Genomic DNA, 48,480 nt, shown 5'->3' on the forward strand with positions numbered 1-48,480 from the left:
CATCTCGCCCAGGTCGTCATTGCCGGGAATGCCTTCCGGCGTGTTCTTCCACAGCGTGTTGACCACGATGCGCACTGCTTCCTGCGTCTTCGACGGCTGACCGACAAATGCGTAGAGCCAGGGCGTGCCCACGGACGGTTCGTTGTTGAGTTCCGCATGCAGCGGACCCGCTTCGGTCAACGCCCACTGGCCCTTGTCGTCGTGGAAGAAACGATCCAGTCGTGCCGATGCCTTGGTGATGCCGCCCATCTCGTCAAACAGGCCGCGCACATCAAACGGCACCATCCACAGATACACCGCGGCACTGCCTTCGACAAAACCGTCGTCACTGTCGGGCTTGAACGCGGGCCAGCTGCCATCGGCGTTCCGGTTCTGGATATAGCCGCCTTCAGGAGCCGCCTTGGCGTTGAACAGGTTGCGCCAATAGCCGGCGCGCTTCAGGAAGACCTGCTCGCCTTCCTTGTCACCGGCACGCGCGGCGAGTTGGGCGAGCGCAAAATCAGCCGTCGCATCCTCCAGCGTTTCCGCTGCGCCGCCCCAGGCATGCGACTGCGTGGCGATGTAGTGCAGCTTCAGCCACTGATCCAGCGAAGGACGCTGGCCGACGCATTCCACGTTGCAGCCTTCGTCGGAAAGATCATGCGCGGTTGGCACGGTGGCGGCTTTCGCAAGCGACGCATAGGCGCCCTTGAGATCGAAGTTGTGGCCGCCGAACGCATCGATGGCGGCCAGCGATGGCACAGCCGGGTCGCCACTCATCACATGCGTGCCACCGTTGTTGTGGGTCCAGCGATCCCATTCGCCGTTGTTCTGCTTTGCCTGATTGAACAGCGACTGGGCGATGTCGCTACCCACATCCGGATACAGCCACGTGAGCAACTGCACCTGCGAGCGATAGACATCCCATCCGGAGAAGTTCGCGTACTGCGCGCGCTGCGTGCCCTCGACCTTGTGCACCTGCTGGTCGAAGCCGCGGTATTCGCCATTGACGTCACTGAATACGTTGGGATGGAGCAGCGAGTGATAGAGCGCCGTGTAGAACGTGGTGCGCTGATCGCTGGTGCCGCCGGAAACGGCGATTTTCCCCAGCGCATCGTTCCACGCATCGCGTGCCTTTGCCTGCACCTGGGTCAGCGTTTGCTGCGCGGGAATTTCCGCGACCAGATTCGCCTTCGCATTCGCCAGGCTCACATAGGAAATGCCGACGCGCACCTGCACCGGGCCCTTGGCGGGATCGAAGCCCAGCCACACACCCGAACCCTTGCCTGGTGTTGGAAAACCCTTTTCATCGAAACCGGTACCGCCCTGGGCCGAGGTTTTGCCGGCCTGTACATCACCGTCATGCCAGGCGCCCGTCGACGCGATGGGTTGGTCGAACTCGGCAACGAAATACAGCGTGTAGTAGCTGCGCTGATCGGCCTTGGCCAGATAGCCGCAGAAGTTGCCGCTGTTGACGGAGCCGCTGACCGTGCGTGCTTTCGCATCGATGCTGACGTTCGCGTCGCTGCTGCCCACTTCGGAATCGGATGTGCGAATCAGCAGATTTGCCGGCTTGCCAGCGGGAAACGTGAAGCGGCCGATGCCGCTGCGCGTGGCGGCAGCCAGTTCTACTTGCACGCCATTCGCAAGGCGCACGTCGTAGCTGCCAGCCTTCGCATGCTCGTCGTTGTGCGAAAAGTCGACCGCGTAGGTTTTGTCAGCGAGATCAGCGGACGGCGAGCCCTGCATGGGCGTGGTGACAGGCATGAACGGCACGTCGCCACTTGCACCGGCACAACCGGCGCCCGATAGATGCGTAAGGCTGAAGCCACGGATGCGCGGCGCGTCGTAGAGGTAGCCACTGGGCGATGCGGTGCGGTTGTGCTTGCCGCGCGTGTTCTCCGGGCTCCACTGCAGCATGCCGAACGGCATCACGGCGCCAGGAAATGTGTTGCCGCCGTGTCGGCTGCCGATCAGCGGATTGACCTCGTCCGCAGGTGAGGCGGATGCCTGCGCATGGGCCGGCAGACCCGCGACCAGCGCAACACCACATGCCAATGCTGCCGCGAGAACGCGGCGAAGCCCCTGCCGTTCCGACAAGCCCTGCCCCATGCCTACCTCTCCCCGCAGAAGCCGCTTTCGGCGCCTGCTTTTGCGAACTTGGATCGATCCAAACTCAGTTGCCAAAAAAAGGCCGCGTGTTGGTCCGGTTCCCCGGCGACCAGCGACTCAAGCCTGCCCGGACTCTAACCCGCTTTGGCGGTGGGATGCTTGCTGCAACGCAAAAGGGCGTGTGCTTTCGGGCACAAGTTCAGCAAGTTTGGGCATGTGTTTCTTGTGGGAGCGCACCTTGTGCGCGACGGCGGCCACCAACATGGCGGTGAACCTTGGCGCACGAGTCGCGCACAGGGTGCGCTCCCACAATGTCTCTGCCCCTGTCCCTGCCCGTGCCAGAGGTGCCCTGTGAGCTCACCCGCCCTGATGGAAACGCCTTGCCTTGCGAGCACACACGAAAACCTCGCGAGCCACGGACCACGATGAGCCCCCGCGTTTGCCTCGGCGGCCATAGTTCCGTACTGTTGAACTTTGGAACATCTCCCCCTCCCCACACATAGAGGTATCCCCGCATGGAATTTCGGCAATTGGGCGCAGCGGGCTTTCAGGTTCCCGTACTGAGCTTTGGCACCGGCACGTTTGGCGGCAAGGGCGCGTTCTTCGGTGCGTGGGGCAATACGGATGTCACCGAGGCCAAGCGACTGATCGACATCTGCCTGGATGCCGGCCTCGCCATGTTCGACACCGCCGACATTTATTCCGACGGTGCCGCTGAATCCGTGCTCGGCGAAGCCATCAAGGGTCGCCGCGATCGCGTGCTTATTTCCACCAAGGCCACCTTCCGCGCCGGTGAAGACCCGAATGCCGTGGGTTCGTCGCGTTTTCACCTGCTCAGGGCCTGCGATGCCGCGCTGAAGCGCCTGGGAACGGATTACATCGACCTGTTCCAGCTGCATGGCTTCGACGCAAAGACGCCGGTGGAAGAAACGCTTTCCACGCTCGACGACCTGGTGCGCGCAGGCAAGATCCGCTACGTCGGAGTGTCCAATTTCTCCGGCTGGCATGTGATGAAGTCGCTGGCCGTGGCCGACCGCTACGGTTATCCGCGCTATGTCGCCAACCAGACCTATTACTCGCTGGTGGGCCGCGACTACGAATGGGAGTTGATGCCGCTGGGCCTGGACCAGGGGCTGGGCGCCGTGGTGTGGAGCCCGCTGGGCTGGGGCCGCCTTACCGGCAAGATCCGTCGCGGCCAACCGTTGCCCGAAACCAGCCGCCTGCACAAGACCGGCGACAAGGGTCCGCAGATCGACGACGACTATCTGTATCGCGTCATTGATGCACTGGACGATGTTGCCAAGGAAACTGGCAAGAGCATCCCGCAGGTGGCGCTGAACTGGCTGTTGCAACGCCCGACGGTGTCGACCGTGGTGATTGGTGCGCGCAACGAGGAACAGCTCAAGCAGAACCTTGGCGCTGTCGGCTGGAATCTGAACAAGGAACAGGTGGCCAAGCTGGATGCGGCGAGTGTGGTGACGCCGGCGTATCCGTATTGGCACCAGGCGGGGTTCACGGAGCGCAATCCGTCGCCGGTTTGAAGGCGTCTGGCGGCGAGCTTGCGAGTGCGATCAGTTCGCCTCACCGTCATTCCTGCGAACGCGGGGGGCGCTCTTCAACTACCGAAGGGCCGGTGCCTCTGCTTTTACTTCAAAGACGAAAAGGCGCTGGATTCCCGCCTGCGCGGGAATGACGGTGAGGGATAGGGAAGCTTTCAAGAATTTGGGCGCAAGTTTTCATATTTGAAAAAAAGGCGTCGCCGGCTTGAGGGTCTGCCGACGATCTTGCTAGGGCAATCGCTTCGCCTCACCGTCATTCCCGCGGACGCGGGAATCCAGTGCCTCTGCCTTTACTTCAAAGACGAAAAGGCCCTGGATGATCGGCCCTTTGGTCATTGAAAGTGCATCCCCGCTTTCGCCGGGATGACGGTGAGGGATAGGAGAACTTTCGAAGGTTTGCGGGCATGTTTTCATGTTTGAAAAACGAAAAAGGCGCGCCCCATAGAGCGCGCCTTTATCCATGCAACACCGCCTATAACTAAGCGAGCGCCTGATCCACCATCGCCTGCGCCTCTTCCAGCAACTGGCGCAGATGCGCCTCGTCCTTGAAGCTTTCCGCGTAGATCTTGTAGATGTCTTCGGTGCCTGAAGGACGCGCGGCAAACCAGCCGTTTGCCGATGCCACCTTGATGCCGCCGATGGGTGCGCCATTGCCCGGTGCGCGATCCAGCACCGCCTCGATTTTTTCGCCGGCGAGCTGCGTGCTCTTTACCTGGTCGGGCGAAAGCTTGGACAGCCTCGCCTTCTGCTCGGTGTTGGCCGGCGCATCGACGCGTTCGGAAACGGGGTTGCCCAGTTCGCGGGTCATGTCGCGATACAGCTCGCCCGGGTCTTTGCCCGTGCGCGCTGTAATTTCCGCCGACATCAGCGCTGCGGCGATGCCGTCCTTGTCGGTGCTCCACACGCCGCCGTCGCGACGCAGGAACGACGCGCCGGCGCTTTCTTCGCCGCCGAAACCCAGCGATCCATCGAACAGGCCGTCGACGAACCACTTGAAGCCGACCGGCACTTCGTAGAGACGGCGACCCAGGCGCTTGGCCACGCGATCGATCAATGCCGTGCTCACCAGCGTCTTGCCCACGCCGGCATCGCTGCGCCACTGCGGGCGATGGCGGAACAGGTAGTCGATCAGCACGGAAAGATAGTGGTTGGGCAACAGCAGGCCTGTGCTGCGCGTGACGATGCCGTGGCGATCGTGGTCGGTATCGCAAGCGAAGGCGACGTCGTAGCTGCCCTTCAAGCCGATCAGGCGCTGCATGGCATGCGACGAGGAAGGGTCCATGCGGATCTTGCCGTCCCAATCCACGCTCATGAAGCGGAAGGTCGGGTCCACCGTATCGCTGACCACGGTGAGGTCGATACGGTAACGCTCGGCAATCGGCGCCCAGTAGTGCACGCCCGAACCACCCAGCGGATCGACACCAAGATGCACGCCGCTCGCGCGAATGGCATCGAAGTCGATGACGTTCGCCAGGTCCGTGACATAGGCATCGAGGAAGTCGTGCTCATGCGTGGTGGATGCAAGCATCGCGTCCGCGTACGGCATGCGGCGAACCTCGCGCAGGCCGCCTTCGATCAGCGCATTGGCGCGCTTCTGCACCCAGCCGGTGATGTCGGTATCGGCGGGACCGCCATTGGGCGGGTTGTACTTGAAGCCGCCACCATCGGGCGGATTGTGCGAAGGCGTCACCACGATGCCGTCCGCCAGGCCGCTCGTCCGTCCGCGGTTATAGGTGAGGATGGCGTGCGAAATCGCGGGGGTGGGCGTGTACTCGCCGCCCTTGGACACCATGGCCTGCACGCCGTTGGCCGCCAGCACTTCCAGCGCGCTTTCCAGCGCGGGCTGCGACAGTGCGTGCGTGTCGATGCCGATGAACAAGGGCCCGTCGATGCCCTTGCCGGCGCGGTATTCGCAGATGGCCTGGGTAATGGCCAGCACATGCCATTCGTTGAAGCTGCGGTCGAACGAGCTGCCGCGATGACCCGACGTGCCGAACGCCACGCGCTGGCTCGCCACGCCTACGTCCGGGCGCAGATCGATATAGGCGTCGCGCAGGCGGGTGACGTCGACCAGCTGCGATTCGGGTACCTGCTTGCCGGCCAGCGGACTGAGGCGGCTGCTCATCGGCGCACCTCACCAGCGGTGGAAACGGCAGACAGGTGCGAGCGGTAAGACGGGGTCATGCGAAGACACATCCTGAGTCGACGAAAGGCAGCATTGACCCTCGCCGTGACGGTATGTGTCAAGACCGAAACCCCGCTGCAGCGCGGCAAAAACGTGGATATCGGGTGAAACCGGCGCTTCGATCCAGCCGCTGTTCAGCGCAGCTGGCTGTCCTTGCTGCCGCGACGGTTATAGCCGGCGAAAGCGGCTTCTTCCTTGTCGTGCGCTGCCTGGCAGTTGATGCACAACCGCACGCCGGGCACGGCCTTGCGCCGCGCCTCCGGAATGGCAGCGTCGCATTCCTCACAATGACTGAGACCAGGCCCTTGCTGCAGGCGGCTGCGTGCGCGCTTCACCGCATCGCTCACGGTCGCGTCGATCTGGTCTTGCACGGCGCCATCGCCTGCCCAGCCCGTTGCCATTGCTGCACGCCTCCCGGTGTGGGGACTCAAGGCAACAAATATGGGGTCTGCGAGGCGGTTTTCCAGTACCCGCGCGGCAGGCGTTGTATGTTCACCACGGGAGCACCAAGGGGACGCCATGCACAGTTACGACCTGACGGGCTGGGCCACCCTGCTGGCTGCAGAAGTGGGGGCTGCTGCCGCGCTGACCGGGCTGCTTTTCGTGGCGATCTCGATCAACCTGACGCGCATCCTCGCCAACCCGATTCTGCCCAGCCGGGCCATCGACGCGCTTTGCAAGCTTTCCAACGTGCTGCTGATCGCCACCGTCGGCCTCGTTCCCGGCATCCCTGAGCGTGTGTTCGGGTGGGTGGCGCTGGCCATCGGCTTTCTCGCGTGGCTGGTTCCCACCCACCTCCAGTACCGGCAATTGCGCCAGGGCAGCGCGGACTGGAACTGGCGCGAGCACAAGGACTGGATCATCACCCGCGCCGTAATGACCCAGCTGGCGACGCTGCCCTTCCTGGCCATGGCCGTGTCGCTGGAATTGGGCGTGGGCGGCGGCCTCTACTGGCTGGTGCCGGGCGTGCTGTTTTCTTTCCTTGGCGGCATGTATGGCGCGTGGATACTGCTGGTAGAGATTCTGCGTTGAATCAGAACCGCTTGCGCAGGAAGTAGCGTGCGCCGCCCACCGGGTGATCGGGAATCTCGCCGAACACGCTGTAGCCGAGCTTTTCGTAGAACCCGCGCGCCTGGAACGCAAAGGTGTCGAGCCATGCGCCAATGCAGCCGCGCTCGCGGGCGATGGCTTCGGCACGATGCATGATGGCCGTGCCCACATCCTGCCCGCGCAGGAATTCAGGGATGCCCAGCAGGTCGATGTGCAGCCAGTCGAGTGCGGTTTCGCCCCACAACCCGCCAATGGTGTTGCCCTGTTCATCGCGCAGCGCAATCACCAGTGGCTGGATGTCCAGCGACGGAACCTTGCTTCGGTTGTAAGCACGCAACGGCGCGGCAATGGCTTCGTGATCGTCGGCGACGGGCGAGTCGATGGCGTGCAGTTCGTAGGGCATCAGCGAGCCGTGTCCGTGGTGGTCGACGCCTGCGGCGTTGCGTTCGATGCACTGTTCATTTCGGCGACGTCGCCCGATCCATCGAAACCGCCGCCCATTGCCTCGATCAGGCGAATGGAAATATCGGTCTGCTGGCTTTCGAGCAGCGCCAGGCGCTGTTGCGCGGTCAGCAACTGCTGGCGACTGGTGAGCGGCGTCAGCGGGCCCTTCAGGCCACCCTGGTAGGCCCGCATCGCATCGTTCCAGCTTTTCTGCGCGTCATCCACCGCGCGCTTCTCCAGCACGATCTGCTGGCGCACCGAGGTGAGCGCGGATACCTGATCCGACACATCGTTCAAGGCGCTGATCAGCAGGCTGTTGTAGCGCGCCACCATGGCGTCGTACTCGGCATCGGCGCCGGCCAGATGCGCGCGGCGACGACCGCCATCGAACAACGGCAGGCTCAAGGCGGGACCAAACGCATATTCCTTGGCCTGCATGGACAGCACGTTGGTGCTGCCGCCCACGGCAACGAAACCCGCCAATGCGCTGATGCTGATGTTGGGCAGGAAATCCTTCTTCGCCGCCGTCACTTCCTTGTTGGCCGCTTCGATTTCCCAGCGCGCGGCAACCAGATCCGCGCGACGTCCCACCAGGTCGACCGACAACTTGTCCGGCACCACGGCCGGACCGCGATCGGCCATGCGCGGGCGCTCGATGCTCAGGCCACGATCCGGCCCCTGCCCCAGCAACACGGAAAGGCTGCTGCGCGCTGCATCGATGGCGCGATCCGCCGCCACCTTCTGCTGCTCGGCGCCCGCCACCTGCGAGTCGGCCAGATGTTCCTGCTGCGGAGTGTCGAGTCCGCCCTTTACCAGCTTGTGCGTGACATCCAGCGAGCGGGTGGCGCGTTCAAGTTCGGCATCGGCGACATCTTTCTGCGAGAACGCATAGCTCAGCTGCACATACGCACGTGCCACGTTCACCGACAACTCGATGCGGGCGGCGTGAGCTTCAATCTCTGCCGCGCGGCTGTGGCCCAGTGCAGATTCCCACGCCGCGCGCTTGCCGCCCCACAAATCCAGATCCCACGAGAAATCCGCCGTGAGCGACTTGCTCCAGGCAAACGTGCCGAGCACGTACTCCGGATAAATGGGGTGCTTCTTCGAGAGGTAAGCGCCAGTAATGGATGTATCGAAGTTCGCTTGCGGCTTGCGGCCGGCGTTCACGCTGTCGGCCACGGCCTGCGCCTGACGCGCACGTGCCTGCGCCTGGTCAAGGCTCGGGTTGTTCTTCAGTGCTTCCTCAATCAATGCCGTGAGCTGCGGATCGCCATAGCCCACCCACCAGTCCTGCGCCGGCCACGCGGCAGGACTCAGCTGCACATCGGCAAGACTGCGCTCGGACTTCAGGCTGCTGGCATCGGTCATCGTGCCGGTGGTGTGCAAACCACGGCTGGTGGCACAGCCGGCAAGAACGAGACTCAACGCAATGGCGGCGGGCAGAACAAGGGAACGCATGGCGGGATCATCCGGAAGTGGAGCGCAATGATGCGCGCGGCGGCCTGTTGATCATCGTATCGATGGTCGGTTGCAGCAGAACAGGCCATAGGCGGCGGCGCGTACAGACAGGACCAATTATATCGCTGCGTCTCATGGACGCGCAGCGCAGAAGCGGGCCAAACCCTCATTCCCGGCATCTACTTTTGTCCAATTGCCACCGGGGCATTCGAGACCCGCTGCTTGGCGAACCGGGCATCGGCACTTAACCTGCCGCCTCATCGACAGACATGCACTGCCCGGAGTTAGTCATGCCCAAAGTATCGATCGCCACCATTGTTTCGACGGACGCCAATTATCTTCATCACATTCGCGCCGGCCATTTCGCGCTCGATACCGACGAACCAGCTGCACTTGGCGGCCAGGGCGCTGGCCCGGCTCCATTCGACTACTACCTTGCCGCGCTTTCGGCCTGCACCGCCATCACCCTGCGCATGTATGCACAGCGCAAGGGCTGGGACCTTGGCGAATTTCGCGCGGAGCTTCGCCTGGACCGCGATGACGACGGGCAGCTGCACGTGCAACGAACATTGCACGCCACTGGTCCGTTGACGGACGACCAGTGGGATCGACTGCTGGAGATTGTCGCCAACACGCCGGTGACAAAGGCGATGCGTGAAGGGGTGGAAATCACCAGTCGCCGCGGCGATGGCGCTTCCGCGGCATGAACCCGATGGCGGCGCGCCTGAATGAGGCATCGCAAGTACTTGCAGTGCATCACAATGCGACACCCTTCACCGGAACGTCACCGACTTTTATGCAAAAGTTCGTAACGTTGTAACAAGGCAGCGCCTGTGTGCAGGGTTCAAGTCGTGGCGCAGCCCAATAGATGATCCAGGATGGTGAAACAGCCCGGAGCAACGCCGGCGGGATCGCCGAAACCCAACCTGGCAAAGATGGGGTGGTGACACGCGAGGCATTCGCGGCACCACATAACCCCAGGCCCACGTGAGCCTGGGGAGTCACGGCAACCACGGGGAAGAAGCACGATGGGGGAAGCAATCGCTCCGCGCGCCTGGGGCCGCCACATGGCTGTGTGCGCGGCATACGCCATCGGCTACACGCTGCTGCGGAACATCTCCGTCTCGCACTGGAATCTTCCCGCCGGGCTGCGCGTGGCGTGCCTGCTCCTGTTTCCCTATCGCTACTGGCCCGCCCTGCTGGTCGGCGAAATGATTCCGCTCGGTTATCACGCGTGGCATTGCGCGGATGACTTTGGCTGGCGCTGGTCGGTGCTGGCCGCCGTGCCGCCGATTCTTCCGCTGATGGCGGTGGTGGCGTGGACCCGACGCCACGCACGACTGCTGCTGGGTGCGCATCAGATCAACATGCCCCTGTTGCTTGGCGTGATTCTCGCCGGCGCCGTGTTCACGGCCATTGGCGATGCGGTCGTGCTGTCGGCCGTACGCATGCCGCCTGCGGACGCGCTTCCGCAGGTCGACGCGCCCATTGTTTTCGGCTACTTCCTCGGGAACTACCTTGGCGCCCTGGCCATTGCGCCTGCCGTGCTCGCCATTTTCCTGTGGCAGACACGCCAGGCCATCGCCACGCGCGATGTGTCGCTATGGCGCAGCCGCCTGGTGAAGGACATGCTGATCGGTGTGCTGACGCCGTTGCTCGTGCTCATGGGGCTGGTCTTCAGCAGCCAGGGGGACAGCATGCAGGTGTTCCGCATTGCCATGTTCCTGCCGGTGGTGTGGCTTACCTCGCGGCATGGATGGCAAGGCGCAGCACTGGGTGGCACCCTGGCAAGCGTTGCCGTCACGCTGACGTCGTCCATGGTGCGCGACCCCGGGGTGATCCAGGCGCAGGCGCTCATTGCCTTCGCCATCACGACGCTGCTGATGCTGGGCTCGCGCATCGCGCATCAGGTGCATGCCGAACAGGCCACGAACATGGACACGCTGCGGGGTTTCCAGCTGGCGCAGCAAGGTCTTTATCTTGAGGAACTGCGCCTGCGGCAGGCTGCGGACACGCTTGAACATATCGGCCACACCATCCGCGAGAACCACAATCGCCTGCTGGACCGTCTTCGACATGTGCTGCCTTCGAACGAGGAGCGCACGTACGCCAAACAGGTCGCACTGGCACAGCACGAAATGCATCGCCTGGCCAATGCGCTCTACCCCCGCGGCTGGCGCGAGCGCGGCGTGCCGGCCACGCTGCGCGAGGGGCCGTTCGCGCAGGCCATCCACATGGCAGGCGCCACCTATCAATGCGAGCTTTCGGGCCGCGGATTGAGCCAGCTCGCGCCCGATGTGCACATGGCGCTCTATCGGCTCGCCTGCGAAGTGCTGGTGTACGTGCTGTCGCGCGGCACCATGCAGGACGTGCGCCTGCAGTTGCGCGGCGGCCATACGCGCGGCCAGCGCTGGGTGGTGATGCGCCTGAGTGGCCTGCGCGTGCCCGGCGCCGCCGGCCAGGCCGATCAGCCGCGCATGCACGAAGGTGATGTCGAGCCGTGGAAACAGGCCATGACGCTGCTGGGCGCAAGCGGCCTGGGCATTTCGTCGATTCGCGACCGCACGCACATCTACGGCGGCGACGTACACCTGCGCGATATCGGCCAGGGTGTCAGCGTGACCTTGCTGCTGCACGATTCGCTGCGCACCGCATCGATTCACCGGAGCGCTTCGCTTCGGAAGCGCTCCGGCGTCTCTCAAGGCACCATCAGTTGATGCGCGAACTGCACTCGACGGGATCGTGGCAATCGCCCTGCGCAACGTAGGTTGTCGCGGTGCCATCGGCCTGCGTGGCCACCATCACCTTCACCGAGCTGTCCTGATAGACGATGTCGCCCTTCGTGTTGCCGGATGCCGGCAGCGGCTCGTCGGGCGTCGCCACGCGTGCGGCATCGGCACCCACCGGCAGCGCGAGGAACGTGCCCGATGCGGCAGCGAACGCGGCGCGCACCTTGCCACCCAGGTCGTTGATCTGCACGTAGCGCACGCCGTTGCGCTGGAAGACATAGACGTGCCAATGCGGGCTGGCGCTGACGTCGGTGGCATTGGGCCAGGACTGGCCAAGGCCCGTGGATGCGAGGCCGTTATCGGCCATGGCATTCAGCGACATCACCGACATGGCCAGCAGACTCACGGCCAGCCAGCGCAACTTACGGCTCGATGCATGATGCATGTGATTTCCCTCCATAGTGATCCCCTATTCCGAGATGCCGACGGCATCGCTCAAGTCCGATCGACACTGCACGCCGACCAGCGGTCGCCATGCAGCCGCGCGACTCTGCCTCAGTCCATGCATGCCAGTAAGTGCCTGCAGCACACCCGACACCATGGTTTTGCATTCCCGATCACACTTTGCCGGGCACTTTCACGCAGTCGTCACAAATACGCGTTAGTTTCCGATGTGAATCTGGGCCCATAGCCGACGACGGGCGTCGACGGCGCTGCGAGTGCACGTGACCGCCGATTCCAATGCAGGGCTGGCGCAGCTGTTCGAGGAACAGCACGACACGCTCAACCGCTATTTCCTGAAGCGCACCGCGCACGCGTGGGATGCGCAGGATCTTGTGCAAGAGCTTTACCTGCGCCTGCTGCGCACGGATCGTGACGGCACGGACCTTATCGAAAAGCCGGAGGCTTACCTCTTCACCGTCGCGGCCAACCTGGTGAAGGAGCACGCGATGCGCAAGCAACGCAGCCCCAGGACCGGCGATGAAGTGAGCGAAGTACTGGAACGCCTGTTCACGCCGTGCGATGCGGCGGCCGGCGTCGATCGCGACCTGCGCCGGCAACGACTGGCGGCCGTCATCATGCGGCTCACGCCGAAATGTCGCGCGGCGCTGGTCATGCATTACCGCGATGAACTGGGTTATCGCGAGATCGGCGAACGACTGAATATTTCCACGCACATGGTCAAGAAATACATGGTCAAGGCGCTGGCCGTATGCCGCGTCGGGATGGCTCGCTATGACTGATTTCGCACGCCACCGCGAAGCCGCCGAACGCCAGCGCCGCGCCACCGAGGAAGCGGCAGGCTGGTATCTCGACCAGCAGGAAGGCCTGGATGAATCGCAGCAGCAGGCATTCACCGCCTGGCTGCGCGAATCGCCGCTGCACGTCACGGAATACCTGGCCATGGCGCACCTGCATGGGGACCTTGGTGCTGCCAGCGCCATGGACCCATTGAGCGAGAAACAACTGTGCGAACTGGCCGCCGGCGACACCTCCGTCGTGCCACTGAACGTGCCGCGCGTGCCGGAACCCGCACCCACCCTCACGCCGCGTCGCCGTCGCATGGCATGGCTGGCCCAAGCCGTTGCAGCGGTCGTCGTGGCAGCAATCGGTGGCGCCGCATGGATGGCTTCGCCACCGCCGCCCTGGGAAAGCTACGCCTCGGAAGGCAACGCCGTGCGCAGCGCCACGCTGCCGGACGGCACGGCCGTGCAGATGGACCGCGACAGTATCGTCGCCGTCAGCATGTGCCCCACCCAGCGCCGTATCGACGTGCTGCGCGGCGGCGCCCTGTTCGACGTGGCGCATGACCCCGCGCGCCCCTTGCGTGTGCGCCTGGGTGCCAACGAGCTCCAGGATATCGGCACGGTCTTCGATGCCCACTACGCCGACGATGGCGGACGCGTCACCGTGATCAGTGGCAAGGTCAAGGTCTGGCAGCGCGACCAGGCCCGGTGGAGTGCTGATGCGACAACCACGGATCGCTCGCCCCTCACGGAGCTGACGGCAGGCCAGGAGGCCACCATGCATGTGGATGGCTCGCTGGATCTTGTCGATCGCCACGCCGATCTCGCCAGCAGCACGCACTGGTTGCCTGCCGACATCCACTTCGAGCGCGCCAGCGTGGCCAACGTGGCGCGTCGCTTCAACGCGTACAGCAGCCACCCGTTGCTGATCGAAGATGCGGGCATCGGCGCCACGCTTATCTCCGGGCGCTTCCACGCACGCGACATGGATTCGTTTGTCGCCTACCTGCTTACGCTGCCTGACGTGCAGGTGATTCGCGGGCCGGATGATGTGCGCATCGTGCGTGCACCGATGGCGCACACGCAGGCTGTAAGAAAAAATTCATGAAGAAAGCGGTACCCAATGGGTTCGCTCGACACTCGTAGATGGGCATGCCGCGGCGAGGCGTGATGGCCTCGTCGCCCCATGTTCACTCCATCGAAGGTCAGACGCACCATGCGGAAACTGCTCGCTCTCCAGATTGCGCTGCTGCTCGGCAGCACGCCCCCGGCTCTTACGTTTGCACAGACCTCGAATACATCGTCGGCACCGGCCATTGCCGCGATGCCGTTGAACCAGGCGCTGGACCAGTTTGCACGAACCACCGGCCTCCAGGTCGTCTACAGCCCTGATGTCGCCGACAGCCTGCGCAGCAGTGGCGCGTCCGCCGGGCTTGAACCCAGGCAACAGCTGGCGCAATTGCTCAAGGGCACGGGTCTTGGCTATCGCTTCGTCACGCCAACCACCGTCACCATCGTGCGGGACGCCAACGCGGGAAAGGCAGTAGCCGCGGGCGCTGACGCGTCGCGCGGCATGCCCGTCATCAACACCAACGACGGCACGCGCGAGCTTGCGCCCATTAGCGTGCACGCCAACGCCGTCAACACGCTGGCTCCGAGTGCGGCGCCGCGGGATGCCGTGCAGCCCACCTCGGTGATCGACGAGCGCTTCATTCGCGATGGCCTGCGCTGCAACTCGAACTTCGACGACATCATCAAGTACGCGCCCAGCGTGACCGTGGTATCGCCGGAAGGCCCCGGCATGGGCAAGAGCGAGAACATCAGCATTCGCGGCTTCCAGGACGGCCAGTTCAACATCACCTTCGCCGGCATTCCGTTCGGTGATGCGAGCGACCTGCATCACACGACGTCGGCGTATTTCAACAACCATGTGCTCGGTCAGGCGGAAATCGATCGCGGCCCCGGCGGCGGCTCGACCATCGGCAACGCCACTTTCGGCGGCACGGTGGGTCTGCGTTCGCGTGATCCCAGCGACGTATCCGGCGTGACGGCGTATCTCACCGTCGCCAGCTGGAACACGCGTGCGGGCGGCGTCAGCGTGGACGAACCGCTGGGCTCGAACACCAAGCTGTTCGCCGATGTATCCAAGGAAGCCAGCGACACCTACCTGAAGGGCACGGACGATCGCCGTGAGCACCTCTTCGTCAAGACGATTACCGACCTTGGTGCAGAAACACAGCTGACCTTTGTCACCAGCTACAACCAGGAACACCAGAACACGGTGCAGGGCGCTACCAAGGACGAGATCGCCGAGGTCGGCTGGCGCTACGGCCTGACCAACGATCCGACGCTGCAGTCGTACAAGGGCTACAACAACGCCGCGTACTACTCCAGCTTCACTTACGTCGGCATCACCAGCCGCATCGGCGACTGGAGCGTGGACAACAAGGTCTACTACAACAGCTTCGATCACTGGTCGCGCAAGACCAGCGACGCCAGCGACAACAACCCCGCCGACAATGGCGTCACTTTTTATGACGCCAAGGGCAAGAAGCTCAGCAAGGCAGCCACCGACGTACCCGGCAAGCAGGCCGACAACGGCTTCCATGCCTTCGGCGACGTGCTTCGCCTGGCGCGCGAGCTGGGCCCGGGTGAACTGCAGACGGGCGTGTGGCTGGAGCGCAACCTGGATGCGCGCTATCAGCTTCCGATTGACGAAACCACGGGCGCGCCAACGGGCACCAAGTACGGCCCTGCGTACAACTATCAATTGAGCGATCGCACGGATACCGTGCAGCCCTACCTGCAATACGACTGGAACGTCACCGACAGTTTCACGCTGAGCCCGGGCATGCGCTACTCGGAAGCCACGCGCCAGCTCGATGCGCCGCTCAACAAGGTGTCGCCGCCCACGCCGGCGTATGCCGAAGCCACCTATAGCGCCACCCTGCCCTCGCTGAGTGCGCACGAAAAGATCAACGACGAATGGAGCGCGTACGCGCAAGTGGCGAAGGGTTTCCTGGCGCCGCCCATCGATGTGATCTACGTCAACGGCTCGCGCGCGCTGGACCCGGAAACCACCACCAACTACCAGCTCGGCACGGCCTACGCCACGCGCGAATACACCTTCGGCGCCGATGTGTACTACATCGACTTCTCCAACTACCTCACGGAGACCGAGGTGGCGACGTCGAACGGCAACGAGATGACGTACGTCAATTCCGGTGGAGCCATCTACAAGGGCGCGGAGGTGGAAGGCACGTATGCGCTCACGCAGACGCTGAGCCTGTATGGCAACGCCAGCTACAACAAGGCCACGTACAAGAATTCCAGCGTGCAGGTGGCGGCCACGCCCAAGGTCACGGCGGCACTCGGCCTGCTCTACAGCAGCCCGCTCGGCTATTTCGGTTCACTGATGGGCAAGTTCGCCGGGCAGCAGTACGGCCTGGACAACGTGACCGACAGCAACGGCAATACGGTGTTCGAGAACGACCAGCGCATCGCCGGTTACTTCATCACCGATGCGGCGTTCGGCTACCGCGCGGATCACGGCCCCTGGGGTGCCAAGGGCTGGTCGGCCAGCGTGGACATCAACAACTTGTTCAACGTGCACAAGATCACCGGCTATGCCGGCACGCAGGCCGTCAGCGGCGCGCCCCTGTTCTTCGGCCTGCCGGGACGCGGCGTGTTTCTCGACCTGTCGGTGAAGCTGTGAGCGGCGTATCGATGAAGCGCTCCACGCTTTTGCGCGGCTGCCTGCTCGCGGCGATGCTGGTCTGCGCTCCCGTGTTCGCCCAAGGTGAAACACTGGTGACGCGCGTGATCGTGATGCGGCACGGCGTGCGTTCGCCCACCAGTTCGCCGGAGGAACTGGCGCCTTATGCCAACCGACCGTGGACGGCATGGCCGGTTGCGCCAGGTGTCCTTACCGAACACGGCGCGCAAGGCATGACCTCGCTGGGTCAGCGCTTTCGCCGCATGCTCGTGAATGACGGCCTCGGCAGCGGCAAGTGCGACGATGCGTGGCTGATCATCGCCGACAGCACGCCACGCAATCGCGGCAGCGGCGCAGCGCTGGCCAAGGGCTTGCAGCCGGAGTGTCATGCCAGTTATCTGGCCCTGCCACCCGAACAGAACAACGCGCTATTCCACTTCAACAACCCATCCGGCGCCAAAGACGACGACGCACCGGTGGCAGCGCCCTCCGCATGGCCGCCACCGGCGCTCGTCGAGTTGCAAACCCTGCTACTGGGTTGCAACGGCGAAGCGTGCCTTGCCGATGCACGCGAGCAGCAGCGCAAGCTGCTGCTGGATCCGGCCCATGACGATGCCGCATCGCGCGCCAAGGCGCTCAAGTCCGCCGGCAGCCTCAGCGAGAACCTGATGCTGGAATACGCGCAGGGAGTCGCACCGGACAAGGTGGCCTGGGGCAAAGGCGATGCGGCCACCATCGGTCGCATCATCACGCTGCACAACCTGCAATTTGCCCTGGCCAAGAAGAGCATGCCGTCGGCATCGAACGCCGGCTCCAATCTGCTGGCGCACGTGATGGCGACGCTGCAGCAGTCCGCAGGCATGACAACCGGCGTGGCACCGCTTTCACCGAAGGGGAGCCGTGCCGTGCTGCTGGTGGGGCACGACACCAACCTGGCCAATCTGGCCGGCGTGCTCGGCGTGGATTGGCATGACACACGCCAGCCCGACGACTATCCGCCTGGCGGCGCCCTGGTGTTCGACCTGGTCAAGGCCAAGGATGGTTATGGCGTGCGGGTATCCAGCTGGATGCCGACGCTGGAGGCGCTGCGACAGGCCGACCTTTCCGGCGATGCGGCGCTGGTTCGTCATGCACTTCCGTTGGCGCCCTGCCCCGGCAAGGACATTTGCCCGCTCGCCACCGTCGACCATTGGCTGAAAAGCCGACTCGACCCGGCCTCGATCGACGCCACTGTCCCGGCGATGCCTGTCAATCAGCTTTGAATGGAAGGTTATTCAAGGCGATGGAATGTCAGTGCCTGATCGTCATTCCTGCGAAGGCCGGAGTGACGGTGAGGGGTGGCAGGCTTACGTCTTTGATCGTCATCCCTGCGGAGGCAGGGATCCGGCGCCTTTCTCACGCCCCACTAAAAGGCACTGGATTCCGGCTTTCGCCGGAATGACGGTGAGGGGTATGTGGCCTGCGCTTTTGATCGTCATCCCTGCGAAGGCAGGGATCCAGTGCCTTTCTCACGCCCCACTAAAGGCACTGGATTCCGGCCTTCGCCGGAATGACGGTGAGGGGCATCGGGCATACGTCCTTGATCGTCATCCCTGCGGAGGCAGGGATCCAGCGCCTTTCTCATGCCCACCCAACGGCGCTGGATTCCGGCCTTCGCCGGAATGACGGTGAGGGGTGGCAGGCTTACGACTTTGATCGTCATCCCTACGAAAGCAGGGATCCAGTGCCTTTCTCACGCCCACCCAAAGGCACTGGATTCCGGCCTTCGCCGGAATGACGGTGAGGGGCATCGGGCGTACGTCCTTGATCGTCATCCCTGCGGAGGCAGGGATCCAGTGCCTTTCTCATGCCCAACCAAAGGCGCTGGATGACCGGCCCTGCGGCCGTTGAAAAAGCGCCTCCGGCCTTCGCCGGAATGACGACGAGGGGCATCGGGCGCCTAGTGGAATGACGGCGAGGAAACGCCATGCCCAGGCGAGATTTTCCACGGGCTTTAAACCCTGGAGCCGTCACCCGCATCGGACCCGACGCATGCGCGATCCCCCGGTCGCGCCCCGATCCGTCGAGGCAAGGATGAAGTATCCGCTGATCGTGCTTTGCTGCGTGGCCATGCTGTTCATCATGCCAACGATGGCCGCCCCGGTTCCCGGCAACATCAACACCACGTGGGACAACGGCGCTGCCAACTGTCAGGCCCACCCAGCTCGTCCCTTGCAGGTGCAGCGTTACGACGCGGGCACTTACATCTTGCGCGAAAGCCTTTGCCAGACTTACGAAGGCCCGTTTGTCTACCTGCTCATCGGCTCATCGCGCGCATTGCTGATCGACACCGGCGATATCGCGGATGCGAAGCAGATGCCGCTGGCTGCCACCGTGCTGGGACTGCTGCCGCAGATTGACGGCAAGCGCATGCCCTTGCTGGTGGCGCATACGCATGGCCATCTCGATCACCGCTCGGGCGATACGCAATTCACCGGCGCACCGGACGTCACGGTGATGGGCACCGACCTCCCTCACGTAACCGAAGGCTTCGGCTTCAAACAGTGGCCCGACGATGTAGCGCATATCGATCTGGGCGACCGGGTGGTCGACGTGATTGCCACGCCAGGCCACTACGCGTCGCACGTATCGTTCTACGACGCGAACACGGGACTCGTCTTCACCGGTGACTTCTTTCTTCCCGGCCGCCTGATCATCGACGACCCTGCAGCGGACCGGGCCAGCGCCGCACGCATCAATGACTACCTGCGGGATCGCCCGGTGACGTACGTGCTTGGCGGTCACATCGAGCTGGACCGGCATGGGCAGCTCGAACCGATGGGCTCGAACTGGCATCCGGACGAAGCGCCGCTGCCGCTGGGCAAAGACGACCTGGCCAGGCTTCCCCAGGTGCTCGCCTCGTTCAACGGCTTCTACAGCCAGTCAGGCCGCTTCCTGATGTATAGCCAGGCCCGCATGCTTCAGGTGATCAGCGTGGCCGGCGTTCTTCTCCTGATCGTCATCGTCCTGTCCTTACGCTGGTGGTTCAAACGCCGACGCCACGCCCGCGCCGCACATCCTTGAACCGCCCATGCCGGAGCGCCTTATGCGTCCTTCGCTCCCCGCGACGATGACCGAAATCCACATCAGCGCACCCGGTGCCGCCGATGTACTGCAACCGCGGCAGTCACCCGTACCGGTGCCGCGACCGGGCGAGGTGTTGATCCATGTGCGCGCCGCCGGCGTCAATCGACCCGATGTGCTGCAACGCGAAGGCAACTACCCGATCCCGCCTGGGGCGAACCCCATTCCCGGCCTTGAAGTGGCGGGCACCGTGGCTGCCCTCGGCGAAGGCGTGACCACGCATACGCTTGGCGAAAGCGTGTGTGCGCTGACCAATGGCGGCGGCTATGCCCAATACTGCGTGGCGCCCGCCGGCCAGGTGCTACCGGTCCCGCAGGGCGTTTCCATGCAGCAGGCCGCAGCCATACCCGAAACCTTCTTCACGGTGTGGGCAAACCTGTTCCAGCTGGGCCACGCACGCCGCGGCGACGTGGCGCTCATCCACGGAGGCACCAGCGGCATCGGCACCACGGCGCTCATGCTGTGTCGTGAGTTTGGCATCCGCGCTTTTGCCACGGCCGGCGGCAGCGAAAAATGCGAGGCGATCCGGGAACTGGGCGGCGAGCCCATCAACTACCGGCAGGAATCGTTTGCCGAGGTGGTGCTGGCGCGCACGGAACGCCGTGGCGCGGACGTGATCCTGGACATCATGGGCGCCCCTTACTTCGCCGATAACCTTGCCACGCTGGCACGTGATGGACGCCTGCTGCTCATCGGCTTCCTGGGCGGCGGCGTGGCCGATCACGTGAACCTGCACGCCATCATGGCCAAGCGCGCCGTGGTGACCGGCTCAGCCATGCGGCCGCGTACGGCACAGGAAAAGGCGGCGATTGCCGCCTCATTGAGGGAACACGTCTGGCCTGTGCTGGCCGAAGGACGCTGCCTGCCGCTCGTCCACGCTACCTATCCCCTGGCTCGCGCCGCCGATGCCCATCGCGCCATGGAGGGCAGCCAGCACATCGGCAAGATCGTGCTGGACGTTCAGTAGGCCGGCATCTCCTGCGGGGAGAAGGACGCACAGGCGTGCGTGCTTTCCTGCCATTCGTCCATCTGCCGGCGGCACTCGCGGATCTGTAGCTCGCCGGTCGGATGCCGGCGCAACTGGGCGCGTAGTAACTCGATTTCCTGCTGCAACAGCGTGTTCTGCTCGATCAGTTCGTCGCAGGCACGGTTGAGCAGGTCATTGTCGCGATCCCATTCCATACAGGCACCGCCTCGTCCCGGGTGGGGAAATCAACGTTGCATCCGAGGCCGTTAAGCCGTCGTGACACTTTGAGTAAGACTTTCGCGCGGCATTGATCTTCGGCGGCGCACGCTCCTTTCATGGTCAAGTCCACCGCCCAACTCGACCAGATGCTCGACGCGCTGGATGACTCCGTGCCGCGCCTGGTAACCAGCAAACCCGCCCCGAACGACTTCTGGGCGAGCTTCATGAGCATGGCCAATGCCATCCAGAAACGCGCCGAACCGAGCGATCGTTCCTGGGTATGCGATCGACTGGATGCCATCCAGGTGAAGCATCACCTGGTGCCGCCCGCCGACCAGATCTGATCGAGGCTTTCGCGCTCAGTGACAGACCAGCACGGGCGTGTCACAGCTCAGCATCACCTTGTGCGGAACGCTGCCGATCAATACGCGCTCCAGCCCCTCCTGGCCGCGCGAGCGCATCACGATCAGGTCGCAATGATGCTTTGCTGCTGCCGCAATGATGGCTACGTACGGCCTCAGGTCGCAGGCAATCTCGGTTTCGCATGGCACGTGCGCTGCGTCGGCCCGTCGAACGACTTCATCGAGAAAGGTCTGCGCCCTCGCCTTCGCCGCCTGCGTATGACACGGGTTGTGCTGCAGCAGCTCGGACATGAAGGACACCGTGGAAATGGGCGGCAATACATGCACGCCGAAAACGGTCGCCCCCAGCTTCGCCGCCAACTCGATGCCGGTATCGACGGCTTTCAATGCATGCTCGGAGCCGTCGACTGGAAGAAGGATGTTCTTGAACATGACCCTGGCCTCCCTTGGATTCCTTGCATCCAGTGTAGCCACGTTGCGTTGGCATGACGTGCACGCCGGCAACCCGGAAATGCACCGCCATGTGGCGTATTGACGCCAGGGCCGACACGCCTTTACCGACCACCTTAAGCTGGCACCGGCGCCCATGACGGGCGCTGCACGACGCATGCGCCACGCTGCCTGGCGCACTGGCCTGCACCTCCCACGCCGCACCGCGGCTTTCAGCGAGGGACTCATGTTCAAGCACATCCTCATCCCCGTCGACGGTTCCGAACTCTCCCTGCGCGCCGCCCAGGTGGGCATCGAACAGGCCAGGCTGACCCAGGGAAAGGTCACCGCCATCCACGTGATGTCACCCTTTCACACCATCTCGTACATGGGCGCCGTGCTGGCCGCCACCGAGTTCGCCTACAACGAAGAAGCCAAGGTCAATGCGCAGCGCTATCTGGATCAGGTGAAGGCCATGGCGGATGCCGCCGGCGTACCGTTCGACAGCGTGGCCGATTTCGGCGACCAGCCGTACGAGTGCATCGTGCAGACGTGCAAGGACCGGCACGCCGACCTTATCGTGATGGGTTCCAACGGATGGCGCGGCATGACCCGCCTGCTGCTTGGCAGCGAAACCCACAAGGTACTGCTGCGCGCCGACGTGCCCGTCCTCGTCTGCCACTGAGCAAGACGCGCTCCCACAGCCGAGCTTGTGTGGGAGCGCACCCTGTGCGCGACTGGACGCCACGCGCCATCACAGACTCAGTTTCAGATCCGCCACATACGTGCGCTGCGGGAACGGGTGGTACAGGAAGTACTTCTCGTTGGTGAAGTTGTCGATGCCGAACGACGCTGCCAGATGGTCGTTGATCTGGTAGTGCGCACGCACGTCGAACACCGTGAACTTGTCGAACGCGCCGAACACGTGCGGCGTGTCGTCCGTGTTGTCCAGCGTCGAGTACTGCTTCCCGCTGTAGCGCCCCGCAAGCGTAAACGCCCAAGCGGCGTCGGGCCGATACGTCGCCACTGCGGTTGCACGCCAGCGAGGTACGTAAGGTGCGTGCTTGCCAGCCGATGTCGTGCCCGTGCTGCTGGCAAAACTGTCGTTGGACAGGATGGTGGAGTCCACGAACGTCACGCTGCCGGACAACTCCAGCCCGCGAATCAGCACATTGTCCTTCTGCGCGACCAGCTCGATGCCACGGTTGCGCAGCTCGCCGACGTTCATCACATACGTCACCGGCACGGCCACGTTGGGCAAGGTGGATGTTTGCGAGACCAGTGCGTTCTTCGTGTTTTCCTGGAACAGCGACACGCGCAACATGCCCTGCTCAATGGCGTGCTCCACGGCCAGTTCGCCACTGCGCGCCGTTTCCGGCTTCAGGTCGGGATTGGGCACGCTGTACGTGGAGCCCGTCTGCACCAGCTGATACAGCTCTCCCACCGTAGGAAAGCGAATCGCCTTGGCCAGCGAACCCGTGATGCGCCAATCCGTCGCGACGTTCCACTGCAGCGTGGCCTTGGGAGAAAAGCCGTCCGCTTTCTCGACAGGCTGCTGCACGGCCGTCTTGCCGCTGAAGTTGTAGCCATCGCTGGCCTTCCACCACTCGTAGCGGCCGCCCAGGGTCAACAGCCAGTCGGGCGCGAACCGCCACGCGTCCTGCAGCCACAGCGCCTGCGTCTGCGTCTTGCCGCGCCCCGTCGAATACAGCGTGGTGAGGCTCGACGGGTCCTGCCAGTCAGCCAGGTTGGTCGTGGGGTTGTTCAACTCGTACTGGTCGGCATGCGCCCCCAGCGACACTTCGTGATCGCCGCCCACGCCCTGCGGACGCCAGATGCCCGTGGCGTCCGCCGTCGACCACTGCGTGCCGCCATAGCTGGCCAGGCGTCCATTGGTGGTGACGTCCGTGCCTGTGGTGACGCCGGCTGGCTGCCACTGGTTGTCCTTCAGGAAGGCGTAGTGGGTCACGACAAGTGAGCCGTCGTAGTCGCCCTTGGTATCCGACTTCACCGACAGGCCCTGCATCAGGTGATGCGCGCTGAGGTCATAGGTATTGCTGGCAAATCCCGCCACTTTGCCGAACGTGGGCGCACCACTGGCGTCGGACAGATAAGTGTCGGTATCCGACTGGCCATGGTTGCTCCAGTAACCCACCAGATAGGTGGCCTTCCATTGCGGCGTGATGTCGTACGTCAGTTCGCCGTTGAGATTGAGCATGCGCGTGTGCAGCAGGCCGCCCGCGCCGTAAACGTTCGCCACCTGCCCCAGCTTGTTGAGTGCCGGGACGGTGCCGCTTGTGCCGGCGGGAGTCGTCGCACCCGTGATCATCGACAGCGGCTGGCTGAAGCTGTTCATCGCGCTCGCACCGAAAAACCAGCCGAGATTGCCGCTGCGCCCACCCGCCGTCAGGCTGGTCTGGCTGGTGCTGAGGTTGTCGTGCGTGCCGTACAGGTCGAACGACTGCACGGCCTCGGTCTGCTTGATGGTCACCTCGGTCTTGTCGGGCATGCGCGTGACGATGTGCATCACGCCGCCCATCGCGTTGCCCGCATACGCCGCCGAGAACGGCCCGTACATCATGTCGATGTGGTCGATGGCCTCGGGCGAGGTCATGCCCCAGCGCGGCGCTCCGATGGTGTTGTTGTTCGCAATCAGGGCCGAGATCGGAATGTCGTCCACGTAAACCAGCGTGCGTGCGCTGGAGTTGAGACCCCAGGTACGCGTGGCAAGCACCGGCTGCGTGTCGCCGTAGTTGCGTTTGCGGATAAAAATGCTGGGAAGGTATTTCGCCGCATCCTCCACATCCACCGCATTGATGGTGGCCTCGACGCGCTCCGCCGGCACCGCCGCCAACGTGGCGGGAAAACCGGGTGCCGCAAGCGTTTGCGTGTCCGCCGTCACCTTGACGGCCTTGAGACTGGTGACCTCGCTTTCAGAGGGGGCCGGTGCCGGGCCATCCACGGCCAGGGCAAGGGAAGAAGCAAGCAGCGAGAGCGGCCATCCAAGGGCCGCTCCGCGCATCAGGGAAAAGCGCATGACATGAATCCGTTGTGCCAGCGTTGCAACGCAACGCCTGGTGGGCGCAGGCAGACACGGAGCATGGGCAAGGCGGCGCCGTGCGGCGAGCCTCTGCCCTTCCCCCGTGTTTGCATCGAAGACGAACGGCAGCCTGCAGGCGCAGGCACCCTTCGTTCAAACCGTCATCCCAGCCGAGCGGATGGCGGCCCCCGCGGATGTGCACTCAGCAATGGCTGCGCATGCCACGACGCAGCAAAGGTTGCGGCTGGTGCGGGCGCCGGCAGCGGCGCAGCAAGAAGAAGAGCCACGACCCCGCCGGAAAGCAGCGGCGAATGGCCCAGCAATACGCAATAGCCGCACTGGTCCATGGAGTGGACCGGATCGCCCGGCGTCTGCGGGGCGTGCGGCATGCTGGCCATGTCGTGCATGGCCATGCCTTCCATGCCCGGCATGCCGGACATGGCGTCGCCATGCATGGCGTGCGACGCATCGGCGCTCGCCACGCCCCAAGCGGGCAGTACACGGGAAACCGTGGGCGCAGCCACCAGCAGCCACATGGCGGCAACAGCCAGCCATGCAACGAAACGCCGTGATGTCCTGCGCGTGATCAACCCTTTCCCAACCCTTGAGTAGGCTCCAGACATGATCGCATGCCCGCCCGCTTTCGGCACCCTTTTAATCGGTGCGGCAACGCGTCGCGCGCGTCACGTCGCGCACAGGGTGCGCTCCCACAAGACCAATCGACACTGTGGGAGCGCACCCTGTGCGCGACTGCCCCAGCACCAGGCATCCGTAGCAACGACACCCCGCCCGTCAGTTTTATTCCCGGCAGAGCCATGATCCAACCCTTCCGACGGGAGATATCAGCCGCCCTTGGCCCTGGCTGTCGTCCGCGTGCTTTTGGCGGTCTTCGAAGTCGCCTTTTGGGCAGCCTTTTTCGCAGGCGCCGTCTTGGCTGGCGTGATTGCGGCGCGTTTGGCCACCGCTTTCTTGGCCGGCGCATTCTTCTTCAGCTTCGCCTGGTTGAACGCGATGGCCGCCTGCACAAGACGCTTCAGCGCGGCCTTGTCGAGCTTGTCGCCTTCGTAAAGATCGATGGCACGCCATGTGCCGCCATCGAGCCCCGCGTTGAACAGCTTGTCCGGATCATCCAGCTTGGCGCCATGGGAGAAAGTGATCTTCACCTTCTCCTTGTGCGCATTCGCCACGGCGATCATGCCGTCGCGCGACCACACCGGGCTGCCCTTCCATTTCCACTCTTCAATGATCGCCTTGTCGGCGGAAAGGATGGCCTTGCGCACATCGGCAAATGTCTTGCCACGCCAGTCGGTGATTCCTTCGATCAACTGATCAATGCGTTCCGATGCGTTCATGGGTGCTCCCGTGGCCCTCAGAGGTCGATGAATCGGCTCAGCGCAATTGCTGGATGCGGATCATGTTGCCCGCCGGATCGCGCACGGCGCAGTCGCGCACGCCATACGGCTGATCGGTCGGTTCCTGCACGATGTCCGCATCGCGGGCCTGCAACCGCTCGAAGGTGCCGGCAAGGTCTTTCGTGGCCAGCAGGATGATGCCGAACGTGCCCTTCGCCATCATCTCGGCGATGGTGCGGCGTTCGTCGTCGGTGATGCCGGGGCTGGCCTCGGGCGGATAAAGCACGATGGACGTCCCGGGCTGGCCTTCAGGCCCCACCGTGATCCAGCGCTTGCCGTTGTAGCCCACATCGTTGCGCACTTCGAAGCCCAGCGTATCGCGATAGAACGCCAGCGCGGCATCCGGATCGTTCTGCGGCAGAAAGCTCGAGTGGATGGAAATGTCCATGTCTGCAGTCTCTTGGTGATTGACAACGGCGATCAGTCTAGTTCCGGCTCGCCGGCCGACGCTTCTCGATTCCTGATCGGTCGCGTCACCTGCCTGGCCACACAAGAAGGAATGCCCTGCGTGGCCTGCCCTTCCTGTCGCCGGTAAGTACTCGGCGACATGCCCACCAATTCCGTAAAGCGCGTGCTGAACGTGCCCAGCGACGAGCAACCCACGGTGAAGCACACATCGGTGACGCTCATGTCGCCAAGGCGCAGCAGCGACATCGCGCGCTCGATGCGACGCGTCATGAGATAGGAGTAAGGCGACTCGCCGTAAGCCAGCTTGAACTGGCGGCTGAGGTGCCCTGCCGACATGTGAACGCCACGTGCAAGGGCTTCCACATCCAGCGGCTGCGCGTACTCGCGATCCATGCGGTCGCGAACGCGACGCAAGCGGGCCAGGTCGCGCAGTGTGCTGGCATCGGCGGTCGTGCTGCTCATCGCTGGGATCGTGTCACTTCGCACTGACGCACTCAAGTGCGCCTGGACGTCCCGTTAGGCCACCTCGAGCACATGTTTCCCTCACGGTCATTCCGGCGCAGGCCGGAATCCAGTGGCGGTGGTATTGGGTCGTAGCGCAAGGCCTTCATGGCTTGGCGTTTCGCGACAACCGAGCATAAAGGCGCTGGATTCCGGCCTGCGCCGGAATGACGGTGAGGGGAAATGGGCGCGCACACCTTGCCGCGCATCGCTGCACGACATTCGCAACACCTCGCGCCCACGCATTTCGCTATGCTGCCCACAGACCATCGCATCGAAGGCCCTGGCATGACGTCCGTTCGGTTGACTGATCTCGCCCATGGCGGCGGGTGCGGCTGCAAGCTTGCGCCTTCCGTGCTGCAACAGTTGCTTGCCAACAAGCCCGCCATGGCGCCTTTCGCATCCCTGCTGGTGGGCACCGAATCCAGCGACGACGCCGCGGTATGGCAGGTCGATGAAAACACCTGCGTCATTGCCACCACCGATTTTTTCATGCCGGTTGTCGACAACCCGCACGATTTCGGGCGCATCGCAGCAACCAATGCGATATCCGACATCTACGCCATGGGCGGCAAGCCCATCATGGCGCTCGCCATCCTCGGCATGCCGTTGAACAAGATGGACGTGGCGACGGTGCGTGACATTATTGCCGGTGGTGATGCCGCCTGCGCCGATGCCGGCATCCCGGTCGCGGGTGGCCATTCCATCGACTCCGCCGAACCCATCTATGGCCTGGCCGTGATCGGCCTGTGCTCCCCCGCCCAGGTCCGGCGCAATGGCGGGGCGCGTGCTGGCGATGCGTTGATCCTGACCAAGGGCATCGGTGTCGGCATTTACTCCGCCGCGTTCAAGAAGCAGGCGCTGCCCGACGACGCCTATCAGGAGATGCTTGCCTCCACCACGCTGCTCAATCGCATTGGCGCCGAACTGGCCAAGGACGATGACGTCCACGCCATCACCGACGTAACGGGCTTCGGCCTGCTGGGACACGGCATGGAAATGGCGCGCGCCAGCGGTCTGCGCCTGACCCTTCAGCTGCCGCGCATTCCGTGGTTCAAGCAGGCTGAGTCGCTCGCGCAGGCCGGCCACATCACGGGAGCGTCGCAGCGCAACTGGAACAGCTACGGCCACGATGTGGTGTTGCCGGACAGCCTGCCGGACTGGCGTCGCGCGCTGCTCACCGATCCACAAACTTCCGGCGGCCTGCTGGCGGCGTGCAAGCCGGAGCGCGCCGAAGCCATCCGCCAATTGATCGAAGCCGCAGGTTATCCCGCCGCAAGCATCATCGGCACCGCAACCGCTGGCGAGCCCGGCATCGACGTCGTGTGAGCAGCCACTGCAAGGTGGCGGAAGAGAATGGGAGTCGAACCCACCCGAGACAGTCTGGCTGCCTCACCCGGATTTGAAGTCCGGACGCCCCACCGGAGACGATTCTCTTCCATGCGATGCGCTTGCAACGGTGGCGGGGCCGTACAGGTCGACGTACCGCGCCTGGATTCTGCGTAGCGTGCCACGGTTGAGCGTAACACCCTGCCTGTCGAAAAATTCCAGTATCTGGATGGCGACTTTACGGCCGTTGTCGAGACGGTCCCGAAACTGGGCTGCCGTGAATCGGCCGTCCTCGGCCTGCGCAGCGACGTCAACGGCGATCATCACCATCTCGTGCATGGTGTCGCGCAGAAAGAAGTGATCGTGCGCCACTTCGTCCACCAAGCCGAGCCGCGCGGCAAATTTCAGGGCGTCACGAACATCCTGTTCGGGGTATCGCAGCAGGCTGGCCACATCGCGCACGCGGGGTGGACGGAATCGTTCGTCGCCACCGAGCCGCGGCGCGATGGACGTCCATAGGGCTTCACGACCCGCGGGCCATTGCGGCGAATGACTGGCCAGGCGTACGAAGGCACCGTCACGCACGATGCGTGTCGCCAGGTCGTAGTGCTGCAGCGCCAGGGCAAACGCCGGCGCGGGCAGGCGCGTGCGCAACGCAAGCCTCAGCTTTTCACGCCCCATGCCCTGGGCATCAGGGTTGTTGGCGTGAAAGGCCTCAAGACATGAGATCAGGCTATCCACGAAAGTCAGCCAGTGCGGGCGTGTCATGGCGACGCGCTGCCCGGCTGCTTCGAACATCACCAGCGACAACGCTGCCGTGATGTCATCGAGCCCGGCGGCGGACAGCGCGCGGTCGCGCCCGAATGCCGCCAAATCCCAGGCGAAGGGAGGCGTTTCAAGCAACGCAGCCCATGCATCAGGCGCGCTCGCCCGAGCCAATGCGCTGCGCTGGGCCGATCGCTCCACCGTGCGTCGCTGCCGTGAGGGCGCGCGCAAGTCGATGAATTGACCGCCACCCATCGTGCGCCGCGCGGAAACGTCGCGAAGCACGAAACGATCGAGCGCAGCCGCCGCTATCGGATGATCCAGCACCAACTGGACATCCGCCTCGCCGCCCGGCGCAAGTTGGTCGCCCTCCAGCAGAACCAGTCGCGCGCCCACTTCGACGGCGCCATGGTGAAGTCGCACGGGAAACCACTGACCGATGGCCTTGGGTTCGTCCGACAGCAGCCGCACACGGGCGTCGATGCGATCGGTGGGCGCGTGCAGCGAGGGGTCCACCACCATGTCACCACGATGGATCGCATCCTTGCTGATGTCCTCTCCAACCAAGTTGAGCGCGCAACGATCACCGGCGCGCCCAAGGCCAGTGGGGCGATTCTGCGCATGCACCGAACGCACGCGCGCCGAAAGCCCGGACGGACTGATGAGCACCTGATCCTTGATGCTTACCGTGCCGGACAACACGGCACCCGTTACCACGACGCCAATGCCAGGCAGCGTAAACACGCGATCGATGGCCATGCGAAAGCGGCCGTCCGCAGCTCGCTCCTGGAAATCCCGCGCTTCAGCCACCAAACGATATCGCAGCGCATCGATGCCGATGCCCGACAGGGAAGACACGGTCATCACATCGGCATTCGCAAGCGATGTGCTCGCCAGCACCTCGCGAATTTCCATGGTGACTTCACGCAAACGCTCCGGCGTGACAAGGTCGGCCTTGGTCAGCGCGACGACACCGCGCCTGATGCCGAGCAAATCGAGTATCGCCAGATGTTCCAGCGTTTGCGGCATCACGCCATCGTCGGCCGCCACCACCAGCAGCGCGAAATCGATGCCGCTGGCCCCGGCCACCATGGTGTGCACGAAACGTTCGTGGCCGGGCACATCGACAAAGCCAAGGATGAGCTGGTCATCCATGGGCAGGTAGGCAAACCCCAGATCGATGGTGATGCCGCGCGCCTTCTCTTCCTTCAGGCGGTCGCCATCCACGCCGGTGAGTGCGCGCACCAGGGATGTCTTGCCGTGATCGATGTGACCCGCCGTGCCGACAATCATGAACCGTGCGCAGCCACGCTTTCGACATCAAGCTGCGCGAGTGACGCAATGAAGGCGGCCTCGTCCGACACGTCCAGGCAACGCAGATCCAGCCACAACGCGCCGTCGGCGACACGGCCAATGATCGGGCGCTGCAGTGCGCGCAACTCGCCAGCCAGGCGTTCCAGCGCGCGCTGGCTGCCTTGCGGGCGAATGCGCAGCGCCGCGCTGTCCAGCGTATCCAGCGGCAGTGCACCGGAGCCGATCTGGCTTTGGCAATCGTCCACGTCCACCACGAAAGCATGGCCCAGCGATGCGGCCACAACGGGCAGCAGGCGCTGCGCCTGATCCTGGATGTCCGACGGAGCACGACCCAGGAAACGCAGCGTAGGCAGCCGCTCAGCAAGACGGTCCGGCTCGCGATACAGGTTCAAGGTGGCTTCGATGGCGGCGAGGCGCATCTTGTCCACGCGCAACGTGCGTTTCAGCGGATTGCGGTTGATGCGCGCGATCAGGTCACGACGCCCCACGATGAAACCCGCCTGCGGTCCGCCGAGCAACTTGTCGCCGGAGAACGTGACCAGCGACGCGCCCTCTTCCACGGCCTGCCTCACCGTAGGCTCTTTCGCCAACCCATAACGCGACAAGTCGACCAGGCTGCCGGAGCCGAGATCGTTGAGCAGCGGCACGCCAGCGGCATCAGCCATGGGCGCGAGCTCGCGCGCACCCACCTCGGCCGTGAAGCCCTGGATACGGTAATTCGACGTGTGCACCTTCAGCGCAATCCCGGTGCGCTCATTGAATGCATCACGATAATCGGCCGCGTGCGTGCGATTGGTCGTGCCCACCTCGATCATCTGCGCACCGGCGCGCGCCATGATGTCGGGCATGCGAAAGGCGCCGCCTATCTCGATCAGCTCACCGCGCGACACCATGGCCTCGCGACCCAGCGCGAACGTATTGAGGCAAAGCAACACGGCGGCCGCATTGTTGTTGACCACGGTGGCGTCTTCGGCGCCGGTCAGCTCGCACAGCAGCTCGCGCACGTGATCGTCGCGCTCGCCGCGCACGCCATCCGTCAGGTCGTACTCCAGCGCCACGGCATGGCGCATGGCATCCACCGCCGCCTCGATGGCCGCCTCCGCAAGCACGGCCCTGCCAAGGTTGGTGTGCAGCACGGTGCCGGTCAGGTTGAACACGGGCCGCAGGCGGTGCGTGCGACTCTCGAGCAGCTCCCCGGCACGCTGCGCCAGGGCGTCGGCATCGGGCGCCTTTCCGGGCGACACGCGCAGTACGTCGCGGGCCTCGTCAACGGCCTGCCGGATGGCGTTGGTGGTGGCGATGCGTCCGTGGTGCTCCAGCAACAGCGATGCCCCTGCGGTTGCCAGCACCGTGGCAACGGCGGGCAGCTGGCGTAGCGCGGACACCTCGGGTTCGGCCATGGCGCTTGTCCTGTGGCGTTGCCCGTCCGGTGAAGCGGGGCAACGAAGGCTGGGATGCGACCTATGCTGCGGCGCCAGACCGGGCATGGTCAAGGCGGCGCCCGCGCGTCACAAGGTGACGACATCGCCAAGCCGTAGCATGATGCTCGCACCGGATGCGCTTGCCGCCATCCGGTTCCCTGCCCCTCCGCAGCGCAGCCCGCGTGCGGTTCCTGGTGGGCAATGTCGTGCCCAGTCTGGGCCGTGATGTGCCAACCATGCCTGCGAGGGTAGTCATGACTGCTGCCGTGCACACCGCGCGCAACGTGCGCTTTCTGGTGTTTGTCCTGCTGGCCGTTGCCGGCCTGTTCTATGTGAAGTGGCACCCGTACTACGGTCGCGCGTTTGTCGCGGCCAGCCAGCACTCGATTGGACATTCCATCCTGATGGGCGACGCGGCGAGTCCGCCCGCACCGTCGTGGCAGGCGGCCCTGGGTTATGCGCTCGCCTACGGCAAGGCCATCTGGCAGGCGATGGTGCTTGGGCTTTTGCTTGGCTCGGGCATACAGGCCCTGCTGCCGGTGAACTGGGTGCAGCGCGCACTGGGCGGCCGGGGTTTCAGCAGCGTGATGGCGGGAGGCATCCTCGCCGTGCCGGGCATGATGTGCACCTGCTGCGCCGCGCCCGTGGTCGTGGGCCTGCGCAAGCATCAGGCCGCGCCCGGCGCCGCCATGGCGTTCTGGCTTGGCAACACCACGCTCAATCCCGCGACACTGATATTCACGGGCTTCGTGCTCGGCTGGAACTGGACGGTGCTCCGCATCGCACTGGGCATACCGCTGGTATTCGGCCTGGGCTGGCTTGCCAATCGCCTTGCCGGACCGGTCACTGCCGTTGTCGTGGAGCCCGTGGAAGCGGAGCCGCTTACCTTGGGGCAAGTGTGCACACGCTGGGCACGCATCTTCGGTCAGATGGCGCTGCGATTGATTCCCGAGTACGTGATCATCGTGCTGTTGCTTGGCGCGGTGCGCGCATGGATGTTTCCGCACATCGGCCCGGGCGTCGGCGACCAATGGCTCTGGATTCTTGCGCTCGCCATTGCCGGCACCCTGTGCGTGCTTCCCACGGCCGGCGAAGTGCCGATCGTGCAGGCCATGCTGGCGCTGGGATTGGGCGTGGGACCTGCGGCGGCGCTGTTGGTGACGCTGCCGCCGGTGAGCCTGCCGTCGCGTGCCATGCTTGCGCGCTCGTTTCCGTGGCGTGTGCTGGCCATGGTGACGGTGGGTGTGGTTTGCGTGGGGTTGCTGGCGGGGGCGTTGGCGCCGGTGTTGGGTTTGCGCTGACGAGGCAATGTCGGCGGCAGAGTTGAAGCGATTTGGCGAGCACCCGCCCCTCACCCCGGCCCTCTCCCCGGAGGGGAGAGGGAGAAGTGTGGCGTTGTTTCAGGGTTCTTCGTCGACGACGGCTTCTTCCTCGCCCATCAGCAGCAATGGATTGGGCGCGTGGCGCGCGTACCCGGCCTCCATCACCAGAATGTCCAGGCCCAGTGAGGCGAGGTCGTCCGCCACCGCATCCATCTGCATATCCTTCACCTGATAGAACAGCTTGGCGTACGTATGGCAGTCATCGCACGTTTCCGCCTTTACCAGGCCTTCGTCGCCTTCGATGCCTTGCAATGACAGGTGGCGCGTGCCGCCACAGGTAATGCATACCGCACGCACGTGATTCCACGCGGTGGAACACAGCGAGCATTGGAGATACCGCGTGCCGGGCGTGATGCCGCTTGCGGTGATCACACCCGCTACCGATGGCGAGCCGCAGCAAGGGCACAGCGAGCGCTCTTCCAGCAGGCGCAAATCACCGGCCGACAGGCTGGCTGCCAAGCCTGTGAAGTAAACCTGCAATGCGGCAGCGACGAAAACAGCGGCGCCGGCATCCGCAGCGACAAGACCGCCTCGCAGGAATCGATCCGCCAGACGTTCCCGCGCCTCCGCATCGGTGGCGCGCAATTGCGCCATCGCATCCAGCACGGCCGGTGGCACACCGTCACTGTCGATGCGATCGAGCAGCAAGGTCAGCCCCTCACGCCATGAAGCGGCACGACGATGGCCATCCGCGGCGAGCGGCGGCAAACGCGCGTCGACAGCCTGTGCGATGACATCGGCGCGCGGTGGCCCTGCAGCCGCCACCGATGTGACGGCCTCATGTTGTGCACGCGCCACGCTCGCCATGAATCGCAACCACGGCTCCATCGGGTGGTTGGGCGCGAGCCGCTCCAGGCGCTGCGCCGTTGCCGCGAAACGCCGCGATGCATCGGGCAGAAGAATCGGGTCAGGCGCCTTGACGCCTGCATGCGAGGGACCGGTCCATTTACCTTCGGGCGGCGTACCTGCCTGTTTCACGGGCGCTTCCTGATGCTGGTCTTGCCATGCTGGCCGGAGGCCAGTTCCCACAACCACTTGCGATGATGCCGCCACGCCCAGCCCGGCGTCACGTAACCCTGCGTCATGGCGCGCACTGAATCACGCACCCAGATGGCAGCGTAGACATGCACCACCCAGACAAGGATGGCGGCAATCGCAGCCAGGCTGTGGATCAGCACCGCGACGCGCTGCACCGGAATGGACGTGGCCTCGCCGAAATAGACTTCCCAGATGACGAGGCCGGTAAAGAACAACACCGGAATCAGGAACGTCATCGACCAGAACACGAATTTCTGGCCGGCATTGTTGCGCCCCACCGGCGGCACGTGCTCCTCGTCGTTGACGACCACGTACCTCACTTCCTTCATCCATTCGATGTCGTCGCGACGCACCAGGTTCTCGCGCCAGAACTGGATGATCAGGCCGATATAGCTGAGCAACAGCAGGCAACCGATCCACGGATGTACCGCGCGCATCCACTGCCCGCCGCCAAACAGCTCCGACAACCAGAACAGCAGCGGATGAAACATCGCCAGGCCGGAGAGCGTAAGCAGCACGAAGCAGATGGCGGTAATCCAGTGATTGATCCGGTTCACCATGGTGTAGCGGATGATGACGGTCTTGGGCCGACTCATGGCGTCTTCTCCGCTTCGTCGAGCACGCGCTCGCCTTCGGCTTCGTCTTCCTCGGTCACTTCGTTCGGACCTGCCGTGATCCAGTGGAAGAAGCCCGATAGCGCCGCAAGCACCACGCCCGCCACAGCCAGCGGCTTGATGATGCCCTTCCACGCTTCCACCACCGGACTGATCTGCGGCTTGTCCGGCAGGCCCGAGTACAGCGATGGCTTGTCGGCATGGTGGAGCACATACATCACGTGCGTGCCGCCCACCGCCTGCGGATCGTAGAGACCGGCATTCTCGAAGCCGCGCGACTTGAGATCGACAATGCGCTCCTGCGCCCAGTCCTTCATGTCGCTCTTGGCGCCGAACATGATCGCGCCGGTGGGACATGCCTTGACGCACGCCGGCTCCAGCCCCACCGACACGCGGTCCGAACACAGCGTGCACTTGTACGACTTGTGATCTGTCTTGCTGATGCGCGGAATATCGAACGGACAGCCCTTCACGCAGTAGCCGCAGCCGATGCATTTGTCGCTGATGAAATCGACGATGCCGTTGGCGTACTGCACGATGGCACCAGGCGAAGGACAGGCCTTGAGGCAGCCCGGATCTTCGCAGTGCATGCAGCCGTCCTTGCGGATCAGCCACTCCAGGTTGCCATGCTCGTTCTCGTATTCAGCGAACCGCATCAGCGTCCATACGTCAGGGCTCAGGTCGTTGGGGTTCTGGTACGAACCCTCGAAATGACCCACTTCCTGCCGCAGGTTGTTCCACTCCATGCACGCCGACTGGCAGGCCTTGCAGCCAATGCATCGACTCACGTCGATGAGCTTGGCCACCTGGTCCTCATAACTGCGCGCCTTGGGCGGCGTCATGGTCGAGGCGGAGCGCCGTACGTAATCTTGCGATTGCAGATCGGACATGGCGATGACCTCAGGCCGGCACGGGCGCGCTGGTTTTTTCGATATTGACGAGGAACGCCTTGAATTCCGGCGTCTGCGTATTGGCATCACCCACGGAAGGCGTGAGCGTGTTGGCGCCGTAACCCTTCCTGGCCTGGCCCGTGAAGCCCCAATGCAACGGCACGCCAATCACGTGCGTGTGCTTGCCGTCCACCATCAAGGGCTTGATGCGCTTGGTCACATAGGCCTTGCACACCACCTCGCCACGCTTGGACGACACCTTCACCCAGCCGCCCTGCTCAATGCCCTTCTCCTTCGCGAGCACCTCGCCCACTTCCACGAACTCTTCCGGCTGAAGAATGGCGTTGATCAGCGCGTGCTTCGTCCAGAAATGGAAGTGTTCGGTGAGGCGGTACGTGGTGGCCACATACGGGAAGTTTTTCGGGTTGCCGAAGTTGGCGCGGTCGTCGGCAAATACGCGGGCCGCCGGGTTGTTCTTCACCTTCGGGTGAAGCACGTTTTCCACCGGCGATTCCATCGGCTCGTAGTGCTCGGGGAACGGCCCCTCCGCCATCAGCTTGCGTGCAAACAAACGACCCAGCCCTTCGTCATTCATGATGAAGGGACTGGCGCCCTTGGCCGGGTCCAGCGTGGGCGTGTAGTCAGGCACGTCGATGCCTGCCCAGCGCGTGCCGTTCCACGCAATGATCGGCTTGGCCGGGTTCCACGGCTTGCCCGCCGGGTCGGCACTCGCGCGGTTGTAGAGAATGCGGCGGTTGGCCGGCCACGCCCATGCCCAGTTCGGCGCAATGCCCTGCTCGCGCGGGTCGGTGGCGTCGCGCCGCGCCATCTGATTGCGCTTCTCGGTGAAGCAGCCCGCGAAACTCCAGCAGCCGGCTGCCGAGGTGCCATCGTCACGCAATTGCGCAACGCCATCGAGCAGCGTGCCGGCCGTGGTGACGGCGCCGGTGGTCGCATCGGTGAGATCGGCCAGCGCGCGGCCGTTCATTTCCTTCGCCAGCTCTTCCGGGTCCGGACTGAGCGGATCGGTGTACTTCCACGTCACGTTGAGCAACGGATCGGGGAAGGCGCCGCCTTCCTTGCGATACAGCTCACGCAGGCGATGGAAGATGCCGCTCATGATCCAGATATCGGATCGGGCGATGCCCGGGCCTTCCGCCGCCTTCCAGTGCCACTGCAACCAGCGCGCGGAATTCACCAGCGAACCGTTTTCTTCCGCAAAGCACGTCACGGGAAGCTGGAACACTTCCGTCTGGATCTTGGCCGAGTCGGCGGGATTCTGCGGGCCGAAGTCCTGCCAGAAGCGCGAGGTTTCCGTGTCCAGCGGGTCCATGGTGACCAGGAATTTCAGCTTGCTCAGGCCGCGGCGGATCTTGCCGCGATCCGGGAACGCCTGCAGCGGATTGAAGCCCTGGCAGATGTAGCCGGTCATCTGTCCGGCATTCATCATCTCGAACGCCTTGATGATGTCGTACAGCGGAATGTCCAGCTTGGGCAGCCAGTCGAACGCCCAGTTGTTCTCCTGGGTGGCCGCATCGCCATACAGCGCCTTCATGAAGCTCACGAACAACTTGCGGGTGTTCTGGTAGTAGCTGATCTGGTTGGGACGCAGCGGCTTGAAACCGCGGGTGGACATGTAGACGTCGAAATTCGTCTCCTTGTCCGAGGGCAGGTTCATGTAGCCGGGCATCTGGTTGGACAGCAGGCCAACGTCGGTCAAGCCCTGGATGTTGGAATGCCCGCGCAAGGCATTCATGCCGCCGCCTGCCACGCCGATATTGCCCAGCAGCAGCTGCACCATCGCCATGTTGCGGATGTTCTGCGCGCCCACCGAGTGCTGCGTCCAGCCCAAGGCAAACAGGCTGGTCATGGCCTTGTCGGGCGCGGACGTGCTGGCGATCAACTCGCACACATGCAGGAACTTGTCCTGCGGCGTCCCCGTGATGCGCGACACCATTTCCGGTGTGTAGCGGGAAACGTGCTTCTTGAGCAGGTTGATGACGCAACGCGGGTCCTGCCAGGTGTCATCGATACGGGCGAAACCGTCCTCGCCGATGTCGTAATCCCACGTGGTCTTGTCGTAGCTGCGCGTTTCCTCGTTGTAGCCGGTGAACAGGCCGTCCTCGAAGCCGAAGCCATCCTTCACGATCAGGCTGGCGTTGGTGTACGAACGCACGTATTCGTGCTGGATCTTGTCGTTCTCCAGCAGGTAGCGAATGACGCCACTGAGGAACGCGATATCCGTACCCGGACGGATCGGCGCGTAGTAGTCGGCCACGGATGCCGTGCGCGTAAAGCGCGGATCGACCACGACGAGTTTCGCGCCGTTCTCGATCTTGGCCTCGATGACCCACTTGAAACCGCACGGATGCGCCTCGGCGGCGTTGCCACCCATCACGATCACGACATTGGCGTTCTTGATGTCCTGCCAGGTGTTGGTCATTGCACCGCGACCGAATGATGGGGCCAGACTGGCCACCGTCGGTCCGTGTCAGACGCGCGCCTGGTTGTCGAACACCACGGCGCCCAGCGAGCGCATCACCTTCCATGTGAGAAACGAGGTTTCGCTCGATGACGCCGACGCCGCCAGCATGCCCGTGCTGATCCAGCGATTGACCGTGGTGCCATCGGCGTTCTTGGCGATGAAGTTCTTGTCGCGGTCATCCTTCATCAACCGCGCGATGCGGTCGAGTGCGAAATCCCACGACACTTCCTCGAATTCCGTGCCGCCCGGTTTTCGGTAGCGCGGCGCTTTCAGTCGCGTAGGTGCATGCACAATATCGAGCAGCGCCGAGCCCTTGGGGCACAGCGTGCCGCGATTCACCGGATGATCCGGGTCGCCCTCGATATGGATGATGTTGGACAGCGCGTTCTTGGCGCGGTCGCCCATGCTGTAGATCAGAATGCCGCAAGCCACCGAACAGTACGTGCAGGTGTTGCGCGTCTCGGTGGCATGGGCCAGCTTGAAGGGTCGAACGGCAGCGGCTTGCGCCACGCCTGACTCCCCAAAACCGAGCATGCCGAGGCTTGAGGCGGCCAAGCCCAATCCTGTGAACTTGATGAACTCGCGGCGGGTGAGTGCCATGGCTTGCGCTCCCGGGAAATCTGGCTGGACATACCGCCCGTGAAAGCGCGGTAAAACGTGGCTCGAAAATCTCCGTGAACACGACGGGACGGAATCCCGTGAGTCGATCAAAAATGTAGCACAGAACATGCCCGCCAACCGGGCATGTTCTTGCGAATGTTCGCGCCTTTTCGGCAAGCGTTTCGCTGGCGTGAATATGACAAAGGCTGCACATCACAGCCGCCAATCAGCGCCACCCAACGGCGCCGGTTACTGCGACTGGCAGCTCGACGTATCGAACCAGATGTTGCGCGCCGCGTGATCGTAGACAAGGCGGTAGCGACCCAGCACGTCGGCACCCACCAGCATGGCCGGCTCGCCGTGGAAGTCCTGCAGCAGCACCGGCAGGTCGATCACCTGCGCCGTGACGTTCTTCAACGTCATGCCGGCGAATTGAAGCTCGCCGACCGGCCCCGTGCGCGGCACGAGCTCGTTCATGCTTGTACCGAAAATGGCCGCATCATCGTGAAACGACGCAGACGCGGGATCGATGCCCGCCTTGCGTGCAAAGCCCTGCGTGATGCGCGTTTGCCGCGAACCGGAATCCAGGATGGCCGTGCCGGTCACGCCGTTGAGCGACACCGGAAACGTAAGCAGCGTACTGCCTTCATCGACGCCGGTATGCAGGGCATGCGCATTCGGCCCAGCCAGGCTCCTGGCATCCACCGGCTTGGGGTAGATGGTGACCTTGCGGCACGGAAAATCGAAAACCACCACCGCGTCGTCCATCACATCATTGCCCACTACGCCGGCCTGGCCACCCGAGTCCTTTCTGGCCGGCAACGCATACGCCTGATCGATGCGTTTCTGCACGCCGCCAAGCGCCAGCGTGTCCAGGCGATACATCGACACGCGCGACGAGCCGGTCTGCCCGGAAAGGTCCTGATCCGCACCCTCCACCTTCGGCAGCTTGATCTGATCGGCAAACCACTGATACACCGCCGTGCCGTCGGCGCCCGTGTCGAGGATGAAGGGATAAGGCCCAACGCCGTTGATGAAAACAGGCACCGTGTCGTGACCGTTCGACCAGGCCATCAGCGGCACGGAAACCGGCTTGGGCGCTTCGGCAGCAAGCGCCACCGATGCGCTGGACGAAGCCATGGCCATGGAAAGTGCTGCGACAATCTTCAATGCACGACGCATGCGCGCGTCTCCGGTAGCGGACCCACGGGCGCACTGTCGCAAGCAGCGGGCACCATACCCAGTGCCATAAGGGGTGGCCCGGCACCCTTGCCAGGCACACGAGGGTGCGTCGCCCTTAAATTCCGTCACCACACATCACGCGAAACGCAGGGCGAGCATCACCACTCGCCCTGCGCCATGAAACGTGACGCTCGATGGTGCCTTACGGCAACGTCAAACCAATGGGATTGGCCTTCATCGATGAAGACAGCGACGGAAACGGATCGACACCGGACATCGTCTTTACGTCATCCATCGAGACGACGGCGCACGTGTAGTTGGTGACATTGGTGCAAAGAAAGGCAGCCGCACCCACGCCCGGCTCATACACGGCTTTCCACGTATAAGCCGGAACAGCCACCGCGTCCTTGCCGATGGTGGGCACCGAATCCGTGGCGAATGCCGGGCCGGTCACCACGTACACCTCGCCCCGCTGCGTGGCAAGGTTGCGCACGTATTCCTCGATCTTTTCCCACTCGCCCGCATTCAGTACATGCAGCTGAGGCACCACGTTGGCCATGGAAAACGTTTCGTCTTCGGATGCCACCGTCGAGGGATCACCTGCCGGCGTCATGTGACCGCGGTCATAACCGCTGTTCGTATAGTCCGAGGACTGCGAGCGATCGGCCGCCGGAATACCGGTTTCCTGGTGCCACGAGCCGCTGCGACTGATCGAATTGGCGCCCGCAATCTGCGCAGCCGTCAAATGCTCGGCCGAATAAAGCGGACCCTTGGTCACACCCGACGCAAACAACACGTACTCGGTGTGGCAAACCTCCGTCGTGCGGCTCAGCAGCGATGCATCCAGCGCGGGCGCGGAACCTGCAACGAAGAAATTCGGGCACGCCGTGCCCGCGTACGATGCACCGGAAACGAAGAAGCCAACAACAAGCAGCCAATAGCCAAGGCGCGACATGGTGTTCCCCGCAAAAGTGTGGTGCGGGGAACCTAGGGGTGGCTTATGTCAGGTTGGTGACCTCGCGGCGTCGGGCAGTCATTTCTTGCGAATCCTGTGAACCCGATCACCCTGCGGGTATCAGGCAATGAAACGGTGTCCACACGACCGCTGCATACCACCCTGCTCAAACCACAAACACCACCCTCGCCCGCCCCGCATCCGCCGTCCACGCCCGCTCGACATCGGCCAGCGGCACCGCCTTGGTCGCCATCTGCAGGTGGACTTCACCGTAAGCCTCGTACACGCCGCGAACCGCGGCCAGCATGTCGGCCAGGGATACGCTCTTGATGCCGCTGCCCATCAACACGATGGACGAGGAGCGCAGCGCGGCGCCGGGCAGCACGATCTCCGAACCGCTGGATGCACCCACGTGCACGAAGCGCACGGGCGAGCCGTTTTCTACGGCCTTGGCAATGGCGGTCATGATGATTTCGGCGCTCTTGCCCCACAGGTAATCGACGACGATATCCACGCCCTGCGCGAACTGCTGTTTCAACGCGTCCTCGAATTCGTAGGCACCGTGCGCGTCATGGTCAAGGTCGAACGCAATCACCTTGTCGGCGCCGAGTGCCTTCACGTTTTCCAGCGCCGCCTTGTTGCGCGCCGTGGCAATGACCTTGGATGCGCCCAGGTATTTGGCCAGCTGCACGGCCAGCGTGCCCGCGCTGCCGGTGGCGCCGTTGATCAACACCACGTCGCCCTTCTTGATGCCGGCGCGACTTACCAGCGCCGCCCACGCGGACATGCCCGGGTTGGCGATGGCTGCGGCCGTCACGTCGTCGATGCCGGCCGGTATGTCCACGCAACGCGATGCCGGCATGGGCACACGCTCGGCCATGCCGCCGAACGGCGCTTCGGGCAAGGCGAAGTACACGCGGCGACCATCCGCCGTTACGCCCACGCCGTCCGACCCGGCGACCACGGGAAACTGCGCCTTGGCGCTGTAGTGCGTACCTGCCGCGCGTGAACGCGTGAACTGGCTCAACGCCGAGGCGCACACCGAAATCAATGCTTCCCCGGCACCGGCCACGGGCTCGCGGAAATCCGCGAATCGGGGTGATTGCCCCGCTTCAAAAACCACTGCTGCTTTCATGATCCACCTCCAAGTAAAGTCTAACGTTGTTAGATTCACTCTAACCGTGTTAGATTTGATTTGCAATCAGGAGAACCTGCCATGAAAGTGAATCGTGAGCTCATCGTTCAGACGGCATTGGCGTTGCTGGACGAGATTGGACTGGAAGCCCTCACGCTGCGCCAGCTGGCCACACGGCTAGGCATTCAGGCGCCCACGCTCTATTGGCACTTCAAGAGCAAGGAGGCGCTGATCAACGAGATGGCCACCCTGGTGCTGGCCGAGGCGCGCGACGATCTGGTGCCCACCAGGAACACCAGCGACTGGCCTGCCTGGGTAATGGCCTTCGGCCAGGGCCTGAGGAAGCACCTGCTCAAGGTCCGCGATGGCGGACGCATGGTGGAAGGCTCACGCCTTACCAACGCCCTGTTCCAGGAAACCACCGAGCACATCGGCTCGCACCTGGTGCAAGCCGGCCTCACCCATCGCCAGGCCGTGGTGCTGATGAGCACCGTCTACATGTTCACGCTGAGCTTTGTGGTGGAAGAACAAGCCGTGTTCCCGCGCCCCGGCGAACGCTCGCCCGACTACGACCTGGAACAGCGCAACAGCGAACTGGATGCCACCAAGTTTCCGTTCATGCGCAAGGCCGGCGCCGTGCTGTTCGATCAATTCGATCGACGCTACAAGGAAAGCATGAAATTGATCATTGCGGGTGCAGCCACACAGCTGACGGAATGAACTGCAAGCGGCAACCGCTCCAGCTAATCAGGCACTCGCTCGCCATCCATCATTTGACGGCTAGTTACGCTGCAAGGGCGCGCTAGCCTGGCGCCGTCTCGCGCGACCAGCCACCGAATAAGGCTCGCAACCATCCGTGAGATCCACTTCCAAGGTGCCCTTACATGTCTCCTGATAGCAGAGCTCAATGTCTTCGGTCCCGTAGCGAACGGCGCAAAAATCTAAGAAAGCGATTTTCTCAGCAGGCGACAACTTATTCATCGGTGTCACTCCATAACCAGTAATGGCGGGATTATGGTACTCGTACCGCCAAGTACTTCGCTGCTTCAGAAACGGTACTCCCTGCGTTTCATGCTCCTCATAGAAGATCTCGACACCATAAAAGTAGTGCCAAACAATGGTGGCTGTGACAAACGAAAGAACCACAAGCACGCATTTGAGCATCACCCCAAGATGCAACCATTTCCTTGCTAGGCGCTCTTCGCTCAACACCCTTTGGCGACCGATCTATTTCCATGCACCTTTCGGACTCCCGGTCTACTCTGACTCGGAGTGGCTACGCACTGAGTACGGGGCGCAACCACCATGGTCACCGACAGTGTCTCGACAGAACTCTCGATAGCAAAATTCGACGTCCGCAATGCCATAACGCACTTTGCAAAACTCGATAAGCCCTGCCCGTTCGGAAGGTGATAAGTCGCTCTGCGGCACAACGTCATATCTGGAATAAGCCGGATTACGAAATTCGTATTGCCAAGTCCGCTGATGCTTTAGGAAGTCGTGCGCGATTGTTCCCACTTCATGATCGCCAGGAATTAGCTCTACACCGTAGAAGTAACGCCAAACAATCTCCGCGAAAACAAGCAATAGAGCCGTAACGGCAACCAACGCAAAAATTTTCCTCATTACGCGACGGCACGCAATCGACAACTATTCATGATGTCTCCGCACAATGTTCCCTGCCTCCTTGACATTGAAAGGGGCCAAATACAGAGCACAACCATCGCTAGCCCGCGGCTCTCCCTGGCAAAATTGTCGATAGCACAACTCAGCAACACTTACGCCGTAACGTACCTTACAGAACTCAATCAGCACTGCTTTTTGTCTCGCCGAGAGCTTCTCTAGCGGAGTTACATCGTGATGTTCAAATGCTGGATTGCGAAATTCGTATTGCCAAGTTCGCGCGTGCTTCAGGAATTCCTGCTTGATTGTCCCTGTCTCATGATCGCCAGGAACTAGCTCCACTCCATAAAAATAGCGCCACGCCAACCCTGACATGGCGATACATAAAACGGTGACGATGAGCCAAACGATGAAGTTCCTCACGGCGCCGAAAGTCCACTCACTTGCCGTAGCCAGTTGACGACGTCCATGCCATATCTGCCCGGACAAGCCCGCCCCCCGGCACCCACAAGCATTTGATACTCCCGGTGGCCGCCCAAGCTGTTTATATTGAAAAATGTCCGCAACGTCTCAACCAGCGCCTGAAGCGCCCGTGTTTGTGAAACAGGGGCTATTTGACTATTAAAAGCGGTTGCATCCCGGGCGATGTTCGCCGTATCGCGAGCCTTTTTCTCCAATGGCTTTTTGCTGTATTCGTGAGTCCAACCCTCTCCTGCCACCGCTAGATTCTCTAAAAGAACGATCCCCAGTTTGCCCGTGTTTCCAAAAGACACATGCTCACCGACAAGGCGAACATCGCGACCCTCTAGGATGTCACCCGCACAGGAAATCCCGTAGTGATATCCGATGTCCTCAAAGTGCTGGCTGGATGACATATCAGTTTCCTGCGCCCTCTTCATCTGCTCGACAGCGCCTTGAATACCGGCACTACAGGAATAACTACGCCCAGCGTGATGCAGCACGATGTCGGTGTAGTCCCAGTGCGAGGATTTAGCCTCAGGCTTGTTTGGCTTGGCACCCCAGGCTGAGCGCTCTGCCACCACATAGCCTTTCTTGGCCAGCGAATCGATGATGGCCTGCCTGGTAGCCGCCCGATTGTTTACCGTGATCTCAACCGCGTCGTCTTTCGTACTACCCACCGACGTCGTGGCACTCGTCCAGTGCCTGAGGATGTAGTCACTCATGCTTACGCTCCGAATTCGGGGTTGAGGCCTCGCGCTGGCGAGACAAAGGCCGCATGGATGGAAACTGTTGTTGGCGCAGGCGCCACCACCTGTGCATAGCCCTGCGCATCTGTTCGCCCGTGTTGCATGACGCCATCCACATCGACCATAAATGGATGGTTGGGCAACGGATCACCCGTTGTGCTATCGCGCACCAGCAACCAGCGGGTATGTGCGCGGCCACCGTCGATAACTTCCTGTACCTCCTGACCCATGACCTGCGCCGCCGAGCGAAGCATCGCGGCACCAGATCCGCCGGTGACGTCTTCCAGAACAAAGGAATCAGGCACCGTGCTGATGGCGTGACATCCGCAGCTGAGCTTGTGCCCCTCGATCACGGTGCCCTTGCCGCTGGTCAACCAGCTTTGGCATCCCTCGATAAATGTTCGAACGCCGCCATGCGTTGCGCATGTGGCTTTGTCACCCATCAACACAGTGGGCTTGTCTTCAACAATGGTATTCAAACCACTCGCCGTGATGACATAGCCACCACCCGTGGTCTTATCTCCTAAGCGAATGACGCCACCGATCATGAGCCAACCCTCGGCGGCAGGTACAAAGCAGGCATAGCGCGACCCTTCGTCTTTGTGATGAACCGAAAGGCGGTTCTACCCAAAGCATTGAAGGGCCACAATCAGACAACACCCTTGAGCGAACGCCGAGATCACTCAATGTATCCAGTGGCGGGAAGGCGAAAACGTTGACGGAGAAGCGCAAGCGCCTCAACTTCTATAGCCAGAAGGCAACAGCACTGACTTCAATGCGACGCTCACCCCGATAGCGAGAGTGATGAATCCCTACATCGCGCGTGAGCCGCCTTTGCTACGTTGGTCGCGTTGCTCGCGGGGTCTTCGGACGGGGTTTGCGGGCAGCCAGCAGCAATGCTGCAAGTAGCGCGGGTCGCATGGGTAGCCGCCCACACGACCCGCTGACCATCAACAACTGATAAGGAGTTGATCATGGCTACGCCGGATCATACGGCACGCGCACGCGCGTCTTTCCTGCAAGACGACTACCACGCTTCCATCCCCGACAGTTCGCATAGGGCGAACCTGACACGGCGCCCGCACGGCGCCGCGCTTCCCACGCTCTCGACCCGCTTAGGTGACAACCGCGCTGCCCACGGACGGCGACGCGTGACTCTGCATGCGACACAGCAGGGACGGCATGCAGAGACGGGCGGATCATCGATGAGCGCAAGGCCGACCAGTACGGACAGCGCGAACCGCGCAGCGCACTGTCAAAGCATGGATTAGTCGGCCACGCACCGACGCGAGGTACTCGCACGCCTGTTGATCGCCCCTGTGGCGCGCCGTATTGCATACGGTGCGCCACACCCAGCGGAACCATGGTGATTCAACGCCGCAACGCGCCATTCGGGCGCAGCCAAACGCGCCCTCGCCAAACCATCGCGCCCCAAACCCCGATTCTTCACACCTCAAACGGGTGACTTCCGGCAGGCGTGACGCGCCTCCATCCAGGCATAACCTGCCCGCCCAGGAGATTCACCCGAAAGGAAGCACGGCTCGCCCCATGTTGGCGACCCGCATGTTGCTTGGACCCGTTGCAAAACCCGTTCAAAGTTCACTCGCGAGGTCACTTCATGAAAAGCGCGCCGCTGATCGCCTGTTCGCTGTGTGTTGCCGTTTGCGCATACCTGCTTGCACCACGTGCATTCGCCGCCGAACCCGCCGTGGGCACGCCCAGGCTGGTGACATTGAACGGCATCATCAATGCCGACAGCGACGACACGCTCGCCTTCACACCCGACGGCAACACGGTGTTCTTCGACCGCAGCGAAGGCCCGCACAAAACCATACTGATCTCGCACAAGGTCAATGGCACCTGGACCAAGCCGCAAGTGGCGAGCTTCTCCGGCCAATGGTTCGATCAAGATCCGCTGGTGGCGCCCGATGGCAGCTACCTGCTGTTCGACTCCGACCGCCCCATCACACCCGACGGCAAACCGCTGGTGCAGAACTACTTCGGCGGCGGCAAAGCCGCGCCCGGCGCCAACATCTGGAAAGTGGAACGCAAGGGCGATGGCTGGGGCGAACCCGTGTGGCTCGGCCCCGTGGTGAACAACGACGCCTTCATCGACTTCGCCAGCCTCGCCGCCGACGGCACGCTCTACTTCCTGCGCTGGGACACCGACGCAAAGATCATGCACATGTGGCGCTCCGACTATCGCGACGGCCACTACCTTCCGCCCACCAGCGCCGGCGTCGGCGACGCCACCGTTTCCATCCACGACCCCGCCGTAGCCGCCGACCAATCCTTCATCGTGTTCGATTACGGCAAAGTCAAAGGCGGCCTGGGCCGCCTGTGCATCGCCTTCCGTGAAGGCGACCACTGGGGCAAACCCATCGACCTCGGCGACGCCATCAACAAAGACATCCCATGGGGCCCGCATCTCGCGCCGGACGGCAAGACGGTGTATTACACCGGGCAATCGGGGATTTGGGAGTTGCCGCTTGCGCAGGTGTTGCAGCAACGACAGAAGCCAGTGGCGGCCACCAGGTAGGCCAGACCCACACGTGAGGCTGGCAACATGAAGCCAGCCCCGGCCCTCGACGCACAACCCGTTCGCCCCGAGCAGCGCATCGCCGCCATCGACGTGCTGCGCGGCGTCGCGCTTTTCGGCGTGCTGTCGGTCAACCTTATCTACGAATTCCGCGTATCGATTTTCCAGCAGTTCCTGCCGGCCTCAGAGACGGGAACATGGCTGGACCAAGCGGTGCTGGCCATCGTGAGCATAGGCATGGAGCTGAAAGCCTTCGCCCTGTTCTCGCTGTTGTTCGGCGTAGGCCTGGCCATCCAGTTCGAGCGACTCGCCACGCGGCCACGCCGATTCGTTCTGCTACTGCGGCGACTGCTCGCGCTACTGGCCTTCGGCCTTATCCATCTGTGCTTCATCTGGAACGGCGACATCCTCACCGAGTACGCGCTGATCGGACTGCTGGTGCTGCCGTTCCTGTATCTCCCCACGCGAGTGCTCGTCATCACCTCGGCACTCGGCCTAGCCCTCTACGCCGCACTCCCGTTCTTCATCCCCGACGACTTTTTCTGGCCAAGCCAGGCGTGGCTGCAGGATCGCGTGCAAACCGCAACAGCGGTCTATGCGCATGGTTCGTGGCTGGAAGTTGTCAAATACAACTTGAGTGAAGTGCCCAGCATTATCCCGCTGCATATCTTCATTGCGCCGAGAACGTTTGGCTTGTTTCTGCTTGGTGTACTCGCGTGGCGCACGGGACTGGTGCGGCAACCCGAGCGTCATCGGCGATTGCTTGTTGGCATGGCCATCGTGGGGTTGATCGGCGGGTTCGGCATGAGCTTGCTTGAACCGCCCTCGGCGTCATCGCCCTGGCATGACTGGGCGGCGCTCGTCTCCGTCTTGATCACCCTTGGCCCGGTGGTGCTTGCCATTGGGTATGGCGCCACGGTTATCGCGCTTTACACGTTTACGCGAGCCGGCCTGGTGCTTGCCGGCGTCGGGCCGCTTGGGCGAATGGCTTTCAGCAACTATCTGGCGCAGTCGCTGATCTTTGGGTGGGTGTTCTTTGGATGGGGGCTGGGGTGGTTTGG

41 protein-coding genes and 1 tRNA gene (1 of these 42 cut by a window edge) are annotated in these 48,480 nt (G+C 63.1%); 17 read left to right on the forward strand and 25 right to left on the reverse strand.

Going from position 1 to position 48,480, the window contains the following annotated elements:
• A protein-coding gene (locus tag DK366_RS15985) for a GH92 family glycosyl hydrolase (protein ID WP_109126561.1) crosses the window boundary here: on the reverse strand, nucleotides 1-2,091 show its 5' portion. 327 nt of this gene lie to the left of the window's left edge; the window shows 2,091 of its 2,418 coding nt (coding positions 1-2,091); it begins with the start codon at nucleotides 2,089-2,091; the stop codon falls past the left edge of the window.
• A gap of 515 nt (nucleotides 2,092-2,606) precedes the next feature.
• On the opposite strand from DK366_RS15985, the gene DK366_RS15990 reads away from it, so the two are divergent.
• On the forward strand, nucleotides 2,607-3,632 hold the full coding sequence (locus tag DK366_RS15990; RefSeq protein WP_109126562.1) for an aldo/keto reductase: 1,026 nt from the start codon (nucleotides 2,607-2,609) through the stop codon (nucleotides 3,630-3,632).
• A 246-nt stretch (nucleotides 3,633-3,878) separates the two neighbouring features.
• On the opposite strand, the gene DK366_RS21295 is transcribed toward DK366_RS15990, so the two are convergent.
• From DK366_RS21295 to DK366_RS16000, 3 genes are all read right to left on the reverse strand, one after another.
• On the reverse strand, nucleotides 3,879-4,112 hold the full coding sequence (locus DK366_RS21295; protein WP_157956591.1) for a hypothetical protein: 234 nt from the start codon (nucleotides 4,110-4,112) through the stop codon (nucleotides 3,879-3,881).
• Between the two features lie 16 nt (nucleotides 4,113-4,128).
• A complete protein-coding gene (pgm, locus tag DK366_RS15995) occupies nucleotides 4,129-5,775 on the reverse strand; it encodes a phosphoglucomutase (alpha-D-glucose-1,6-bisphosphate-dependent) (protein WP_109126563.1) in 1,647 nt (548 codons plus the stop codon).
• Between the two features lie 194 nt (nucleotides 5,776-5,969).
• Entirely contained in the window at nucleotides 5,970-6,236 is a 267-nt protein-coding gene (locus tag DK366_RS16000; protein ID WP_109126564.1) for a DksA/TraR family C4-type zinc finger protein, read from the reverse strand.
• 118 nt (nucleotides 6,237-6,354) lie between these two features.
• On the opposite strand from DK366_RS16000, the gene DK366_RS16005 reads away from it, so the two are divergent.
• Entirely contained in the window at nucleotides 6,355-6,867 is a 513-nt protein-coding gene (locus DK366_RS16005; protein ID WP_109126565.1) for a hypothetical protein, read from the forward strand.
• A 1-nt stretch (nucleotide 6,868) separates the two neighbouring features.
• Here DK366_RS16005 and DK366_RS16010 read toward each other — a convergent pair whose 3' ends face one another.
• Entirely contained in the window at nucleotides 6,869-7,288 is a 420-nt protein-coding gene (locus DK366_RS16010; RefSeq protein ID WP_109126566.1) for a GNAT family N-acetyltransferase, read from the reverse strand.
• Nucleotides 7,288-8,787 (reverse strand): efflux transporter outer membrane subunit, encoded by a 1,500-nt coding sequence (locus DK366_RS16015; protein WP_109126567.1) that lies wholly within the window; start codon nucleotides 8,785-8,787, stop codon nucleotides 7,288-7,290. Before DK366_RS16015 ends, DK366_RS16010 begins: the two co-directional genes overlap by 1 nt.
• Nucleotides 8,788-9,077: 290 nt before the next feature.
• Between DK366_RS16015 and DK366_RS16020 the strand changes: the two genes are divergently transcribed.
• Complete coding sequence (locus DK366_RS16020; RefSeq protein WP_109126568.1) at nucleotides 9,078-9,494, forward strand: OsmC family protein; 417 nt, start codon at nucleotides 9,078-9,080, stop codon at nucleotides 9,492-9,494.
• 321 nt (nucleotides 9,495-9,815) lie between these two features.
• The gene (locus DK366_RS16025) at nucleotides 9,816-11,504 is read left to right on the forward strand and encodes an MASE1 domain-containing protein (RefSeq protein WP_109126569.1); all 1,689 of its coding nucleotides are present in this window, start codon (nucleotides 9,816-9,818) and stop codon (nucleotides 11,502-11,504) included.
• Here DK366_RS16025 and DK366_RS16030 read toward each other — a convergent pair.
• A complete protein-coding gene (locus DK366_RS16030) occupies nucleotides 11,497-11,961 on the reverse strand; it encodes a hypothetical protein (RefSeq protein ID WP_109126570.1) in 465 nt (154 codons plus the stop codon). The genes DK366_RS16025 and DK366_RS16030 overlap by 8 nt on opposite strands.
• Before the next feature lie 280 nt (nucleotides 11,962-12,241).
• Between DK366_RS16030 and DK366_RS16035 the strand changes: the two genes are divergently transcribed.
• The 6 genes from DK366_RS16035 (at nucleotide 12,242) to DK366_RS16060 (ending at nucleotide 20,568) form a co-directional block, all read left to right on the forward strand.
• Nucleotides 12,242-12,760 carry a sigma-70 family RNA polymerase sigma factor gene (locus DK366_RS16035; RefSeq protein ID WP_232821080.1) on the forward strand — a complete coding sequence of 173 codons (519 nt, stop codon included), beginning with the start codon at nucleotides 12,242-12,244 and terminating at the stop codon, nucleotides 12,758-12,760.
• Nucleotides 12,753-13,871: a FecR domain-containing protein gene (locus tag DK366_RS16040; RefSeq protein WP_109126571.1), complete on the forward strand. Its 1,119-nt coding sequence runs from the start codon at nucleotides 12,753-12,755 to the stop codon at nucleotides 13,869-13,871. The genes DK366_RS16035 and DK366_RS16040 overlap by 8 nt, the downstream gene beginning before the upstream one ends.
• A gap of 108 nt (nucleotides 13,872-13,979) precedes the next feature.
• Nucleotides 13,980-16,478, forward strand: a complete 2,499-nt coding sequence (locus DK366_RS16045) for a TonB-dependent receptor (protein ID WP_109126572.1) — start codon at nucleotides 13,980-13,982, stop codon at nucleotides 16,476-16,478.
• Between the two features lie 11 nt (nucleotides 16,479-16,489).
• Nucleotides 16,490-17,740 carry a histidine-type phosphatase gene (locus DK366_RS16050; RefSeq protein ID WP_109126573.1) on the forward strand — a complete coding sequence of 417 codons (1,251 nt, stop codon included), beginning with the start codon at nucleotides 16,490-16,492 and terminating at the stop codon, nucleotides 17,738-17,740.
• 811 nt (nucleotides 17,741-18,551) lie between these two features.
• Nucleotides 18,552-19,541 (forward strand): MBL fold metallo-hydrolase, encoded by a 990-nt coding sequence (locus DK366_RS16055; RefSeq protein WP_157956592.1) that lies wholly within the window; start codon nucleotides 18,552-18,554, stop codon nucleotides 19,539-19,541.
• A gap of 22 nt (nucleotides 19,542-19,563) precedes the next feature.
• Nucleotides 19,564-20,568 (forward strand): NAD(P)H-quinone oxidoreductase, encoded by a 1,005-nt coding sequence (locus tag DK366_RS16060; RefSeq protein ID WP_109126575.1) that lies wholly within the window; start codon nucleotides 19,564-19,566, stop codon nucleotides 20,566-20,568.
• Here the strand turns inward: DK366_RS16060 and DK366_RS16065 are convergent.
• Nucleotides 20,562-20,783: a hypothetical protein gene (locus tag DK366_RS16065; protein WP_109126576.1), complete on the reverse strand. Its 222-nt coding sequence runs from the start codon at nucleotides 20,781-20,783 to the stop codon at nucleotides 20,562-20,564. The genes DK366_RS16060 and DK366_RS16065 overlap by 7 nt on opposite strands.
• A gap of 120 nt (nucleotides 20,784-20,903) precedes the next feature.
• Between DK366_RS16065 and DK366_RS16070 the strand changes: the two genes are divergently transcribed.
• Nucleotides 20,904-21,131, forward strand: a complete 228-nt coding sequence (locus DK366_RS16070) for a hypothetical protein (protein ID WP_109126577.1) — start codon at nucleotides 20,904-20,906, stop codon at nucleotides 21,129-21,131.
• A 15-nt stretch (nucleotides 21,132-21,146) separates the two neighbouring features.
• Here DK366_RS16070 and DK366_RS16075 read toward each other — a convergent pair whose 3' ends face one another.
• Nucleotides 21,147-21,581, reverse strand: coding sequence for a universal stress protein (locus DK366_RS16075; RefSeq protein ID WP_109126578.1), 435 nt, complete (start codon nucleotides 21,579-21,581; stop codon nucleotides 21,147-21,149).
• 244 nt (nucleotides 21,582-21,825) lie between these two features.
• Between DK366_RS16075 and DK366_RS16080 the strand changes: the two genes are divergently transcribed.
• Nucleotides 21,826-22,263, forward strand: coding sequence for a universal stress protein (locus DK366_RS16080; protein ID WP_109126604.1), 438 nt, complete (start codon nucleotides 21,826-21,828; stop codon nucleotides 22,261-22,263).
• Nucleotides 22,264-22,332: 69 nt separating this feature from the next.
• Here the strand turns inward: DK366_RS16080 and DK366_RS16085 are convergent, their stop codons facing one another.
• The 5 genes from DK366_RS16085 to DK366_RS16105 all read right to left on the reverse strand — a co-directional run bounded on the left by DK366_RS16085 (nucleotide 22,333) and on the right by DK366_RS16105 (nucleotide 26,900).
• Nucleotides 22,333-24,615 (reverse strand): TonB-dependent receptor, encoded by a 2,283-nt coding sequence (locus tag DK366_RS16085; RefSeq protein WP_109126579.1) that lies wholly within the window; start codon nucleotides 24,613-24,615, stop codon nucleotides 22,333-22,335.
• A 164-nt stretch (nucleotides 24,616-24,779) separates the two neighbouring features.
• Nucleotides 24,780-25,241 (reverse strand): DUF2946 domain-containing protein, encoded by a 462-nt coding sequence (locus tag DK366_RS16090; RefSeq protein WP_109126580.1) that lies wholly within the window; start codon nucleotides 25,239-25,241, stop codon nucleotides 24,780-24,782.
• Between the two features lie 219 nt (nucleotides 25,242-25,460).
• Nucleotides 25,461-25,970 (reverse strand): DUF1801 domain-containing protein, encoded by a 510-nt coding sequence (locus DK366_RS16095; RefSeq protein ID WP_109126581.1) that lies wholly within the window; start codon nucleotides 25,968-25,970, stop codon nucleotides 25,461-25,463.
• Between the two features lie 37 nt (nucleotides 25,971-26,007).
• A complete protein-coding gene (locus DK366_RS16100) occupies nucleotides 26,008-26,418 on the reverse strand; it encodes a VOC family protein (RefSeq protein WP_109126582.1) in 411 nt (136 codons plus the stop codon).
• A gap of 32 nt (nucleotides 26,419-26,450) precedes the next feature.
• Nucleotides 26,451-26,900 (reverse strand): helix-turn-helix transcriptional regulator, encoded by a 450-nt coding sequence (locus tag DK366_RS16105; RefSeq protein ID WP_109126583.1) that lies wholly within the window; start codon nucleotides 26,898-26,900, stop codon nucleotides 26,451-26,453.
• A 327-nt stretch (nucleotides 26,901-27,227) separates the two neighbouring features.
• On the opposite strand from DK366_RS16105, the gene selD reads away from it, so the two are divergent.
• A complete protein-coding gene (gene selD, locus DK366_RS16110) occupies nucleotides 27,228-28,268 on the forward strand; it encodes a selenide, water dikinase SelD (RefSeq protein WP_109126605.1) in 1,041 nt (346 codons plus the stop codon).
• A 15-nt stretch (nucleotides 28,269-28,283) separates the two neighbouring features.
• Here the strand turns inward: selD and DK366_RS21300 are convergent.
• Together DK366_RS21300 and selA are read right to left on the reverse strand one after the other, a co-directional pair.
• A tRNA-Sec gene (locus tag DK366_RS21300) sits at nucleotides 28,284-28,379 on the reverse strand.
• A gap of 1,943 nt (nucleotides 28,380-30,322) precedes the next feature.
• Entirely contained in the window at nucleotides 30,323-31,747 is a 1,425-nt protein-coding gene (gene selA / locus DK366_RS16120) for an L-seryl-tRNA(Sec) selenium transferase (RefSeq protein WP_109126585.1), read from the reverse strand.
• A 275-nt stretch (nucleotides 31,748-32,022) separates the two neighbouring features.
• On the opposite strand from selA, the gene DK366_RS16125 reads away from it, so the two are divergent.
• Nucleotides 32,023-33,069 carry a permease gene (locus DK366_RS16125; RefSeq protein WP_109126586.1) on the forward strand — a complete coding sequence of 349 codons (1,047 nt, stop codon included), beginning with the start codon at nucleotides 32,023-32,025 and terminating at the stop codon, nucleotides 33,067-33,069.
• A 99-nt stretch (nucleotides 33,070-33,168) separates the two neighbouring features.
• Here the strand turns inward: DK366_RS16125 and fdhE are convergent, their stop codons facing one another.
• The 7 genes from fdhE to DK366_RS16160 form a co-directional block, all read right to left on the reverse strand.
• On the reverse strand, nucleotides 33,169-34,128 hold the full coding sequence (gene fdhE / locus DK366_RS16130; protein WP_109126587.1) for a formate dehydrogenase accessory protein FdhE: 960 nt from the start codon (nucleotides 34,126-34,128) through the stop codon (nucleotides 33,169-33,171).
• Nucleotides 34,125-34,784 carry a formate dehydrogenase subunit gamma gene (locus DK366_RS16135; RefSeq protein ID WP_109126588.1) on the reverse strand — a complete coding sequence of 220 codons (660 nt, stop codon included), beginning with the start codon at nucleotides 34,782-34,784 and terminating at the stop codon, nucleotides 34,125-34,127. The genes fdhE and DK366_RS16135 overlap by 4 nt, the downstream gene beginning before the upstream one ends.
• Nucleotides 34,781-35,692 (reverse strand): formate dehydrogenase subunit beta, encoded by a 912-nt coding sequence (gene fdxH / locus DK366_RS16140; RefSeq protein ID WP_109126589.1) that lies wholly within the window; start codon nucleotides 35,690-35,692, stop codon nucleotides 34,781-34,783. The genes DK366_RS16135 and fdxH overlap by 4 nt, the downstream gene beginning before the upstream one ends.
• Before the next feature lie 10 nt (nucleotides 35,693-35,702).
• The gene (gene fdnG / locus DK366_RS16145; RefSeq protein WP_109126590.1) at nucleotides 35,703-38,777 is read right to left on the reverse strand and encodes a formate dehydrogenase-N subunit alpha; all 3,075 of its coding nucleotides are present in this window, start codon (nucleotides 38,775-38,777) and stop codon (nucleotides 35,703-35,705) included.
• 249 nt (nucleotides 38,778-39,026) lie between these two features.
• Nucleotides 39,027-39,959: a retroviral-like aspartic protease family protein gene (locus DK366_RS16150; protein WP_109126591.1), complete on the reverse strand. Its 933-nt coding sequence runs from the start codon at nucleotides 39,957-39,959 to the stop codon at nucleotides 39,027-39,029.
• A 202-nt stretch (nucleotides 39,960-40,161) separates the two neighbouring features.
• A complete protein-coding gene (locus tag DK366_RS16155; protein WP_109126592.1) occupies nucleotides 40,162-40,914 on the reverse strand; it encodes a DNA/RNA non-specific endonuclease in 753 nt (250 codons plus the stop codon).
• Between the two features lie 166 nt (nucleotides 40,915-41,080).
• On the reverse strand, nucleotides 41,081-42,049 hold the full coding sequence (locus DK366_RS16160) for a zinc-binding dehydrogenase (RefSeq protein WP_109126593.1): 969 nt from the start codon (nucleotides 42,047-42,049) through the stop codon (nucleotides 41,081-41,083).
• 81 nt (nucleotides 42,050-42,130) lie between these two features.
• On the opposite strand from DK366_RS16160, the gene DK366_RS16165 reads away from it, so the two are divergent.
• Nucleotides 42,131-42,769 carry a TetR/AcrR family transcriptional regulator C-terminal domain-containing protein gene (locus tag DK366_RS16165; protein WP_109126594.1) on the forward strand — a complete coding sequence of 213 codons (639 nt, stop codon included), beginning with the start codon at nucleotides 42,131-42,133 and terminating at the stop codon, nucleotides 42,767-42,769.
• A gap of 1,322 nt (nucleotides 42,770-44,091) precedes the next feature.
• Here the strand turns inward: DK366_RS16165 and DK366_RS16175 are convergent.
• Both DK366_RS16175 and DK366_RS16180 read right to left on the reverse strand, forming a co-directional pair.
• On the reverse strand, nucleotides 44,092-44,856 hold the full coding sequence (locus DK366_RS16175; RefSeq protein WP_109126596.1) for an N-acetylmuramoyl-L-alanine amidase: 765 nt from the start codon (nucleotides 44,854-44,856) through the stop codon (nucleotides 44,092-44,094).
• Between the two features lie 2 nt (nucleotides 44,857-44,858).
• Nucleotides 44,859-45,428 carry a PAAR domain-containing protein gene (locus tag DK366_RS16180; protein ID WP_109126597.1) on the reverse strand — a complete coding sequence of 190 codons (570 nt, stop codon included), beginning with the start codon at nucleotides 45,426-45,428 and terminating at the stop codon, nucleotides 44,859-44,861.
• Nucleotides 45,429-46,498: 1,070 nt separating this feature from the next.
• Here DK366_RS16180 and DK366_RS16185 point away from each other — a divergent pair.
• Nucleotides 46,499-47,419, forward strand: coding sequence for a PD40 domain-containing protein (locus DK366_RS16185; protein WP_109126598.1), 921 nt, complete (start codon nucleotides 46,499-46,501; stop codon nucleotides 47,417-47,419).
• A 27-nt stretch (nucleotides 47,420-47,446) separates the two neighbouring features.
• On the forward strand, nucleotides 47,447-48,480 hold a 1,034-nt coding region (locus tag DK366_RS16190), incomplete at its 3' end, for a DUF418 domain-containing protein (RefSeq protein ID WP_109126599.1).

The sequence above is a fragment of the Dyella sp. C11 genome, from assembly GCF_003121485.1.
Taxonomy (GTDB): domain Bacteria; phylum Pseudomonadota; class Gammaproteobacteria; order Xanthomonadales; family Rhodanobacteraceae; genus Dyella.

Excerpts from the sequence above, each read along its gene's own strand:
- DK366_RS16040 (WP_109126571.1), top strand. The coding sequence starts at position 12,753 with ATGACTGATTTCGCACGCCACCGCGAAGCCGCCGAACGCCAGCGCCGC.
- DK366_RS16150 (WP_109126591.1), bottom strand. The coding sequence starts at position 39,959 with ATGCGTCGTGCATTGAAGATTGTCGCAGCACTTTCCATGGCCATGGCT.
- DK366_RS16070 (WP_109126577.1), top strand. The coding sequence starts at position 20,904 with ATGGTCAAGTCCACCGCCCAACTCGACCAGATGCTCGACGCGCTGGAT.
- DK366_RS16075 (WP_109126578.1), bottom strand. The coding sequence starts at position 21,581 with ATGTTCAAGAACATCCTTCTTCCAGTCGACGGCTCCGAGCATGCATTG.
- DK366_RS16050 (WP_109126573.1), top strand. The coding sequence starts at position 16,490 with ATGAAGCGCTCCACGCTTTTGCGCGGCTGCCTGCTCGCGGCGATGCTG.
- DK366_RS16025 (WP_109126569.1), top strand. The coding sequence starts at position 9,816 with ATGGGGGAAGCAATCGCTCCGCGCGCCTGGGGCCGCCACATGGCTGTG.
- DK366_RS16180 (WP_109126597.1), bottom strand. The coding sequence starts at position 45,428 with ATGATCGGTGGCGTCATTCGCTTAGGAGATAAGACCACGGGTGGTGGC.
- DK366_RS16165 (WP_109126594.1), top strand. The coding sequence starts at position 42,131 with ATGAAAGTGAATCGTGAGCTCATCGTTCAGACGGCATTGGCGTTGCTG.
- DK366_RS16055 (WP_157956592.1), top strand. The coding sequence starts at position 18,552 with ATGAAGTATCCGCTGATCGTGCTTTGCTGCGTGGCCATGCTGTTCATC.
- DK366_RS16015 (WP_109126567.1), bottom strand. The coding sequence starts at position 8,787 with ATGCGTTCCCTTGTTCTGCCCGCCGCCATTGCGTTGAGTCTCGTTCTT.
- DK366_RS16155 (WP_109126592.1), bottom strand. The coding sequence starts at position 40,914 with ATGTCGCGCCTTGGCTATTGGCTGCTTGTTGTTGGCTTCTTCGTTTCC.
- DK366_RS16125 (WP_109126586.1), top strand. The coding sequence starts at position 32,023 with ATGACTGCTGCCGTGCACACCGCGCGCAACGTGCGCTTTCTGGTGTTT.
- DK366_RS16135 (WP_109126588.1), bottom strand. The coding sequence starts at position 34,784 with ATGAGTCGGCCCAAGACCGTCATCATCCGCTACACCATGGTGAACCGG.
- DK366_RS16065 (WP_109126576.1), bottom strand. The coding sequence starts at position 20,783 with ATGGAATGGGATCGCGACAATGACCTGCTCAACCGTGCCTGCGACGAA.
- selA (WP_109126585.1), bottom strand. The coding sequence starts at position 31,747 with ATGGCCGAACCCGAGGTGTCCGCGCTACGCCAGCTGCCCGCCGTTGCC.
- DK366_RS16020 (WP_109126568.1), top strand. The coding sequence starts at position 9,078 with ATGCCCAAAGTATCGATCGCCACCATTGTTTCGACGGACGCCAATTAT.
- DK366_RS16085 (WP_109126579.1), bottom strand. The coding sequence starts at position 24,615 with ATGCGCTTTTCCCTGATGCGCGGAGCGGCCCTTGGATGGCCGCTCTCG.
- DK366_RS16010 (WP_109126566.1), bottom strand. The coding sequence starts at position 7,288 with ATGCCCTACGAACTGCACGCCATCGACTCGCCCGTCGCCGACGATCAC.
- DK366_RS16160 (WP_109126593.1), bottom strand. The coding sequence starts at position 42,049 with ATGAAAGCAGCAGTGGTTTTTGAAGCGGGGCAATCACCCCGATTCGCG.
- DK366_RS16030 (WP_109126570.1), bottom strand. The coding sequence starts at position 11,961 with ATGCATCATGCATCGAGCCGTAAGTTGCGCTGGCTGGCCGTGAGTCTG.
- DK366_RS16175 (WP_109126596.1), bottom strand. The coding sequence starts at position 44,856 with ATGAGTGACTACATCCTCAGGCACTGGACGAGTGCCACGACGTCGGTG.
- DK366_RS16105 (WP_109126583.1), bottom strand. The coding sequence starts at position 26,900 with ATGAGCAGCACGACCGCCGATGCCAGCACACTGCGCGACCTGGCCCGC.
- DK366_RS16045 (WP_109126572.1), top strand. The coding sequence starts at position 13,980 with ATGCGGAAACTGCTCGCTCTCCAGATTGCGCTGCTGCTCGGCAGCACG.
- DK366_RS15990 (WP_109126562.1), top strand. The coding sequence starts at position 2,607 with ATGGAATTTCGGCAATTGGGCGCAGCGGGCTTTCAGGTTCCCGTACTG.
- DK366_RS16060 (WP_109126575.1), top strand. The coding sequence starts at position 19,564 with ATGCGTCCTTCGCTCCCCGCGACGATGACCGAAATCCACATCAGCGCA.
- DK366_RS16005 (WP_109126565.1), top strand. The coding sequence starts at position 6,355 with ATGCACAGTTACGACCTGACGGGCTGGGCCACCCTGCTGGCTGCAGAA.
- DK366_RS16080 (WP_109126604.1), top strand. The coding sequence starts at position 21,826 with ATGTTCAAGCACATCCTCATCCCCGTCGACGGTTCCGAACTCTCCCTG.
- DK366_RS16100 (WP_109126582.1), bottom strand. The coding sequence starts at position 26,418 with ATGGACATTTCCATCCACTCGAGCTTTCTGCCGCAGAACGATCCGGAT.
- fdxH (WP_109126589.1), bottom strand. The coding sequence starts at position 35,692 with ATGTCCGATCTGCAATCGCAAGATTACGTACGGCGCTCCGCCTCGACC.
- pgm (WP_109126563.1), bottom strand. The coding sequence starts at position 5,775 with ATGAGCAGCCGCCTCAGTCCGCTGGCCGGCAAGCAGGTACCCGAATCG.
- selD (WP_109126605.1), top strand. The coding sequence starts at position 27,228 with ATGACGTCCGTTCGGTTGACTGATCTCGCCCATGGCGGCGGGTGCGGC.
- DK366_RS21295 (WP_157956591.1), bottom strand. The coding sequence starts at position 4,112 with ATGGATAAAGGCGCGCTCTATGGGGCGCGCCTTTTTCGTTTTTCAAAC.
- DK366_RS16095 (WP_109126581.1), bottom strand. The coding sequence starts at position 25,970 with ATGAACGCATCGGAACGCATTGATCAGTTGATCGAAGGAATCACCGAC.
- DK366_RS16000 (WP_109126564.1), bottom strand. The coding sequence starts at position 6,236 with ATGGCAACGGGCTGGGCAGGCGATGGCGCCGTGCAAGACCAGATCGAC.
- DK366_RS16185 (WP_109126598.1), top strand. The coding sequence starts at position 46,499 with ATGAAAAGCGCGCCGCTGATCGCCTGTTCGCTGTGTGTTGCCGTTTGC.
- DK366_RS16090 (WP_109126580.1), bottom strand. The coding sequence starts at position 25,241 with ATGTCTGGAGCCTACTCAAGGGTTGGGAAAGGGTTGATCACGCGCAGG.